At 64.5% G+C, this 56,934-nt stretch carries 54 protein-coding genes (2 of these 54 only partly in view); 30 read left to right on the forward strand and 24 right to left on the reverse strand.

Going from position 1 to position 56,934, the window contains the following annotated elements; translation table 11 throughout:
- Positions 1-1,139 carry the 5' portion of an NAD(P)/FAD-dependent oxidoreductase gene (locus FFS37_RS19590; RefSeq protein ID WP_137932610.1) on the reverse strand. 130 nt of this gene lie to the left of the window's left edge, so the window shows 1,139 of its 1,269 coding nt (coding positions 1-1,139); its start codon is at positions 1,137-1,139; the stop codon falls past the left edge of the window.
- A complete protein-coding gene (locus FFS37_RS19595; RefSeq protein WP_171026341.1) occupies positions 1,136-3,142 on the reverse strand; it encodes a prolyl oligopeptidase family serine peptidase in 2,007 nt (668 codons plus the stop codon). Before FFS37_RS19595 ends, FFS37_RS19590 begins: the two co-directional genes overlap by 4 nt.
- Positions 3,143-3,372: 230 nt before the next feature.
- Between FFS37_RS19595 and FFS37_RS19600 the strand changes: the two genes are divergently transcribed.
- The 8 genes from FFS37_RS19600 (at position 3,373) to FFS37_RS19630 (ending at position 12,103) form a co-directional block, all read left to right on the forward strand.
- Entirely contained in the window at positions 3,373-4,365 is a 993-nt protein-coding gene (locus tag FFS37_RS19600; RefSeq protein ID WP_137932612.1) for a dipeptidase, read from the forward strand.
- A gap of 76 nt (positions 4,366-4,441) precedes the next feature.
- On the forward strand, positions 4,442-4,570 hold the full coding sequence (locus FFS37_RS36470; protein ID WP_269750912.1) for a hypothetical protein: 129 nt from the start codon (positions 4,442-4,444) through the stop codon (positions 4,568-4,570).
- Positions 4,571-4,655: 85 nt separating this feature from the next.
- Entirely contained in the window at positions 4,656-6,215 is a 1,560-nt protein-coding gene (locus FFS37_RS19605; RefSeq protein ID WP_137932613.1) for an ABC transporter substrate-binding protein, read from the forward strand.
- A 46-nt stretch (positions 6,216-6,261) separates the two neighbouring features.
- Positions 6,262-7,209 carry an ABC transporter permease gene (locus FFS37_RS19610; RefSeq protein WP_137932614.1) on the forward strand — a complete coding sequence of 316 codons (948 nt, stop codon included), beginning with the start codon at positions 6,262-6,264 and terminating at the stop codon, positions 7,207-7,209.
- On the forward strand, positions 7,187-8,074 hold the full coding sequence (locus FFS37_RS19615) for an ABC transporter permease (protein ID WP_332311485.1): 888 nt from the start codon (positions 7,187-7,189) through the stop codon (positions 8,072-8,074). Before FFS37_RS19610 ends, FFS37_RS19615 begins: the two co-directional genes overlap by 23 nt.
- On the forward strand, positions 8,074-9,054 hold the full coding sequence (locus tag FFS37_RS19620) for an ABC transporter ATP-binding protein (RefSeq protein ID WP_137932616.1): 981 nt from the start codon (positions 8,074-8,076) through the stop codon (positions 9,052-9,054). The genes FFS37_RS19615 and FFS37_RS19620 overlap by 1 nt, the downstream gene beginning before the upstream one ends.
- Complete coding sequence (locus FFS37_RS19625; protein ID WP_137932617.1) at positions 9,051-10,028, forward strand: ABC transporter ATP-binding protein; 978 nt, start codon at positions 9,051-9,053, stop codon at positions 10,026-10,028. Before FFS37_RS19620 ends, FFS37_RS19625 begins: the two co-directional genes overlap by 4 nt.
- Before the next feature lie 47 nt (positions 10,029-10,075).
- Positions 10,076-12,103 (forward strand): CocE/NonD family hydrolase, encoded by a 2,028-nt coding sequence (locus FFS37_RS19630; RefSeq protein WP_137932618.1) that lies wholly within the window; start codon positions 10,076-10,078, stop codon positions 12,101-12,103.
- A gap of 10 nt (positions 12,104-12,113) precedes the next feature.
- On the opposite strand, the gene FFS37_RS19635 is transcribed toward FFS37_RS19630, so the two are convergent.
- The gene (locus tag FFS37_RS19635; RefSeq protein WP_137932619.1) at positions 12,114-13,016 is read right to left on the reverse strand and encodes a LysR family transcriptional regulator; all 903 of its coding nucleotides are present in this window, start codon (positions 13,014-13,016) and stop codon (positions 12,114-12,116) included.
- Positions 13,017-13,118: 102 nt separating this feature from the next.
- Here FFS37_RS19635 and FFS37_RS19640 point away from each other — a divergent pair, with 102 nt between their 5' ends.
- The 3 genes from FFS37_RS19640 (at position 13,119) to FFS37_RS19650 (ending at position 15,697) form a co-directional block, all read left to right on the forward strand.
- Positions 13,119-14,108 (forward strand): zinc-dependent alcohol dehydrogenase family protein, encoded by a 990-nt coding sequence (locus FFS37_RS19640; protein ID WP_137932620.1) that lies wholly within the window; start codon positions 13,119-13,121, stop codon positions 14,106-14,108.
- Positions 14,109-14,331: 223 nt separating this feature from the next.
- Positions 14,332-14,631, forward strand: a complete 300-nt coding sequence (locus tag FFS37_RS19645) for a TFIIB-type zinc ribbon-containing protein (RefSeq protein WP_137932621.1) — start codon at positions 14,332-14,334, stop codon at positions 14,629-14,631.
- A gap of 73 nt (positions 14,632-14,704) precedes the next feature.
- Positions 14,705-15,697: a Tim44 domain-containing protein gene (locus tag FFS37_RS19650; RefSeq protein ID WP_137932622.1), complete on the forward strand. Its 993-nt coding sequence runs from the start codon at positions 14,705-14,707 to the stop codon at positions 15,695-15,697.
- Positions 15,698-15,754: 57 nt separating this feature from the next.
- On the opposite strand, the gene FFS37_RS19655 is transcribed toward FFS37_RS19650, so the two are convergent.
- Positions 15,755-16,852 (reverse strand): lactonase family protein, encoded by a 1,098-nt coding sequence (locus tag FFS37_RS19655; RefSeq protein WP_137932623.1) that lies wholly within the window; start codon positions 16,850-16,852, stop codon positions 15,755-15,757.
- A gap of 200 nt (positions 16,853-17,052) precedes the next feature.
- Between FFS37_RS19655 and FFS37_RS19660 the strand changes: the two genes are divergently transcribed.
- The 8 genes from FFS37_RS19660 (at position 17,053) to FFS37_RS19695 (ending at position 24,624) form a co-directional block, all read left to right on the forward strand.
- The gene (locus FFS37_RS19660; protein ID WP_137932624.1) at positions 17,053-17,604 is read left to right on the forward strand and encodes a MaoC family dehydratase; all 552 of its coding nucleotides are present in this window, start codon (positions 17,053-17,055) and stop codon (positions 17,602-17,604) included.
- A gap of 2 nt (positions 17,605-17,606) precedes the next feature.
- A complete protein-coding gene (locus FFS37_RS19665) occupies positions 17,607-18,767 on the forward strand; it encodes a CaiB/BaiF CoA transferase family protein (RefSeq protein ID WP_137932625.1) in 1,161 nt (386 codons plus the stop codon).
- A gap of 14 nt (positions 18,768-18,781) precedes the next feature.
- Positions 18,782-19,927 (forward strand): extracellular solute-binding protein, encoded by a 1,146-nt coding sequence (locus FFS37_RS19670; protein WP_137932726.1) that lies wholly within the window; start codon positions 18,782-18,784, stop codon positions 19,925-19,927.
- Between the two features lie 23 nt (positions 19,928-19,950).
- Positions 19,951-21,138, forward strand: coding sequence for an ABC transporter substrate-binding protein (locus FFS37_RS19675; RefSeq protein WP_137932626.1), 1,188 nt, complete (start codon positions 19,951-19,953; stop codon positions 21,136-21,138).
- 80 nt (positions 21,139-21,218) lie between these two features.
- On the forward strand, positions 21,219-21,956 hold the full coding sequence (locus tag FFS37_RS19680) for an ATP-binding cassette domain-containing protein (RefSeq protein WP_137932627.1): 738 nt from the start codon (positions 21,219-21,221) through the stop codon (positions 21,954-21,956).
- Positions 21,949-22,704 (forward strand): ATP-binding cassette domain-containing protein, encoded by a 756-nt coding sequence (locus tag FFS37_RS19685; RefSeq protein WP_137932628.1) that lies wholly within the window; start codon positions 21,949-21,951, stop codon positions 22,702-22,704. Before FFS37_RS19680 ends, FFS37_RS19685 begins: the two co-directional genes overlap by 8 nt.
- Positions 22,701-23,651, forward strand: coding sequence for an ABC transporter permease (locus FFS37_RS19690; RefSeq protein ID WP_137932629.1), 951 nt, complete (start codon positions 22,701-22,703; stop codon positions 23,649-23,651). The genes FFS37_RS19685 and FFS37_RS19690 overlap by 4 nt, the downstream gene beginning before the upstream one ends.
- A gap of 1 nt (position 23,652) precedes the next feature.
- The gene (locus tag FFS37_RS19695; RefSeq protein ID WP_137932630.1) at positions 23,653-24,624 is read left to right on the forward strand and encodes an ABC transporter permease; all 972 of its coding nucleotides are present in this window, start codon (positions 23,653-23,655) and stop codon (positions 24,622-24,624) included.
- Positions 24,625-24,641: 17 nt separating this feature from the next.
- Here FFS37_RS19695 and FFS37_RS19700 read toward each other — a convergent pair whose 3' ends face one another.
- Together FFS37_RS19700 and FFS37_RS19705 are read right to left on the reverse strand one after the other, a co-directional pair.
- Positions 24,642-25,481 (reverse strand): amidohydrolase family protein, encoded by an 840-nt coding sequence (locus tag FFS37_RS19700; protein WP_137932631.1) that lies wholly within the window; start codon positions 25,479-25,481, stop codon positions 24,642-24,644.
- A gap of 64 nt (positions 25,482-25,545) precedes the next feature.
- Complete coding sequence (locus FFS37_RS19705) at positions 25,546-26,334, reverse strand: IclR family transcriptional regulator (RefSeq protein ID WP_137932632.1); 789 nt, start codon at positions 26,332-26,334, stop codon at positions 25,546-25,548.
- A 165-nt stretch (positions 26,335-26,499) separates the two neighbouring features.
- Between FFS37_RS19705 and FFS37_RS19710 the strand changes: the two genes are divergently transcribed.
- The 8 genes from FFS37_RS19710 (at position 26,500) to FFS37_RS19745 (ending at position 33,805) form a co-directional block, all read left to right on the forward strand.
- Entirely contained in the window at positions 26,500-27,816 is a 1,317-nt protein-coding gene (locus tag FFS37_RS19710; protein WP_137932633.1) for an ABC transporter substrate-binding protein, read from the forward strand.
- A 140-nt stretch (positions 27,817-27,956) separates the two neighbouring features.
- On the forward strand, positions 27,957-28,856 hold the full coding sequence (locus FFS37_RS19715; RefSeq protein WP_408631441.1) for a carbohydrate ABC transporter permease: 900 nt from the start codon (positions 27,957-27,959) through the stop codon (positions 28,854-28,856).
- Positions 28,856-29,722 carry a carbohydrate ABC transporter permease gene (locus tag FFS37_RS19720; protein ID WP_135901769.1) on the forward strand — a complete coding sequence of 289 codons (867 nt, stop codon included), beginning with the start codon at positions 28,856-28,858 and terminating at the stop codon, positions 29,720-29,722. The genes FFS37_RS19715 and FFS37_RS19720 overlap by 1 nt, the downstream gene beginning before the upstream one ends.
- A gap of 4 nt (positions 29,723-29,726) precedes the next feature.
- The gene (locus FFS37_RS19725) at positions 29,727-30,824 is read left to right on the forward strand and encodes an ABC transporter ATP-binding protein (RefSeq protein ID WP_137932635.1); all 1,098 of its coding nucleotides are present in this window, start codon (positions 29,727-29,729) and stop codon (positions 30,822-30,824) included.
- 5 nt (positions 30,825-30,829) lie between these two features.
- Positions 30,830-31,942, forward strand: coding sequence for a mandelate racemase/muconate lactonizing enzyme family protein (locus FFS37_RS19730; protein WP_137932636.1), 1,113 nt, complete (start codon positions 30,830-30,832; stop codon positions 31,940-31,942).
- 9 nt (positions 31,943-31,951) lie between these two features.
- Positions 31,952-32,281, forward strand: coding sequence for an L-rhamnose mutarotase (locus FFS37_RS19735; RefSeq protein ID WP_137932637.1), 330 nt, complete (start codon positions 31,952-31,954; stop codon positions 32,279-32,281).
- A complete protein-coding gene (locus FFS37_RS19740; protein ID WP_137932638.1) occupies positions 32,274-33,350 on the forward strand; it encodes a Gfo/Idh/MocA family protein in 1,077 nt (358 codons plus the stop codon). The genes FFS37_RS19735 and FFS37_RS19740 overlap by 8 nt, the downstream gene beginning before the upstream one ends.
- A gap of 8 nt (positions 33,351-33,358) precedes the next feature.
- The gene (locus FFS37_RS19745) at positions 33,359-33,805 is read left to right on the forward strand and encodes a MaoC/PaaZ C-terminal domain-containing protein (protein ID WP_137932639.1); all 447 of its coding nucleotides are present in this window, start codon (positions 33,359-33,361) and stop codon (positions 33,803-33,805) included.
- Between the two features lie 11 nt (positions 33,806-33,816).
- Here FFS37_RS19745 and FFS37_RS19750 read toward each other — a convergent pair whose 3' ends face one another.
- From FFS37_RS19750 to FFS37_RS19795, 10 genes are all read right to left on the reverse strand, one after another.
- A complete protein-coding gene (locus FFS37_RS19750) occupies positions 33,817-34,614 on the reverse strand; it encodes an ABC transporter permease subunit (RefSeq protein WP_137932640.1) in 798 nt (265 codons plus the stop codon).
- A gap of 2 nt (positions 34,615-34,616) precedes the next feature.
- Positions 34,617-35,474, reverse strand: a complete 858-nt coding sequence (locus FFS37_RS19755; protein WP_137932641.1) for a 2-aminoethylphosphonate ABC transporter permease subunit — start codon at positions 35,472-35,474, stop codon at positions 34,617-34,619.
- The gene (locus FFS37_RS19760; protein WP_137932642.1) at positions 35,467-36,612 is read right to left on the reverse strand and encodes an ABC transporter ATP-binding protein; all 1,146 of its coding nucleotides are present in this window, start codon (positions 36,610-36,612) and stop codon (positions 35,467-35,469) included. Before FFS37_RS19760 ends, FFS37_RS19755 begins: the two co-directional genes overlap by 8 nt.
- A gap of 32 nt (positions 36,613-36,644) precedes the next feature.
- A complete protein-coding gene (locus FFS37_RS19765; protein WP_137932643.1) occupies positions 36,645-37,673 on the reverse strand; it encodes a 2-aminoethylphosphonate ABC transporter substrate-binding protein in 1,029 nt (342 codons plus the stop codon).
- Between the two features lie 253 nt (positions 37,674-37,926).
- Positions 37,927-38,937, reverse strand: a complete 1,011-nt coding sequence (locus FFS37_RS19770; RefSeq protein ID WP_137932644.1) for an NAD(P)-dependent oxidoreductase — start codon at positions 38,935-38,937, stop codon at positions 37,927-37,929.
- A 23-nt stretch (positions 38,938-38,960) separates the two neighbouring features.
- On the reverse strand, positions 38,961-40,307 hold the full coding sequence (pbfA, locus tag FFS37_RS19775) for a (R)-1-hydroxy-2-aminoethylphosphonate ammonia-lyase (protein WP_137932645.1): 1,347 nt from the start codon (positions 40,305-40,307) through the stop codon (positions 38,961-38,963).
- Positions 40,308-40,341: 34 nt separating this feature from the next.
- Complete coding sequence (locus FFS37_RS19780) at positions 40,342-41,469, reverse strand: TIGR03364 family FAD-dependent oxidoreductase (RefSeq protein WP_137932646.1); 1,128 nt, start codon at positions 41,467-41,469, stop codon at positions 40,342-40,344.
- Positions 41,463-42,917: a phosphonoacetaldehyde dehydrogenase gene (gene phnY / locus FFS37_RS19785; RefSeq protein WP_137932647.1), complete on the reverse strand. Its 1,455-nt coding sequence runs from the start codon at positions 42,915-42,917 to the stop codon at positions 41,463-41,465. The genes FFS37_RS19780 and phnY overlap by 7 nt, the downstream gene beginning before the upstream one ends.
- Positions 42,918-43,188: 271 nt before the next feature.
- Positions 43,189-44,445 carry a phosphonoacetate hydrolase gene (phnA, locus tag FFS37_RS19790; protein WP_137932648.1) on the reverse strand — a complete coding sequence of 419 codons (1,257 nt, stop codon included), beginning with the start codon at positions 44,443-44,445 and terminating at the stop codon, positions 43,189-43,191.
- A gap of 23 nt (positions 44,446-44,468) precedes the next feature.
- Positions 44,469-45,668, reverse strand: coding sequence for a 2-aminoethylphosphonate--pyruvate transaminase (locus tag FFS37_RS19795; protein WP_137932727.1), 1,200 nt, complete (start codon positions 45,666-45,668; stop codon positions 44,469-44,471).
- A gap of 273 nt (positions 45,669-45,941) precedes the next feature.
- On the opposite strand from FFS37_RS19795, the gene FFS37_RS19800 reads away from it, so the two are divergent.
- Positions 45,942-46,811 carry a LysR substrate-binding domain-containing protein gene (locus tag FFS37_RS19800; protein ID WP_137932649.1) on the forward strand — a complete coding sequence of 290 codons (870 nt, stop codon included), beginning with the start codon at positions 45,942-45,944 and terminating at the stop codon, positions 46,809-46,811.
- Positions 46,812-46,837: 26 nt separating this feature from the next.
- Here the strand turns inward: FFS37_RS19800 and FFS37_RS19805 are convergent, their stop codons facing one another.
- The 7 genes from FFS37_RS19805 to FFS37_RS19835 form a co-directional block, all read right to left on the reverse strand.
- The gene (locus tag FFS37_RS19805) at positions 46,838-47,836 is read right to left on the reverse strand and encodes an acetamidase/formamidase family protein (protein WP_137932650.1); all 999 of its coding nucleotides are present in this window, start codon (positions 47,834-47,836) and stop codon (positions 46,838-46,840) included.
- Between the two features lie 53 nt (positions 47,837-47,889).
- Complete coding sequence (locus FFS37_RS19810; protein WP_137932651.1) at positions 47,890-48,810, reverse strand: ABC transporter permease; 921 nt, start codon at positions 48,808-48,810, stop codon at positions 47,890-47,892.
- On the reverse strand, positions 48,807-49,835 hold the full coding sequence (locus FFS37_RS19815; protein WP_137932652.1) for an ABC transporter permease: 1,029 nt from the start codon (positions 49,833-49,835) through the stop codon (positions 48,807-48,809). The genes FFS37_RS19810 and FFS37_RS19815 overlap by 4 nt, the downstream gene beginning before the upstream one ends.
- The gene (locus FFS37_RS19820) at positions 49,835-51,373 is read right to left on the reverse strand and encodes an ABC transporter ATP-binding protein (protein ID WP_137932653.1); all 1,539 of its coding nucleotides are present in this window, start codon (positions 51,371-51,373) and stop codon (positions 49,835-49,837) included. Before FFS37_RS19820 ends, FFS37_RS19815 begins: the two co-directional genes overlap by 1 nt.
- A gap of 61 nt (positions 51,374-51,434) precedes the next feature.
- Positions 51,435-52,445: a BMP family lipoprotein gene (locus FFS37_RS19825; protein ID WP_137932654.1), complete on the reverse strand. Its 1,011-nt coding sequence runs from the start codon at positions 52,443-52,445 to the stop codon at positions 51,435-51,437.
- Positions 52,446-52,544: 99 nt separating this feature from the next.
- Positions 52,545-53,492: a nucleoside hydrolase gene (locus tag FFS37_RS19830; protein WP_171026342.1), complete on the reverse strand. Its 948-nt coding sequence runs from the start codon at positions 53,490-53,492 to the stop codon at positions 52,545-52,547.
- Entirely contained in the window at positions 53,489-54,247 is a 759-nt protein-coding gene (locus tag FFS37_RS19835; RefSeq protein ID WP_137932656.1) for a glutamine amidotransferase, read from the reverse strand. Before FFS37_RS19835 ends, FFS37_RS19830 begins: the two co-directional genes overlap by 4 nt.
- 276 nt (positions 54,248-54,523) lie before the next feature.
- Between FFS37_RS19835 and FFS37_RS19840 the strand changes: the two genes are divergently transcribed.
- Together FFS37_RS19840 and FFS37_RS19845 are read left to right on the forward strand one after the other, a co-directional pair.
- Positions 54,524-55,408 (forward strand): alpha/beta hydrolase, encoded by an 885-nt coding sequence (locus FFS37_RS19840; protein ID WP_137932657.1) that lies wholly within the window; start codon positions 54,524-54,526, stop codon positions 55,406-55,408.
- A 61-nt stretch (positions 55,409-55,469) separates the two neighbouring features.
- Complete coding sequence (locus FFS37_RS19845) at positions 55,470-56,483, forward strand: LacI family DNA-binding transcriptional regulator (protein WP_137932658.1); 1,014 nt, start codon at positions 55,470-55,472, stop codon at positions 56,481-56,483.
- 80 nt (positions 56,484-56,563) lie between these two features.
- On the opposite strand, the gene FFS37_RS19850 is transcribed toward FFS37_RS19845, so the two are convergent.
- Positions 56,564-56,934, reverse strand: partial view of a GntR family transcriptional regulator gene (locus FFS37_RS19850; RefSeq protein WP_232375715.1) — the 3' portion only. 310 nt of this gene lie beyond the right edge of the window; the window shows 371 of its 681 coding nt (coding positions 311-681); its start codon lies off the right edge, out of view; it ends in the stop codon at positions 56,564-56,566.

The following is a 56,934-nucleotide window of genomic DNA, read 5'->3' on the forward strand; positions in this document are numbered from 1 at the left end:
AACGGCTGCTGTCCGAGCACGAGTTCCGACGCCAGCCGGCCGAGGCCCGGACCATGGGTGACGCCGCTCTCATTGTCGCCGCCGGCGACGACGACATTGTCGCTGCCGGGCACCTTGCCGACGACAAGGCCATTGTCGGGCGTGTAGCACGGCACGCCTTGCGCCCAGCTCTCGAGTTTCGAGCCGCGCAGCGGCGGGAAGATGGCCTGCAACTCTGCCAGTTCCTCGTCGAACGTCTCCCGCATCAGATCGACATTGTGCGGCTGGCCCGGCTCGATCTCGCTGTCGCCGGTTTTGTACAGGGGCTTGTAGTGCCTGCCCGTGCCCCACATGACAGCGCCGAAGGTCTCGCGCAGCCACAGCCGCAACTCGCGGCACTGGACCGTCGGGATCGTGGACGGCAATCCTCTGTCATCGGTGACGATGCGTGTCGCCACCACCCGCAGCAGCGGCAGCCGCCAGCCGAGACTTGAAATCACCTGGTTGTTCCAGGCACCGGCGGCGGCGATAGCGCCATCGGCCTCGATGCGGCCGCTGTCGGTTTCGATCGTCACCCGGCCGCCCGCATCATGGACGGCAGTGACGCGCGTCCCGTTTCGGAAGACGCCGCCGAGCTCGCCGATCTGGCCTGTCAGCACCTTCATCGCCAGCGAGGTGTCGACCTGGATGCCGTGCGGATTGTAGGCCGCCGAGTGGACGCGCGCCGGATCGATGAGACCCTGCATCCTGTGCCCGATCTGGGCAGCGTTCAGATCCTGCATTTCCGGCGGCGCGTAGGGAGATTCCAAGACCGGGCGCACGAAGCGCTCGCGCCCGTCCTCGGTCAGCGCCATGATCAGGGTGCCGTTCGGCCGGTAGCCTATCTCGACGCCGACCTCGTGCAGCCGGCGATAGAAATCGAGGCCGTATTGCTGCAGCTGGAACCCTTCCTCGCCAAGCGGGATCATGCCGGCGGACCAGTGGGAGACGAAACCCGCGCCGGCGCCGGTGGTCGCCGCGCCCGGCTGGCCCGCATCGATGACCGTCACCTGGCGCACGCCGGACCGCAGCAGATGCAGAGCCGCGCTGCAGCCGATGATGCCGCCGCCGATCACTGCGATATGCCGGTTATCTCCACCGTGGTTGCCGTTTGCACTCATCTTTGCTGTTCTCCCTTTTTCTGCGACGGCCCTGCCCCGCCGACCTTGGCGATGTATCTGTCCAGCCACCACAGAATGCGCGCGGCACTGTCGATGTATTCGGGGTAGCCGCGCAGGCTGTGGCCGGCATTCGGATAGACCACGAGGGCGCTTGGCGCTCCGGACCTCAGGGCCGCGAAATGGCATTCTTCCGCCTGCCCCGGCGGCGTGCTCTTGTCGATGGCGCCAGCCATGATCAACGAAGGTACGACCTTCTTCTGCTTGTGGAAGGCCGGGCTGCGCGAAAAATAGTCGCCGCCGGACTGCCACGGCGATGTCGCCAGCATGATCTCGTCGAATTCGGGAATTTGCGACGTGCGATGCTGGCTGTACCAGTCGCCGACCGGAGAGATCGGCACCGCAACGGCAAAGCGATCAGTCTGCGAGGGCAGCCAGGCAGACATGAAACCGCCATAGCTGGTGCCGGTGACCGCAACGCGCGCGGCATCGACGATGCCTTGCCCGATCAGGGCATCAACCCCGCTGATGATGTCCTGCGCGTCGGCGCCGCCCATATCGTCCTTGACCGCGCGGGCGAAACCGTCGCCCCGCCCCGTGCTGCCGCGCGGATTCGGGAACAGGACCGTCCAGCCACGGCTGGCAAGAATGGCGCCGGCGCGCGAGCGGCCAAGCCAGCGGTTGCGATGCGCCGAGACCGGCCCGCCATGCACGTCGACCAGCAGCGGCGTAGGGGCGGTCGCGCCGGAGGGGCGCACCAGCCAGCCCTGGATGTTCAGCCCGTCAGGCGCCGTCCATTCGAAGGCTTCGACAGTGCCGCATCGCGCCATCACGCCGGCGGCACTGGGCGCCGCCAGCGAAGCCACTTCAACGACTCTGCCGTCCGTTTCTTCAGCCAGGAACGGCGCGCGCGACCAGGATTCGGCGATAAACAGCGACCCCTTGTCTCCGATCGGGTGGGAAGCAGGCACCCACTCGCCGTGGGTCAATTCGCGCGATGCCCAATGTTGCGTCGCGGTCGCGGCGCCGACCGTGAAATCGCCGGTCACCGTTTCGGGCCCACGTGCGCCGGCGAAATGGACCGTCGTTGACGTGCGCCATTCGATCGATGTGACATCGACGCCCAAGGTCTCGGCGGTCGTGACCCCGCCGGTCTTCAGGTCGAGGATCGAAAGAAGGCCGGCGACCAGGCCCCGATCGCTGCAGAACGCCTGGATGAAGGCGACCTCGTCTCCCCCGGAGCTGCCCCGCACGCAGCCGATCTGGTCGGCGGGCGTATGGATGGTTCGCGCGGCGCCCGAGGCAGCATCGACCAGCGCAAGCCGCGCCCGATACCAACTGCCCTCGCTGTGATCGTCGCTGACCAATGCGGCGATGCCGTCATTGCCGGACCAGCTCGCTTCCCAGACATTCAGGGGCGGCGCCGTCAGCGCCCGCACGGCGCCTTCGAGGTTCCAGACCCATAGGCGGCGCCACAGATCGTCGCCCTCGCCCAGCCGCACTTCAGGCAGCCAGACAGCCGCTTCGGGGCTCTGTTTCTGAGCATAGCCACCATGGATGCCGGCGAGATCGGCGGCGGTGCCGGCAACCACCAGGAGAAGTTTCCTGCCATCGGGAGACCAGTCGAGCTGTTCGATGCGTCCGCTCAAGGCGGCGCTGGCGACGACGGCGCCGTCAGACCGTATCTCTATCACGTCTGCCGCAGGATCGTCGCCCTGGCGGGCGAATGCCAGCAATTTGCCGTCTGGAGACAGGCGGATCTGGCGCGCTTCCCTTTCGCTCAGCCGCTCGGGTGCACCGCCACTGCGCTCGACCCGGTATAGCCTTACAGCGGGTCCGGCCTCGATCGGTCCTTCAAAACTCTGACCCATGAAATAGAGGTGACTTGCGCTGTGGTGGCCACAGAGGGAGCGAGCGGCGAAGACGTGGCCCGGGGCACCCAGAAGAGCGCCGTAGAACCCGTGAACGGCTTCGAATTCCGTCGACGAGCGAAAATCCCGTTGCATCGGACACTCCCCGCAATAAGCGTTCCGGATCCGCCGCGCATCTCTCGAACGGAGCCGCGCCACCACGTCCCGATAGCGGCGACGGCGACCATACAGGCTCAATCGGAGCTGTCTAGACACATGTGTCTGTGGCCTGATAGTTGATACGCACTGCATCTGGTTCAAGCGTCCGGAACGCCCCTTTGATCCGGCATTCGTGGCGCTGGCATTGCCGAGAGAGCGAGGAAAAAGTGGACGTTTCAAATACCGCCCGGGCCATTTTCGACAGCGAAATCATATGGGACGCGCATTCCGGCTTCATGCCCGACCCGGCGGCGGACCTGAACAATCTGCAGATCTGGCGGGACGCGGGCATCGATTACCTTTCGATCGACGTCGGCTTCGATCTGCTGCCCTGGGAGCAGACGGTGCGGACGCTCGCAAACTTCCGCCACTGGATCCTTTCCAATCCCCAGCACTACACGCTGGTCTCTTCCGTTGCTGAAATCCGCAAGGCCAAGACCGAAGGCAAACTGGCGATCACCTTCGACATCGAGGGCATGAACGCGCTCGACGGCCGCATCGAGATGGTGGAGTTCTATCACCAGCTCGGCGTGCGCCAGATCCTGTTCGCCTACAACAGGAACAACCTGGCCGGCGGCGGCTGCCATGACGTCGAGACCGGCCTGACGAATTTCGGCCGCGAAGTCATCGACGAGATGAACCGCCTCGGCATGTTCGTCGACGTCACCCACACCGGCTACCGCACATCGATGGAAGTGATGGAGTATTCCAACCGGCCGGTGATCTTCTCGCATTCCAATCCCAAGGCGCTGTGCGGCCACGGCCGCAATATCACCGACGACCAGATCAAGGCTTGCGCGCGCACCGGCGGCATTGTCGCCATTGTCGGGCTGAACAGGTTCCTGGGCGAAAACCGGACGGACTCCGAAAGGCTGGCCGATCACATCGACTATCTTGTCGACCTGATCGGCCCGCGCCATGTCGGCATCGGCCTGGACTATGCCTTTCCCGTCGACGTCAAGGGCATCGACCGCATCATCTCCGACAACCCGCAATTCTGGCCGAAGAACGAATATCCGGAGGGCGCGACCACCTACTCGGCCCCCGGCCAGATGCGCGAACTGGCCGAGGTGCTGTTGCGTCGGGGCCAATCCGAGGGCGCGGTGCGCGATATCATGGGCGGCAATTTCATGCGGCTGGCCGCCGAAATCTGGAGCTAGCGGGAAGACAGCCGGCTCTTGCACAGTTGATCCACCCCGCGACGAATGACGGGCCAGCCCGGCACAGGGGCTGGCAATGATTTCGGCACGCCTGCCGGGCATCGGCAAGGGCGAGTCGGATCTGCGTTTTTTCTGCAAGAGCGACCGTGTTCAAGATTCGGCCCTGCCAGCAAAATTTTCGCTAGACATGTATGTCTATACCTAGCAGTTTTAGCCGACCGATAAATTCGGCACGGTCTGAAAAGGCCAGCCATTCAAAGCCGGCAACGAAAACAGCTGAGGGGTAGAGCATGTCCATTTTAACCGACACCAGGGTTTCGCGGCGCAGCCTGCTGGCTGGAGCCGGAGCCTTCGGTCTTGCCTCCATGGTCAATCCAAAGATCTCCTGGTCGGCCGACGGACCAATCCTGAAAGTGCGTTCCTACGCCGACATCCAGACACTGGATCCCTGCTTCCGGCTGGCCGCTCCCGAAGGCGACATCACCAGCGTGATCTTCGCCGGCCTCGTCGTCACCACGCCCGGCGACAGCTGGGGCTGGCGGCCGATGGCGGCGGAAACGATCACGCAGCTCGATCCGCTGACCGTGGCCTTCAAGCTGCGCGACAATATCGGCTTCACCGACGGTTACGGCCAGATGACGGCGGAGGACGTCAAGTTCTCCATAGAGCGCATCGCCGACCCCGCCAACAAGAGCCCCTATGCCGGTGACTGGGCGACGCTCAAGGAGGTCGAGGTCAAGGACAAGCTGTCGGGCATCATCCATCTCAAGCAGGCCTTCGCGCCGCTGTGGACATCGACCTTGCCGACGCCGTCCGGTACCATCCTGTCGAAGAAGGCCATCACGGAACTCGGCGGCAAGCTTGGCGTCAAGCCGGTCGCGCAGTCCGGTCCCTATATCCTGAAGGAATGGCTGCCGAAGCAGCGCACCGTGCTGGTGCGCAATCCCGACTGGAAATACGAGCCGGGCGGCTTCGCCGAAATCCACATCCACCCGATCGAGGACGAGAAGACCGGCGAACTCGGCTATGAGGCCGGCGACCTCGACTACACCTGGACCGCGGTCTCCTCGATCTCGCGGCTGAAGCAGACGCCGCCACCCAAGACCAAGGTGGTGGAGAAGCCGTCGCTGGCCTTTGTCTGGCTCGGCATGAACCAGGATGTCGCGCCCTTCAACAATCCGAACGTGCGCCGCGCGGTTCAGTACGCCGTGGATCGCAAGGCCGTGGTCGACGCCGCCTATTTCGGAGCCGCCGCCACGGCCACCGGCATCATCGCGCCCGGCCTGCCGGGCCACCGCGAGAAAAACCTCTACGACTTCGACCCGGACCGCGCCCGCGACATGCTCGCCAAGGAAGGCGTCGCCGGCGCCACGATCACGCTCGACATCCTCAACAAGACGGAGCGCCTCACCGCCGCGCAGGTGGTGCAGTCGAACCTGCAGGATGTCGGCTTGAACGTCGAGATCAAGCAGAACGACAGCGGCACGTTCTGGACGCTCGGCGCCAAGGAAGGCGACTACTGGAACAAGCTGCAGATGATCATCAGCCGCTTCTCCATGCAGCCTGATCCGAGCTGGGCAACCGCCTGGTTCACGCGCGACCAGATCGGCGTCTGGAACTGGGAGCGCTTTTCCAGCGAGGAATTCGACAAGCTCAATGCCGAAGGTATGGTCGAGCTCGACCCGGCCAAGCGCGACGTCATCTACAAGAAGCTGCAGGACCTCATGGAGGAAAACGGCAACTATGTCTTCCTGACCCATGAGGTGACCGGCGTCATGTATCGCGACTCCGTCGCGGCCGGGCTGAAGCCGAACGGGGAACCCGTGTTCACCGACTTCAAACCGGCATGATTTCTGCCCGCGGGGTGCCAGCCCCGCCCTTTCGGCAGGTATTGAAATGATCCGCTACGCAATCAAGCGTCTGTGGCTAGGCGCCATCATCATCAGCTTCGCGCTGATGATGATGTTCGCCATGGTCTACCTCATCCCTGGCGACCCCGCCTCCGTGGCGCTGGGGCCGCGCGCGACGCCGGAGATGAAGGAGGCGCTGCGCGAGCGCATGGGGCTGGATCAGCCAGTCTGGCGTCAATTCACGAACTTCTACGGATCGGCCCTGCATGGCGACCTCGGCACGGAGGTCCTGTCCAACCGGCCGGTGTTGAACGTGGTGATGGAGCAATTGCCGTTCACGCTGGCGCTCATTGTCGGCGGCATCGTCTGGTCGGTGGCGCTCGGCATCCCGCTTGGCTGCATCGCGGCGGTGCGGCGCGGCGGCTTCGTCGACCAGGTGATCGGCGTTCTGTCGGTGGCGATGATCGCGGTGCCGTCCTTCGTCGTCGCCATCTATTCGCTGCTGGTCTTCGCCGTGGCCCTGCAATGGTTGCCCGCGATCGGCGCCGGCGAGCCCGGAAACATCGCCAGCCAGCTTCAGCATCTCATCTTGCCGTCGCTGGCGGTCGGCCTTGGCTGGATCGGCTACATCTCGCGCATGGTGCGCGCCTCGATGCTGGAGACGCTTGAGGCGAGCCACATCCGCACCGCGCGCGCCTTCGGCCTGCCCGAGCATCGCATCATCTACACCTACGCGCTGCGCATCGCCGTGCTGCCGACGATCACCCTGCTCGGCGTCGGCATCGGCCACATGCTGTCGTCCTCGGTCTTCGCCGAAATCGTCTTCGCCCGTCCCGGCATCGGCAAGCTGGTCTACGAGGCGATTTCGGTGCGCAACTACCCGATCGTATCCGGCGCCGTGCTGGTCACCACCGTCTTCTTCGTCCTCGTCAACGTAGCCGCCGACATACTGGTCGGCCTCCTGGATCCCCGTGTCAGATCAAGCTTCAACTGAGCTGTCCTTCCGGAGCAGTCGCCTCGGCGGCGCGTGGCGCACGGTCCGGCGCATCATGCGCGAACCGCTCGGCGCCATCGGCCTGACGCTCGTGGCGGTGGTGGTGCTGTCGGCGATCTTCGCCGGCGTGTTGACCAGTTACGCACCGAGCAAGATTTCGCCGACCGAGCGCTTCGCCTCGCCGAGCCTCCTGCATGTGCTCGGCACCGACCATCTCGGCCGCGATCTTTTCACCCGCGTACTCTACGGCGGACGCGTGGCCTTGATGATCGCGCTCGGTTCGACCCTTGTGTCGCTGATCGTCGGCGTCGTGCTGGGGCTGATCGCCGGCTATGGGCCGCGCTGGCTCGACAACATTTTGCTGCTCGTCTTCGACGCCGTGAAGAGCTTTCCGACCGTCATGCTGGCGCTGACCCTTGTCACCCTTTTCGGCCCTTCGCTCTATGCGGTGGTTGTCGTGGTGATGCTGGTCAACGTGCCAGGCTATGCGCGCATCATCCGGACGCAGACGCTGGTGTTGAAATCCGCCGAACACGTCATGGCGGCGCGCTCCATGGGTGCAAGCGCCGGCCGCATCCTGCGCGTCCATATCCTGCCCAACATCATCGGTCCGATCCTGATCCTGGTGTCGATGGACATTCCCGTCGTGGTGGCGATCGAGGCGGGCATGAGCTTCCTCGGGCTGGGCGTGCGTCCGCCCACGCCCAGCTGGGGCGCGATCCTCAATGACGGCTTCGCCAACATCCGCGATTCCTACTGGATCGTGATCGCCGGCGGTCTTCCGATCGTGCTGACGACACTCGGCTTCACCTTCTTCGGCGAGACCTTGCGTGACCTCTTCGATCCCAGGCTGAAGGGGCGGTGATGACGGTTCTGGCGGTCAAGAATTTGAGCGTTGCGTTCCACACCGAGAGCGGCCGGCTGGAAGCGCTGAAGGACGTCAGCTTCAAGGTGCCTGCCAACCGCAGCGTCGGCGTGGTCGGCGAATCCGGCTGCGGGAAATCCACGCTCATCAACGCCATTCTCGGCCTGCTTGCCGACAATGGCGAGATCTCTGCCGGCGAGATCGTCTTCGAAGGCGACAAGGACCTCACGCGGCTCGACGCAGCCGCGATGCGCAATCTGCGCGGCCAACGCATCGCCACCGTGTTCCAGGATCCGATGGGCGCGCTTAACCCGGTGCTGTCCGTCGGGCGGCAGATGCGCGACATCCAGTATCGCTCCGGCCTGTCGAAGCGCGACAAGGACGCGCGCTCGGTCGCCATGCTGCGCAAAGTGCGCATTCCCGATCCGGAGAGCCGGCTGGCGCAATTTCCGCACGAATTCTCCGGCGGCATGAAACAGCGCATCGCCATCGCCATGGCACTGATGATGGAGCCGGCGCTGCTGATCGCCGACGAGCCGACCACGGCGCTCGACGCGACGCTGGAGGTGGCCACGATCGAGTTGCTCAAGGACCTGCAACGCGAAATCGGCTGTTCGGTGCTGTTCATCTCGCACCATCTGGGGGTCATTGCCGAACTCTGCGACGAGATGATCGTGATGTATGCCGGCGAAGTGGTGGAGAGCGGCACCACCCGCGAAATCTTCCACGACGCCCGCCATCCCTATACGCAAAAGCTGCTCGCCTGCGATCCGGCGCGACTGTCCCGGCGCGTGCCGCGGTTGCCGACGATCGCCGGAACCTTGCCGGACCTGCGTCGGCGGCCAAGCGGCTGCGTCTTCCAGCCGCGCTGCGACCGTGCCGATGCGCAATGCCTCGATGTGCCACCCGGTGCTTCAATCGGCGGCTCCCATATCGCCCGCTGCTGGCATGCGGACATTCCGCTGGGAGTGAGCGCATGAGCTCGCAGGACTTGCTCAGCGTTCGCGACCTGCATGTCTCGTTCCGGGTCGGCGGCCTGCCCGCGAGGCTGGCCGGACGCGCCACAGAGATCGAGGCGGTGTCCGGCGTCAGCTTCGACCTGCAGCGCGGCACGACTTTCGCACTCGTCGGCGAATCCGGCTCGGGCAAGACGACGCTGGCGCGCACGCTCAACGGCCTTCAACCCGTCAAGGCGGGTACGATCCTGTTCGAGGGGCAGGAATTGCAAGGCCTTTCCGATGCCCGGATGAAGCCGGTGCGGCGGCGCATGCCGATGATGTTCCAGGATCCCGTCGGCTCGCTGTCGCCACGGCTCAGCGTGCGGTCGCTGCTGTCGGAGCCTTTCATCATCCACGGCCTGTCCAGCCGCGATCTCAATGCCGAAGTGACGCGGCTGCTTGCGCTGGTCGGCCTGCCGCGCGACTTCGCCGACCGCTATCCACACCAGTTGTCCGGCGGCCAGGCACGCCGCGTCGGCGTGGCGCGGGCAATCGCGCTCGATCCTGTGTTGGTGGTCGCCGACGAGCCGACCGCCGGCCTCGACGTTTCGGTGCAGGGCGAAGTGCTGAACCTGCTCAACGACCTGCGCGACCGCATGGGCCTGTCGATGCTGATCATCACCCACAATCTGCACGTCGTGCGCCAGATCGCCGACCGCATGGCGGTGATGTATCTCGGCCGCTTCGTCGAGCAAGGCGAGACGGAGGCGATCTTCCGGACGCCGCATCACCCCTATACGGCGGCGCTGCTGTCGGCCAATCCCGAGCCTGATCCCGACAAGGTGCACGAACGCATCACGCTGCCGGCGGATGTGCCGTCCCTGCTGGCGCGGCCCACTGGATGCGAATTCCACACACGCTGCCAACAGGCACAGGCGCGCTGCTCCGTGGACGCCCCTGCCCCAGCGACCGTCGGCGACACCAGGCTGACCTGCCATTTCCCGCTGAACATCTGAGGATCGCACCGGCCCCTGTCGCGGCCGGCGCGTCGAGAGGAGCCACCATGCAAGATATCCGCGTTGTCACCGATTTTCCGCGCAAGGTGCGCGAGATCGAGAATCTGTGGATACCCATGCCTGATGGCGTGAAGCTCGCGGCGCGCGTCTGGCTGCCGGAAGACGCCGACAGCGATCCGGTGCCGGCCATCCTCGAATACCTGCCCTATCGCAAGCGCGACGGCACGGTGGAGCGCGATGCGCTGACCCATCCCTACTTCGCCGGTCACGGCTATGCGGGCGTGCGGGTCGACATGCGCGGCTCGGGCGACAGCGAGGGGCTGTGCAAGGGCGAATATCTCAAGCAGGAGCAGGACGACTGCCTTGCCGTCATCGAATGGCTGGCGGCGCAACCCTGGTGTTCGGGAAGCGTCGGCATGATCGGCATCAGCTGGGGCGGCTTCAACGGGCTGCAGGTCGCCGCCCGGCGGCCGCCGGCGCTGAAGGCCGTCATCTCGCTGTGCTCGACGGACGACCGCTACAATGACGACGTCCATTACCTCGGCGGCGCGATGATGTGCGACAATCTGATGTGGGGGACGACCGCCTGGGCGATTGCGATGACGCCGCCCGATCCAGCGATCGTCGGCGACCGTTGGCGCGATCTCTGGGAGCAACGGCTGAACGGCAACGGCATCTGGATGCAGGAATGGTTCGAGCACCAGCGCCGCGACGATTTCTACAAGCACGGCTCGATCTGCGAGGATTACGCCGATGTCGACATCCCGGTCTATGCGGTCGGCGGCTGGGCCGACGGCTATCCCAACCCGATCTTCCGGATGCTGGAAAAGCTGCCCGGACCGCGCAAGGGCCTGATCGGGCCATGGGGCCACAAATACCCGCACTTCGCCATGCCCGGCCCGCGCATGGGTTTCCTGCAGGAATGCCTGCGCTGGTGGGATCAATACCTCAAGGGCATCGACACCGGCATTGCCGACGAGCCGATGCTGCGCGCCTGGATCCAGGATCCGGCGCGGCCGGCGGCGATCTACGACGAACGTCCCGGCAAATGGGTGGCCGAGCCCTCCTGGCCCGGCCCCGGCGTGGGGGAAAAGGTGCTGAACCTTGCGCCGCATGAGCTGAGGGAGACCGGGGGCGAAAACGTGGTGCTCACCATTTCCTCACCGCAGACGGCAGGCCTGTCGTCCGGTGCCTGGTGCGGCTATGGCGTCATGCCGACCTTGCCGGTCGACCAGCGGACCGAAGAAGGCAACGCGCTTATTTTCGAGACGGCGCCGTTGACCGAGGCGATCGAGATTCTCGGTTTCCCGGAATTCGAGGTCAGGCTGTCTTCCGACAAGCCGGTCGCCCTTCTCTCCGCCACACTGTCGCAGGTGTTTCCCGAAGGTGCCGCCTCGCGCGTCAGCTACGGCATCCTCAACCTCAGCCATCGCAACGGCGACCTGGACATCGAGCCGATGGTTCCCGGCAAGCCGGAGACGGTTCGTATCAAGTTGCGCTGCTGCGGACAGCGTTTCGAAGCCGGCGAGCGCATCCGGCTGGCGCTGGCGACATCGCACTGGCCGATCGTCTTCCCGACGGCCGAGCAGGCGACGCTGTCCATCCATTGCGGCGACAGCCGGCTGATCCTGCCGGTGCGCGCGCCGCAGGAACTGGACGATACGCTGGGGGCTTTCCTGGGTGCGGAAAGCGCCATGCCCATGGAACAGGAGGTGCTCGCCAAGGGCGATGGCTTCCAGCGCTCGGTTTCGACCGATCAAATCACCGGCGAGACCGTCTACCAGGTCGTCAACGACGCAGGCACGGTACGCCATCCGCATACCGGAATGGTGCTCTCGGCGAGGCATGTCGACCGGTTCACCATCCACCCCGACGATCCGAATTCGGCGGTCGGCACCTGCACCTGGGAGAAATCCTTTGGCCGGGGCGGCTGGCAGACGCGTGTTTCGGTCAAGGCGACGGTGCGCGCGCTGCACGATGTCTGGCGGATCGAAACGCATCTGACCGCGCATGATGGTGACGTGGTCATCATCGATCGCGCCGAGGTCAAGGAATACCCTCGCGATCTGAACTGAGAAGGCGGCGTCACGCCATCATTTTCGGCAAGGCGGCAGCCAGCGCATCGACCGCCAGCCGAACCTTGAGCGGCAGGTGAGGCGTCCGCAGCCACAGCGCGTGGCAGTCGTAGGGATAGCGCGCATGGTCCGGCAAGAGCGTCACCAGCGCACCGGCCTTGACGCGCTCGCGAACCAGCCACCAGGGCAGCCAGGCGATACCCATGCCGTCAGAAGCGGCATCGGCGATCGCGTCAAGGTCGTCGAGCCGAAGGCGCCCCTCGGGAGCGAACTGGCACACCGCCTGGCCCTCCCCGGGAAATAGCCAGGGCTGAACGATCTGGCCCAGCCGGCGATAGACGATGGCGTGATGATCGGCGAGGTCTTCGACTTGCCGTGGCTCCCCATGGACTTTCACGTAAGCAGGCGCGGCGCAGACGACCATGTCCTGGCGCGCAACGCTTCGCACGATGAGACCGGCCTTGTCCTCCAGATCACCGGTGCGGATGGCGAGGTCAAAGCCGTCCTCGGCGAGATCGGCGAAGCGGTCGCTGAGCGACAAATCCAGTTCCAGCATCGGATATTGCCGTGCGAGCTTCAGCAGCACCGGCGCGACACAGTGGCGGCCGAAATGCGCCGGCATGGTCACGCGCAATTTTCCCCTTGGCTGCGACAGCTGATCGGCGGCAAGGGCGTCGGCGGCATCGGCCTCGGCCAGCACGATCCTGCAGCGTTCATAGTAGGCGCGCCCGAAGTCAGTCAGGCTCTGGCGACGCGTGGTGCGATTGAGGAGCCGCACGCCGAGCCGCTCCTCGAGGAACCGCACATGCTTGCCGACCATCGGCCCGGACAGATCGAGCGCTGCGGCCGCCGCGGCGAAAGAGCCGAGATCGACGGCCCGGACAAACACGGCCATGCTTTCAAGCCGATCCATATTCAAAACCATTGGTTTCTAGTGTTTTGCCAATAGTAGCATTTATCCTCGATTACATCAGATTCATAGATCACTCGGTTCAATTGATTTGGAGTAATCCCGATGACACGAGTGGTCCGCTTCCATCAGCATGGTGGTCCCGAGGTTTTGCGCATCGAGCATGTCGACCTTCCCCGGCCCGGTCCGGGCGAGGTCCAGATTCGCGTCAAGGCGCTCGGTCTCAATCGCGCCGAGGCGCTGTTGCGCGCGGGCGCCTACATCGAGACCCCCGCCCTTCCCTCCGGCCTGGGTCTGGAAGCGGCTGGTGTCGTCGAGTTGGTCGGCGAAGGGGTTGTGGGTCTGTCGACCGGCGATGCCGTCAGCATCATCCCGCCGCAATCGATGGCGCGCTGGCCGACCTATGGCGAGCTTGTCACCGTCCCATCCGGTCTCGCCGTCAAGCATCCGCGCTCGCTCGGCTGGCAGGCCGCCGCGGCATCCTGGATGCAATATCTTACCGCCTACGGCGCGCTGGTCGACATAGCCGGGCTGCGCAGAGAGGATTTCGTCGTCATCACCGCGGCCTCGAGCAGCGTCGGGCTCGCCGCGATCCAGATTGCCAACCGTATCGGCGCGACAGCGATCGCGGTGACACGGACATCGGCGAAGAAGCAGGCCTTGCTCGATGCTGGCGCTGGCGAAGTCGTGGTTCTGGCCGAGGAGGATCTCGCAGCAAGGCTGGGTGAAATCACCGGGGAGCGAGGCGCGCGCGTCGTGCTGGACGCGGTCGGCGGTCCGATCTTCGAGCCGTTGGCGGCGGCAATGTCTCGCGGCGGCATTCTGATCGAGTATGGCGGCCTCAGCCACGAACCGACGCCATTCCCGTTGGGCGCCGTCCTCGCCAAGACGCTGACGCTGCGCGGCTATCTCGTCCACGAGATCACCGGCGATCCGGCGAAGCTGGAGGCCGCCAAGGCGTTTATCCTGGAGGGCCTTGAGGCCGGCATGCTGAAACCGGTCATCGACAGGACTTTCACCTTCGACCAGATCGTCGAGGCGCATCGTTATCTCGAATCGAACGAGCAGTTCGGCAAGATCGTAGTGACGATCTGAGATCGTGGTGACGATCCGAGATCGTGGTGACGTTTTGAGCAACAAATAATTCATGCCGCCAATATCGCCCTTGAAGGCTCGGCTTCGCATTCCTAAGTCTGGGGTGCGGGCCGGGCCCCTCTGACTGTCGCCTTCGGGCGGCCGTGATGTCGGACCGCTATAACGGGCCCGTTTCCATCGTTTTTTCGGTCAGGCGGGCTCACATTCTGGTTTGGAGCCCCGCATGACATCTTCCCTGCTTGGTCTGGTTTGTCCCTCTTGCCGCGTCGCGCTCGTCATGAGCGAACGCCAGGGCATCGAGATCGACTACTGCCCGCAATGCCGTGGCGTCTGGCTCGATCGAGGCGAGCTCGACAAGATCATCGAGCGCTCGGCCAAGGAAGCGCCGCCCGCTCCGCAGGCACCGCCGCCAGCATACGCCCAGCCGCACCAGGGTCGCGGCCGCGACGACGACTATTCGCGCTCGCATGGCCAGCGCTATCCAAAGCGGAAGAAATCATTCTTCGAAGAGCTGTTCGATTGACGGTGTGATGCCCGGCAACGGGCCAGCGCCTGTCGAGAATTCCGAAACCACAGCCGATAAAGGTCAATCTCCCATGCTTTCCCGCACAAGCCGATTTGCCACCCTCTTCGCAGGGCTGTTCCTGGCGTTCTCCATGGTGGCGATCGATCATGCGGAGGCGCGGCGCGGCGGCAGCTTCGGCAGCCGCGGCACGCGCACCTTCCAGTCGGCGCCGCCGACCCGGACCGCGCCGGCGCCGACCGCTCCGGTCGAGCGCTCGATGACGCCCAACACCGGTGTGAACTCCGCCGCCCGGCAGCCACAGGCCAGCCCGCAAAGGCCCGGCTTCATGAGCGGTTTTGGCGGCACCATGATGCGCGGGCTGCTGATCGGCGGTCTGATCGGCCTGCTCCTGGGCCAGGGCTTCGGCGGTCTGGCCGGGATGTTCGGCTTTCTGCTGCAGGCGCTGCTTATCGGTGGTGCGATCATGCTGGCCATCCGCTTCTTCCGTTCGCAATCCGCGCGCGGCGCTGAACCCGCGCTCGCCGGCGCCGGCATCGGCCAGGCTTCGCGATTCGAGAACCGTCCCGCGGCGCAGCCGGAGACGAGCACCGCGGGCTCCTTCAAGATTCCTGGTTTCGGCGGCGGTTCGGGCGGCGGCGCTCCGGTTGCCGACACCGAAGAGATCACGCTGGCCCAGAGCGACCTCGATGCATTCCAGCGGTTGCTGACCGACGTGCAGGAAGCGTTCGGGCGCGAGGACCATGCGGCGCTGCGCCGGGCGGTGACGCCGGAGATGGTGTCCTATCTGTCGGAAGAGCTGGCCGACAACGCCCAGAAGGGCCTGCGCAACGAAGTGTCTGATATCACGCTGCTGCAGGCAGATATCGCGGAGAGCTGGCGCGAGGACGACCGCGACTACGCCACGGCGGCACTGCGCTACGAATCCCGCGACGTGACGCGCGAACGGGCCAGCGGCAAGGTCGTCGAGGGCGACGAGGACCATCCGACCGAGACGACGGAGCTGTGGACGTTCACGCGCAAGAATGGCTCGGACTGGAAGCTATCGGCAATCCAGCAGGCCTAAGCATCAAGCGGCTTCGGCCGGCGCTGTGACGACAATGATTGCCGGCACAGCCGACAATCATCGCACGATCTTGACGCACATCGGCGTGCCGATCTCGATGCTCCGTCCGGTGTCGGCCAGCATGCCGCTGCCGGCGTCCCGTGCGAAGATCGAGATGCTGTCGGCATTCTGGTTGGCCGAGAACAGATGGCCACCTGACGGCGTCAGCGCCAGGTTGCGCGGCGTGGCGCCTCCGCAAGGGACGTAGCCGAGAAGGCTCAACGCGCCTGTCTCCTGATCGACGGCCATGATGACGACGCTGTCGTGGCCGCGGTTGGAGCCGTAGAGGAAACGGCCGTCCGGCGAGATCTGGATATCGGCGCAATGATTGCTGTCGCGCGCCTCGGCCGGCACCGCCGGATTGATGTCGAGAACCGACAGCTTGCCGGTGGATTCCTCCAGCGCCATCGACACGACCGTCGAATCCAGCTCATTCATGACGAAGACGAACCGGCCGTTCGGATGCAAAGCGAGATGGCGCGGACCCGCGCCCGGCGCCAGCGCGGATTCCGCCAGCTTGGCCAGGCCGCCATCCCGCCCGATCCGATACGACACCAGCCGGTCGATGCCGAGGTCGGCGACAACGGCCATTCCCCCCGCGACGGTCTCGGTGACGCTGTGGGCGTGGGAGCGCTCCTGCCGCGCGGCGTTGGGACCGGTGCCCTGGTGCGCGACGCTTGACAGCGGGGCCGACAAGGCGCCGTCCTTGTGGAAACCATAGACCGCCACAGCCTGGTCCGGGCCACTCTCGCCCATGCCGTAGTTGGCGACCAGCAGTTTCGTGCCGTCGCGGGTGATGGTGCTATGGGCGGTGATGCTGCCCAGCGACGGCTGCTTGTTCAGATAGGTGAGCGCGCCCGAACCACGATCGAAGCTATAGGCCGAGACCGTCCCCTCGCGCCAGGCAAACACTTCCGAATTGGCATAGATGCGCGAACCGTCTGATGTGACCGACAGGAACGTCGGATTATCCACGTCCCCGGTCTCGGCCAGTTTCCTGATCTCCAGCGTCTGCTCGTCGAAGCTGTAAACGCCAAGGCCGACGCCACGCGCGCCCTGGAAATACGGCGCCTCGCGATTCAGGCTTCCGACAAAGACCAGACAGGCATCGCTCATGTTTTTCCTCCCTTGCCCGCCGGCGTTCGGTGCGGCGAGGCGACCCAAAATTTCGCCTGTCCTCGCTTGCAACGCAACCCCATATGTGAAAATAGTATTTATAAAAGAAGATTGACGGGAGGAGAGATCGTGCAATCGAGCGGTGCGACGCGTGGTCAAATGGTTGTCCGGGGCGTCCCGCTGCATCGGCGGATCCGGCCATGAACGGCTTCGCGCCCACGGTCGGCGTCGCCTCCACCCATCCCAGGAACATGCCGGAGGATCACGCCGCCCTGCCGGTGTGGAACGCCGAGAACTGGTTTTATGAAGACTGGCCCGTCGGCCAGAAGATCCGCTCATTGCGCCGCACGATGGCGGAAGGGGACAGCCACCTCTTCAACACGCTTGTGCTCGACATCCACCCCTATGTGCAGGACCAGATGTTTGCCGAAAGCGAAGGCATTTTCGGCAAGCGGCTGATCGCCGGCGCCTTCGTCTTTTCGGCGGGGCTGGGGCTGGTCGCCACCAACTGCGTCAACGCCTTTTCCTATGGCTACGACAAGCTCCGCTTCATAAAGCCTGTCTTCATCGGCGACACGATCTATTCGATCCGTTCCAACCTCGACAAGAAGCCGCGCTACAAGGAGATGGGGCTGATCCGTGCCAGCTACGAAGTGTTCAAGGGTGAAGGCGAGCTCGTTCTCTATTGCGAGCATCTGCAGACGGTAAAGTACCGCAACCCCGCCGATTTCATCGGCAAGACGGAGAAATAGGAATGCCGGCAGCAGCCGAATTACCGCTTGCCGGCCTCGTTGTCGTCGATATGAGCCAGTTCCTGTCCGGGCCCTACTGCTCGCTCAGGCTGCTCGACCTCGGAGCGCGGGTGATCAAGATCGAGCGCCCCGACGGCGGCGACCTGTCGCGCCGGCTCTATCTCAGCGACACTGAGATCGGCGGCGATTCCACCATCTTCCATGCCATCAACCGGGCCAAGGAGAGCCTTGCCATCGACCTCAAGAACGAGGCCGATGTCGAAGCGTTGCGCGGCCTGCTGACAAAGGCCGATGTGCTGATCCAGAATTTTCGGCCAGGGGTCATCGAGCGGCTCGGCCTCGACTACGAGGCGGTGCGCAAGATCAACCCTCGGCTGGTCTATGCGTCGATCAGCGGCTATGGCGAGGACGGCCCTTGGGTGAAACGTCCCGGCCAGGATCTCCTGGCGCAGTCGCGGTCCGGCGTCATGTGGCTGAACGGCGACGAGGACCAGGGGCCGGTGCCGTTCGGCCTTGCCATCGGCGACATGCTGGCGGGCGCAGCCTGCGCGCAAGGCGTATTGGCCGCGCTGGTCCGGCGCGGCATCACCGGCCAGGGCAGCCATATCGAGACCAGCCTGCTGGAAGCGCTTGTCGATTTCCAGTTCGAGGTGCTGACCACGCACCTCAACGATGGCCGCCGCCTGCCCCGCCGCTCCAGCTTCCGCAGCGCGCACGCCTATCTGTCGGCGCCATACGGCGTCTATCCGGCCAAGGACGGCTATCTGGCCATCGCCATGACGCCGATCCCCAAACTGGCTGACCTTCTGTCGCTCGACGAGCTGGCACCCTACCGCGACAAGCCGGCGACCTGGTTCACCGCGCGCGACGACATCAAGGCAATCATCGCGCAGCGGATCGCAACCAGAACCATCGACGAATGGCTCTCCATTCTCGAACCCGCCGATATCTGGTGCGCCAAGGTGCTGACCTGGCCCGAGATGCTGGCAAGCGAAGGCTTCCAGGCGCTCGACATGCTGCAGACGGTGACGCGTGAGGACGACGTGTCGATCCTCACCACAAGTTCGCCGCTGCGGGTCGACGGCATCAGGGCGAAGGTCGACCGCGCCGCGCCGCGCATTGGCGAACACAGCGCCGCAATCCGTAAGGAGTTCGGCCTGTGACCACGCTCAAGGGCATGACATGGAGCCATCCGCGCGGCTACGACCCGATGGTCGCCTGCTCCGCTTTGTGGCGGGAACGCACCGGCGTCATGATCGAGTGGGACAAGCGTTCGCTGCAGGATTTCGAATCCTACCCCGTCGAGGATCTGGCGCGCGCCTATGACCTGATCGTCATCGACCACCCGCATGTCGGCCAGATCACGGCGGAGCGCTGCCTTGCCCCCCTGGACATTGCCGGCCGCGAAGCCGAGCGCGCCGCGCTTGCCTCCGGCAGCGTCGGCCAATCCTATCCGAGCTATGGTTGGCAGGGGCGGCAGTGGGCCTTCCCCATCGATGCCGCGACGCAGGTGCAGGCCTGGCGGCCGGACGCGCTCGACGCGCCGCCGGCGCGCTGGAGCGAGGTACTCGACCTTGCCCGGCAGGGTCGCGTGCTTTTGCCCCTGCGGCCACCGCACGTGCTGATGGTGTTTTACACGCTTGCCGGCAATCTGGGCCGTGCCTGCGCTACCGATCCGGCCGGCGATCTCATCGATAGGGAAACAGGCGTTGAAGTCTTCGAGGCCATGCGCGAGATCGCGGCGCTGGTCGATCCCGCCTGTTTCGGGATGGATCCGATCGCGGTTTCCGAATGCATGGCCGAACCCGGCTCCGGCATTGTCTGCGCGCCGCTGATCTATGGCTACGTGTCTTATGCGACATCGGGATTTCGCCCGCACCGGCTGGCGTTCGCCGACATTCCGGCCATCGGTTCGGGCGGGCCTGTCGGGTCGGCGCTTGGGGGCACCGGGATCGCGGTATCGGCGTTTTCCAAGGCCAGCGATGCCGCGATCGACTTCGCCTACTGGGTCGCCAGCGGCGACGTCCAGCGCGGACCCTATGCCGCCGCCGGCGGACAGCCCGGCCATGCCGCAGCATGGGAAGACCAGGCGGTCAACGCCGCGACCGGCAATTTCTATCGCGATACCCGGGCGACACTGGAGGGAGCCTGGGTGCGGCCGCGCCACGACGGCTACATGGCGTTCCAGCAGGCGGCGTCCGATCGCATCAATTCGGGCATGACATCAGGCCATCGGGCCGGCCAGGTCGTTGCCGATTTAAATCGCCTGTTCCGGGAGGGTAGCCCGGCACAGGTGTCCGGCGCTGCCGGTGGAAGAGCCTGACCCAAACCGAACGGAGGAGAACAATGAAGAACATGACAAGCGGCCTGCTGGCCGCAACCGCATTTGCCTCGCTTGCCACGACTGCCCTTGCCCAGGATGTACAGGGCGTCATCGGCGGGCTGCCGGGCGAACTCAAGGCGCAATATGAAGGCGCGCCGCAGAAGGTGCTGCCGTCGGCCTGGGACAACTTCACCCCGCCGCCGAAGCCATGGAAATGGTGCCATTCGGAATCCTACCAGGGCAACCCGTGGCGCGTCACGGTGACCAAGGAGTTGAAGCGTCTTGTCGACGGGTTGATCGCCGACGGCACGGTTTCCAGCTTCGAGGTGTCGGATTCCAACAACGACGCCAGCCAGCAGATCAACCAGATCCGCGCCTTCATCGACAAGAAGTGCTCGATCATCACCTCGATCCCGGGTTCGGCGACGGCGCTCGACGATGCCATCGATGCCGCCGCGAAGGCCGGAATTCCCTTCATCACCGCGGCCGGTTCGGTGACCAGCCCGAACGCGATCAATGTCGATTCCAACTATGCGCGTTGGGGCTATGACATGATGACGGCGATCGGCAAGGCCGATCCGGACGGCGCCAGCATCCTGCTGGTCGAAGGCATTGCCGGTCACCCCATCGTGGTGCAGGAGCGCCAGGGTGCGGACAAGGCGCTGGCCGAGAACCCGAAGCTGAAGATTTCGCGCACCGTCAACGGCAACTGGACGGCCAACGTCACCAAGACAGTGGTGCTGCAGGCGATCGCCACGAACCCGGCGCCGATCGACGCGGTGTGGACGACGGGCAGCGAAAGCCGCGTCGTTGCCGAGGCCTTCGCCGAGGCCGGCCGCCCGGCGCCGCTGATCACCGGTTCGATCACCGGCGATGCGCTGGGCTACTGGAAGGCCAATCCCGACAAGTACCGTTTCGAGGGCCATGCGGTGCTGCCGCACTGGACCGCCGAGACGCTGTTCCGCGTCGGCGTGCGCATGCTGGACGGCCAGAAGCCGAAGCTGAACACGCTGCTGATCCCGATCCCGGCGGTTCACAACGCCGATCTCGGTTCCTGGTACAAGGACTGCATGACGACCGATGCCGTCTCGATCTTCCCGGTGCCGCCGAAGGATCCGATGCCGGAGGAATGGCTTGACGCCTATTTCTCGAACCCCGCCCCGACCAAGGGCTGGGACTACTCGAAGGTTCCCGACGCCTGCGCGAAGTAAGGCCAACGGCAGACCAGCAAGCCGGCTCTTCGTGGAGCCGGCTTGCGAGCTTCGAAACACGGGCCAGCTTCGAAAACGGCATGCTTGAAATCAAGACCATATCCAAACGCTATGGCGAGACAGTCGCGCTCGCGGACGCCTCCATCGCCTTCCGGGCGGGGACGATCCACACGATCCTTGGCGAGAACGGCTCGGGCAAGAGTACCATGGTGAAGCTTCTGTCCGGCATCGTCCAGCCGGACAGCGGCGCCATCCTGCTCGAGGGCAAGCCGTTCTCAGGCACGAAGCCCTCGGCCTTCCAGGTGCGAGGCTTCGCCACGGTGTTTCAGGAAGTGCTGATCGCACCGGACCGCAGCGTGACCGACAACATCCTGCTCGGCCTCGACGGGCTCATCCGGCGTACCGTGCCGCGCAACGAGCGCCGCGACAGGGCAGCCGCTGCGTTGAACCGCTTCGCCGTCACGAGCGTTCCCCTCGACACGCCTGCCGGGTTGTTGCCGCTCGCGGCCCAGCAACTGGTCGTCCTCGCCCGTGCCGTCGTGCGCAACCCGAAGATCCTGATCCTCGACGAGGTGACCGCCGCGCTCGATTTCGCCGACCGCGAATCCGTCTTCTCGCTGATGCGTGCCCTTGCCGGCGAGGGTTGCCTCATCCTGTTCATCACGCACCGGATGGATGAGGTGATGTCGCTGTCGGATCGCATTTCGGTCCTGCGCGGTGGCACCGTCGTGAGCACCGAAGAACGCGGCGCCTCGACGCCCGCCGAACTGCTCAAGGCCATGGCGCCGCGCACAGCGGCGGAGCTTGCCCATGGCTGATCGCGCCTCCGATTTTCGTGGCCTGATCGTCCATGACCTCGTCATCGCGCCGGGCGCCAGTCCGATCGCGAAGCGGATAGCTCCGGGCGAAATCGTCGGCCTTGCCGGGCTCGATGGCCACGGCCAGGAGCCGTTCCTGAAAATGCTGGCCGGCCTCGATCCGCCGCTAGGCGGCTCGATCGCGCTCGACCTGCCCGCCGGGCCACGTCAGATCACCGGATTCCGCAAGGCGGTCTCCAGCGGCATCGCCTACCTGCCCCGCGACCGGCGTGCGAGCGGTATTTTTCCTACACAGTCGGTGCTCGACAATTTCGCCATTTCGACGCTCGCGCGCGACACGCGCCTCGGCCTGATCAGTCCCGCGGCGCGCAGAGCGCGCTACGAGAGCTATCGCGAAAAGCTGTCGATCGTGGCGCCCCGACCCGATGCGCCGATAACCACGCTGTCGGGCGGCAACCAGCAGAAGGTGCTGCTGGCAAGAGCCTTGGCGCTCCAGCCTGCGATCCTGCTCCTCAACGACCCGACGCGCGGCGTCGACGTGGCGACGCGGCATGTTCTCTACGATGTGTTTCGCGGGCTTGCCGGCGACGGCATGGCTCTCGTCATCCTGTCCAGCGAGATCGAGGAGATTCTCCTGCTTTGCCATCGCGTGCTGGTGTTCCGGGAGAACGAAGTCGCGGCGGAGATCGCCGGAGAGGAGATGAACACCGAAACCGTCATCGCGGCGATGTTTGGACGCGCGGCATGAACCATATCTCTCGCCTCATGTCGCTTGCGCGCAGCATCGGTTTTGCCGTCGTGCTGCTCATCGTCCTCCTGACCATCAATCTCGTGCTGAATCCGGCACGGTTCCAGCCGGGTTCGTGGGGCGCGCTGATCGGGCTGGCCGCACCGCTGGTCGGCGCCGCAATCGCCTCGACGCCGGTTATCCTTGCCGGACGTGGCGGCATCGACATCTCGGTCGGGCCGCTGATGGGCTTCGTCAATGCCATGCTGATCCAGGTTCTGTTCCTCAAGGCCGGCATCGCGTCGCCGCTGCTTGTTGTGCCGGCAGCCCTCCTCGTCGGCGGCCTTGTCGGCGCTGCGAACGGGTTTCTCGCGACCATCGTGCGGATCCAGCCGATCGTCGCCACGCTCGGCACCTATCTGATCCTGACCGGCGTGACGCTGACGATCCTGCCGGCGCCGATCGGTCCGGCTCCGGCCTGGCTCAAGGCCCTTGCGGGTCCCTGGTCGATGCTGCCGCTGGCGGCAATCTTCCTTGGCTGGTGGCAGGTGCGGCGGCTTCCGTATTACGACCAGTTGATGGCGGTGGGCAGCGACGACCGGGCCGCCTACACCGCCGGCGTCGATGTCACGCGCGTGCGGTTCATCGCCTATGTCATGACGGGAATCCTCGGCGGCTGCGCCGGGCTGATGCTGACGGCACTGATCGGGTCGGCCGATCCCAATATCGGGCCGACCTACACGCTGATCGCCATCGCCGCGGTCGCCCTGGGCGGCGTCAGCCTTGCCGGTGGACGAGGCGGCGTCGCGGGCGCGGCGATCGGCGCCATCGATATCTTCCTGCTGCAGAGCGTGCTGACGACGTTCAACGTCTCGACCTTCGTGCTGCAGATCGCCTATGGCGCCATACTGGTGCTGGCGGTGATGTTGACCGCCATGCAGGAACGCCTGGCCATGAGGGGGCGCTGACATGGCCGCACGCAGAAACCTGTTCGCGACGACCAATGCCCGCGTCATCGGCGCCTTCTGCGTCGCCGCGCTCCTGCATCTCGCCGGAACGCTTCTCATCCCCGGCTATTCCTCGCCATTTGCCGTGCGCGCCATGCTGGTGCTCGCCTCGCTGCTCGCGGTCGCCTCGATCGGGCAGACGCTGGTGGTGATCATGGGCGGCATCGACCTGTCCATCCCGTTCGTCATCGGCTTCGCCAATGTCGTGGCGGCACAACTCTACGGCGACGGCTGGAACTTCTTCCTGGTCTGCGCGCTCGTCGGCGTGCTGGCGCTCGCCATCGGCGGACTGAACGGGCTGATCGCGCGCAGTCTCGACATCCAGCCGCTGATCGTCACGCTGGGCATCGGCATGGTGGTGCAGGGGCTGGTGCTCTTATGGACGGCCGGCTTCCCGTCAGGCTCGGCGCCGCAAGCGGTTTCCTCTTTCGTCTCGATCGGCGGCTCGGCCGGGCCTCTGCCGGTGCCATGGCTGGTGCCGAGCCTGATCGTCCTGGCAGCACTGGTGGTGCTGGTGCTGGAACGGACGCCTTACGGGCGCCGGCTCTATGCGCTGGGCAGCAATCCGGGCGCAGCACCTCTGGCGCTGATCGATCCGGTTGGCATGTGGATGATTACCTATGCGGCCAGCGCCTTCTTCGCCGCCGTGGCGGGTGTGCTTCTGCTCGGCTTCACCGGCTCGGCCTATGGCGATGTTGGCCAGCCCTACCTGTTCCAGACCATCGCCGCAGTCGTCGTGGGCGGCGCCGCGCTGGTCGGCGGACGCGGCAGCTATCTCGGCACCATCGCCGGCGTGCTGGTGCTCACAGAAATCAACACGCTGCTGATCGGCCTCGGCTTCCAGCCTTCGGCCGTGCAGGCAGCACTGGGGTTCATCATCGTGCTGCTGGTCTCGCTCTACGGCCGGGAGCGGCACGTCTCGGCCACGATCTGACCAGAGATCGGGCGAAGTCAGTCGAGACGCCACAGCTTTCGGGCATTGCCCGACAACAGCGCGTCGCGCTCGGCGACGCTGCTGCCGGAGAGCAAGGCATGCGTCGCGGCCACCCAGGTCGAGAGCCCGCCACCCAGCGTGCAGACCGGCCAGTCGCTGCCCCAGACGACGCGGTCCCAGCCGAACGAGCCGATCGTGTGCTCGACATAGGGACGAAGTGTCTCGACGGTCCAGTTGCCGGGATCGGCATAGGCGACGACGCCGGAGATCTTGGCCACGACGTTCGGGCGCCGGGCGATCTCGCTCATATGATCGCGCCAGGGATGTTCGGCTCCGGCCTTGATATCGGGCACACCGCAATGGTCGAGGACGAACTGGACGTCAGGCGCAAGATCGGCCAGCGCGATCGCCTTGGGAATCTGGTGCGGCAGCACGACGAGGTCGAAGGTCAGGCCGGTTCCACCGAGCCGCTTGATGTTGTCCCGGAACAGCGCGGCTTCCGACAGTTCGTCCGGCATGACGTGGAGGACGCGGCGGAAACCCTTGACGAAGGGATTGGCCTGCTGCCGTTCGAGATAGGGGGTAAAATCAGCCTCCTCCGGACGGCAGGATGCGATCGCCCCGGCCAGCATGCTGCCGGACTGCCGCGACAACCTCTCGACGTGGGCGGTCTCAGCCTCGATGTCGGCGGCGTCGACATCGACCTCCATGTGCAGCACGCGCTCCACACCGACACGTTGCGCCTCGGCGGCATACTCCTCATAGGAGAAATCGCGGTTCAGCGCCGGCGCGCCCGTCAGCCAGGGATAGCGCAAGGCCGAGCGATCGATGAGATGCAGGTGGGTGTCGATGATCATCGCCGCGTGTCCTCCATGGTGCGCAACACTATCTCGCTGAAAAATCGATTATTCAAATAAGAAATTACGAGGACTGAGGCACATCGGAACCCGCCAGTCTCGACAGCCGGGCCGCGGCATCCCGCAAAAGCTGGATCGTCAGCGTGATGTCGGGCGCGGCCGCCGCGTTGACGAGGGTAATGTAGGGAATGGTGAGCGCCGCGATGGCGCGGCCGTCCGGTCCCAGCACCGGCGTCGAAAGATTGTAGACGCCGGCCGTCTGCAGCGAGGCCATCATCTCGTAGCCGCGGTCACGCACCTGGTCGAGCCGGGCGAAGAACTCCGGCGTCAGCGCGAACTCCTCGGTACTTTGCAAATGCTCGGAGATCATCATTTCCCGCTCCTCCGGCGAGCGGAAGGCCAGCAGAACATGACCGGAGCCAGTGTCGAAAAGGCTGATATGCGAACCCACACGGATCGAAATACCCCAGTAGCGCGGGGCTTCCTGCTGCGAGATGACCACGGCCGCACCCCGGTCGAAGACGACGAGCTGGTTAGCCTGCCATGAGGTCTCGGCCAGTTCGCGCATGATGGGCGTGGCGTAGGAGACGAGCCTGCGCACCGGCGCATGCAGTTGCGCCAGCCCGAAAAGCTTCAGCGTCAGCGAATAGCGATCACCGTCGATCTTGGTGACGTAGCCGCGCCGCACAAGACGGTCGAGCATCCGGTAGAATTCGTTCGGGCTGCGATCGAGCCGCTTGGCGATCTCCGCCTGGGTCAGCCCGCCATCCACGCTCGACAGCAGTTCGAGAATGTCGAGGCCCTTGTCCAGTGCCGGCGCGCGGTAACGGTCGCCCTCTTCGTCTTCGGCCAAGTGTCTCTCCAGTGAATTTCGAACTCCATATATGCATAAAGCCTCCTCCGCTCAAAGCACAATCGGCTTGACCCGGGAATGAAAATGCTATTTGCATATGAATGAAGCCGACACGGCGACGCCGCATATCGCGGGGCCGCCTTGCCGGGTCCATGGGAGGAGAACATGACGAGACTGCTACTAGGCATAACCACCGGCCTGGCCGGGCTGGCGCTGAGCGGCGCTGCGCTTGCGGCCGATCTGCCCGGCAAATTTCCAGGCGTCACCGTCGACGTGAAGCTGATCGGCGGACAGCAATACGAGAAGCTCTACGAGCGCATTCCCGAATGGGAGAAGGCGACCGGCGCAAAGGTCAACATCCTGACCAAGAAGAACGGCTTCGACATCGACAAGGAGCTCAAGTCCGACATCGCCTCGGGCAGCACCAACTGGTGCGTCGGCTGGAACCATTCGTCCTTCGCGCCGCAATATACCGGTCTCTACACCGACCTCAGCAAGCTTCTGCCCAAGGAAGAGATCGATGCCTTTGTGCCGTCGACGATCAAATCGGCAACCATAGACGGCAAGCTGGAAATGCTGCCGCGCGCGCAGTTCGACGTTTCGGCGCTCTACTACCAGAAGAGCCTCTACGACAACGCCGACAACAAGACCAAGTTCAAGGCGAAATACGGCTATGACCTGGTGCCGCCGGACACCTGGAAGGAAGTCACCGACCAGGCCGAGTTCTTCGCCAACCCGCCGAATTTCTACGGCACGCAGTTCGCCGGCAAGGAAGAGGCGATCAACGGCCGGTTCTACGAAATGGTGGTCGCCGAGGGCGGCGAATATCTCGACAAGGACGGCAAGCCGGTCTTCAACTCCGAGGCCGGCATCCGGGCGCTCGACTGGTTCGTCAACCTCTACAAGGCCAAGGCAGTGCCCGCCGGAACCACCAACTATCTCTGGGACGATCTCGGCCAGGGCTTTGCCTCTGGCACGGTCGCCATCAATCTCGACTGGCCGGGCTGGGCTGGCTTCTTCAACGATCCGAAATCGTCGAAGGTTGCCGGCAATGTCGGCGTCAAGGTTGCGCCGAAGGGCTCTTCCGGCAAGCGCACCGGCTGGTCCGGTTTCCATGGTTTCTCGGTGACCGAGAACTGCCCCAACAAGGAGGCCGCGGCCTCGCTCGTATGGTGGCTGACCAACGAGGACAGCCAGAAGCTCGAAGCCGCCGCCGGCCCGTTGCCGACCCGCACCGCGGTCTGGGACTGGGACCTGAAGCAGGCGGAGAACGATCCTTACAAGAAGGAGGTCCTCTCGGCCTTCCAGGAAGAAGCCAAGCACGCCTTCGCCGTGCCGCAGACGCCTGAATGGATCGAAATCTCGAACGCCGTCTATCCGGAACTGCAGGCGGCGATCCTTGGCGACAAGACCTCCAAGCAGGCCCTGGACGAAGCCGCCGCCAAGGCGACGCAGATCCTGCAGGACGCCGGCAAGCTCTAACGATCGCTCCCAAGCCGCCTCCCCCATTCCTGATGGGGGAGGCGATCGCGTCCAGCCAGTGTTGACGATCCTTTTCCCTCCCTTGGCCGGGTGTCACTCGGCGGGCGGGCCGGAATTTGAACGCAAACCCCCATGGGATCCTGATGAAGGGCTTGAAGCCATCCGCGCCGTTCCTGCTGCTGCTTCCGGCCATCATCGTGCTGGCCGCGGTCGTCGTGGTGCCTCTGATCCTGTCGCTCTATTCCAGCTTCACGCCGTTCCGCCTGACCAAGCCCGAGACCTTCTTCGTGTTCGTCGGCTTCCGAAACTATGTCGCGATCCTGTCCAATACCGATTTCTGGTGGGCGTTCGGCCGCACCGTGCTGCTGCTGACCATCGCACTCAATCTCGAAATGCTGCTCGGCCTCGGTCTCGCCATGCTGGTCGAGAAGGCGACGCGCGGCCAGCGCCTGCTGCGCACGCTGATGATGTTTCCGATGATGTTCTCGCCGATCCTGGTCGGCTTCCAGTTCAAATTCATGTTCAACGACAATATCGGACTGGTGAACAATGCCTTGCAGTCGCTCGGCATCTCGCAGGACGCAATTCCGTGGCTTATCGAAAGCCACCTCGCCTTCATCGCCATTTCTATCGCCGAGATTTGGTCGTCAACGGCGATCTTCGCCATCCTCATTCTCGCCGGCCTGCTCGCCATGCCCAAGGAGCCGATCGAGGCGGCGCGCGTCGACGGCTGCACGCCGTGGCAGACCTTCCGCTATGTGACCTGGCCGTTCGTCATGCCGTTCGCCTATATCGCCATGACCATCCGTTCGCTCGACGTCGCGCGCGCCTATGACATCGTCAAGATCATGACCGATGGCGGACCCGCCGGCCGTACCGAGCTCCTGTGGACATTGGTGGCGCGCACGGCCTACAGCGACGGGCGCATGGGCGCGGCCAACGCCATGGCTTATTTCTCGATCCTGCTGTCGATCGCCTTCACCGTCTATTTCTTCAACAAGCTCGCCGCGGCGCGCACCCAGATCGGCGCGGAGTGGTGATGGACGAGAATTCTTCCGCCCGCCTGAAGCGCCGGCTGCTTGGCATCGTCTACCGCATCGGCCTGTTCCTGGCGATGCTGACCATCTGCCTGCCCGGCCTGTGGATCGTTCTTTCGTCGCTGCGGCCCACCGTCGAGATCATGGCCAAGCCGCCGGTGTGGATCCCGCAACAGATCTCGTTCGACGCCTATGTCGCGATGTTCTCGGGCATCGGCAAGGGCGGCATCCCGGTCATCGAGTATTTCCGCAATTCGCTGATCATCTCGGTGACGTCGACGGTCATTGCGGTCGCCATCGGCATGGCCGGCGGCTATGCCTTCGCCCGCTATCGCTTCCGTGGCAAGTCGGGCGTCTTTCTTGGCCTGATGCTGACGCGCACCGTGCCTGGCATCGCGCTGTCGTTACCCTTGTTTTTCCTCTATGTGCGGCTCGGCATCATCGATACGCATTTCGGGCTTATCCTGGCCTATGTCGCGCTCAACGTGCCGTTCACCATCTGGCTGATCGACGGCTTCTTCCGCCAGGTGCCGAAGGATCTCGCCGAAGCCGCGCAGATCGACGGTTGCACGCGCTGGCAGGCCTTCTGGCAGGTCGAATTCCCGCTTGCCGGGCCGGGCATCGCGTCTGCCGCGATCTTCGCCTTCCTGACGTGCTGGAACGAGTTCGCGCTGGCCTCGCAATTGACCCGCTCGGTCAGCGCCAAGACGCTGCCGGTCGGCCTGCTCGACTATACGGCCGAGTTCACCATCGACTGGCGCGGCATGTGCGCGCTGGCCGTTGTGATGATCATTCCGGCGCTCACCCTCACCTACATCGTCCAGAAGCACCTTGTCGGCGGCCTGACCTCCGGCGCGGTGAAAGGCTGATCTCATGGCAACGGTTTCCCTGAAAAAACTGACCAAGCGCTACGGCAGTATCGAGATCGTGCATGGCATCGACCTCGACATCGCCGACCGTGAATTCATCGCGCTGGTCGGGCCTTCCGGATGCGGCAAGTCGACCACCTTGCGCATGATCGCCGGGCTGGAGGAGATCAGCGCCGGTTCGATCGGGATCGGCGGCCGTGTCGTCAACGATCTGCCGCCGCGCTCGCGCAACATCTCGATGGTGTTCCAGTCCTACGCGCTCTACCCGCACATGACGGTGCGCGAGAATCTCGGCTTCTCCCTGAAGATCGCCGGCGCCGCCAAGGACGAAATGGACCGCCGCGTCGCCGAGGCCTCTGCGATCCTCGGCCTCGACGCGCTGCTCGATCGCCGCCCCTCGCAGCTGTCGGGCGGCCAGCGCCAGCGCGTCGCCATGGGCCGCGCCATCGTGCGCGACCCCGATGTGTTCCTGTTCGACGAGCCGCTCTCCAACCTCGACGCCAAGCTGCGCACCCAGATGCGCACCGAAATCAAGAAGCTGCACGCCAAGGTGCAGTCGACCGTGATCTACGTTACCCATGACCAGGTCGAGGCGATGACGCTGGCCGACCGCATCGTCATCATGCGCGACGGCTACATCGAACAGGTCGGCACGCCGGACGAAGTTTTCCGGCGGCCGGCGACCCGCTTCGTCGCCGGCTTCATCGGTTCGCCGCCGATGAACCTCAACGAGGCGACGGTCGATGGCGGCCAACTGGTCTTCGCCAGCGGCGCGAGGCTGCCCCTGCCCGCCCAGTTCAAGGCCAATGTCACGGCCGGCGACAAAGTGGTGTTCGGGTTGCGGCCCGACGACATCTATCCCACCGGCCACGGGCTGAGTTCCGGCGATGCGACCGCTGTGCACCAGATCGAGCTGCCGATCACGGTTACCGAACCGCTCGGCAACGAGACGCTGGTGTTCGTCGAGTTCAACGGCAGCGACTGGGTTTCGCGGATGCTCAATCCGAGGCCCCTGCGTTCGGGCGAGCGCGTCGCCATGAGCCTCGACCTGTCGCAGGCGCATCTGTTCGCCACCGACACCGGCAAGACCTTGCGGAGCTGATCGACATGGCCAGGATCGAGAAAATCGAACTGCGGATGGTGGACCTTGTGCCCAAGGTCAAGCGCACCGACGCCATACAGAGCTTCGTCAGCCAGGAGACGCCGATCGTCACCATCACCGATTCCGACGGCGCGGTCGGCACAGGCTACAGCTACACGATCGGCACCGGCGGTTCGTCGGTGATGCGGCTTCTGTCGGATCACCTGGCTCCGCGCCTGATCGGCCGCGACCCCGACATGATCGAGGCGATCTGGCACGATCTCGAATTCGCCACCCATGCCACCACGATCGGCGCCATCACGGCAATCGCCATCGCCGCGATCGACACCGCACTTTGGGACCTGAGGGCAAGAAAGCAGAACCTGCCGCTGTGGAAACTTGCTGGCGGCGCCAAGGACCGCTGTCCGCTCTACACGACCGAGGGCGGATGGCTGCATATCGAGACGCAGGCGCTGGTCGACGACGCACTGGCCGCCAAGGCCAAGGGCTTTCGTGGTTCCAAGGTGAAGATCGGCAAGCCGCATGGGTCGGAGGATCTCGCGCGCCTGTCGGCGGTCCGCAAGGCCGTTGGCGACGGCTACGAGATCATGACCGATGCCAACCAGGGTTTTTTCGTCGACGAGGCGATCCGGCGCGCGGCGAAGCTGCGTGAACTCGACCTCGCCTGGATCGAGGAGCCGCTGCCCGCCGACGACATAGACGGCCATGTGCGGCTATCCAATTCAACGCCGACGCCGATCGCCATCGGCGAGTCGCTCTACTCCATGCGCCACTTCCGCGAATACATGCAGAAGGGCGCTTGCTCGATCGTGCAGGTTGATGTCGGCCGCATCGGCGGCATCACGCCCTGGCTCAAGATCGCGCATGCGGCCGAAGCTTTCGACATCCCGGTCTGCCCGCACTTCCTGATGGAGCTTCATGTCAGCCTGACCTGCGCTGTTCAGAACGGCCGCTATGTCGAGTACATTCCGCAGCTCGACCAGTTGACCGGCAAGCATATGCGCATCGAGGATGGGCACGCGCTTGCGCCCGACGAGCCGGGTATCGGCATCGATTGGGATTGGGACGCGGTCAAGGCCATGAGCATCGCCGAATTCACCACGGCGATCACCAGATAGGGGAACGACATGCAGCGGATGGGTATGATCTTGGGGCTGAAGCCGGAGAAGGTCGAGGAGTATGTCCGCCTCCATGCCGCGGTCTGGCCCGATGTGCTGACGATGATCTCGGCCTGCAACATCAAGAACTACTCCATCTACCTGAAGCGGCCGGAGAACCTGCTGTTTTCCTATTTCGAGTATCACGGCACCGATTACGCGGCCGACATGGCCAGGATGGCGGCCGACCCGAAGACGCAGGAGTGGTGGTCCTTCTGCATGCCCTGCCAGGAGCCGCTGGCGACCCGCAGGGAAGGCGAATGGTGGGCTTCGATGGACGAGGTCTTCCATCATGACTGAGGCCGGGTTCGACCCTGCCTCGCTCGTCCAGTCCTGGCCAAGACCTTCGAAGCCCCGGCCGATCGTGACCTTCGGCGCGGGATCGATCGTCGGCGACGCGCATTTTCCAGCCTACCGGAAAGCCGACTTCCCGGTTGTGGGCCTCTATGATCCCGATCAGGCCAAGGCGCAGGCCCTTGCGGAGAAATGGAGCGTCGCCGCCTTTCGCTCGCCAGAAGAAGCCGCCGCCGTGCCCGACGCCATCTTCGATCTGGCGACGCCGCCGAGCCGGCACGCCGAGATCCTGAAGGCGCTGCCCGATGGTGCGGTGGCATTGATCCAAAAGCCGATGGGCAACTATCTCGGCGAGGCGACCGAAATCCTGGAAATCTGCCGCTCCAGGCACCTCCAAGCGGCTGTGAATTTTCAACTGCGCTTCGCACCGATGATGCTGGCGCTGAAGGACGCCATCGCCAAGGGCTGGCTCGGCGAGGTCGTCGACTTCGATGCATGGCTGGCGCTGGCGACGCCCTGGCAGTTGTGGGAGTTCCTGCTCAAGGCGCCGCGCGTCGAGATCGCCATGCATTCCATCCACTATCTCGATCTCGTCAGGCAGTTGCTCGGCGACCCCAGGGGCGTGCACGCCAAGACACTCGGCCATCCCAACCACACGGTGGCGCAGACGCGCACCAGCGCCATTCTCGACTATGGCGACACCGTGCGTTGCGCGCTGTCGATCAACCACGATCATAAATTCGGCCGGCGGCATCAGGCCTGCGAGTTCCGTATCTGCGGCACCGAGGGCGCGGCCTATCTCAAGCTCGGCCTCAATCTCGATTATCCCCGTGGCGAGCCCGACATTCTGGAGATCCATCCGAAAGGCGGCCAGGACTGGATCGCCGTGCCCTTGGCCGGCGAATGGTTCCCCGACGCATTCGTCGGCCGCATGGCCAATGTCCAGCGCTTTGCATCGGGCGAGGATGCGGAATTGATCAGCTCGGTCGAGGACGCCTGGAACACGATGGCCCTGGTCGAGGCCGCCTATAAATCAAGCGCGGCGCCGGCAACGCCGCTCGCCGAAAGGCCGTAAGGCAGGACATGGAACAGATCACCTATTTCGAGGACTACGAGATCGGCTCGACGCGGCTGACCAGCGGCCGCACCATCACCGAGACAGACTTCATCGTCCATGCCGGGCACACCGGCGATTTCTTCCCGCACCATATGGACGCCGAGTACATGAAGACGACGCCGTTCGGCCAGCGCATCGCGCATGGCACGCTGGTGTTCTCGGTCGGCATCGGCTTGACGGCTGCTATCGTCAATCCGGTTGCCTTTTCCTATGGCTATGACCGGCTTCGCTTCATCAAGCCCGTATTCATCGGCGACACGATCCGCACACGCACCACCATCGCGGCCAAAGAGGACGATCCGAAGCGACCGGGCTCGGGCCGCGTGATCGAGCGCTGCGAAGTGATCAACCAGCGTGGCGAGGTGGTGCTGGCTGCCGATCACATCTACATCGTCGAACGCAAGCCGGCCTAGGCGGCCCGGCGTCACGAGCCGGTGGCGCGGGCGGTGATGCGTTCAAGGCCGAGCAGCAGGATCAGGGTCGCCGCCACCAGGATCATGGTCAGTGCCGCTCCGGCAAAGATGTCACCGCGATCGGTGAGGCTGAAGATCGACACCGGCAGCGTCACCCAGCCCGGCGGATAGACCATGACGGTGGCGCCGAGCTCGCCCATGGACAGCGCGAAGCTGAGGCCGAAGGCGGCGACGAGGTAAGGCGCGAGCAGCGGCAACGTAACATGCCAGAGCCGGTAGGCGGGACGCGCGCCGAGGCTCGACGCCACCTGCTCGAAATCAGGCGACAGCCGCGCCAGGCCGGCCGAGACATTGCCGAAGGTGAAGGCCGAAATCAGCACGAAATGCGCGATCATGACGATGGCGATCGTGCCGTTCAGGAGCAGCGGCGGGTGGCTGAAGGCAACCAGCAGGCCGAGGCCGACCGACACCGAAGGCACGGCGCTGGGGATGAAGAACAGCAGGCCGAGCAAGCGCTTCAGGGACTGGCCCTGAAGGCGCAGCGACAGCGCCGCCCAGGTGCCGCTGACCAGCGCCAGGGCACTCGCCAGGAAGCCGGTGATGAAGCTTGCCTTCACGGAGTTCCACGCAGCGCCCCTGGCGACGTCGGTGTAGTGCTCTGTCGTCAGCCCGTTGGGCAAAACACCATTCCACTGATCGGCAAGGCTGGACAGGAGAATGACCGCCAGCGGCGCCAGGAACAGCACGCCGAAGATCAATGCGAAGAACAGCCAGATCAGCAGGCGACCGGATCGCGACCAGACCAGCATGGCTAGGCTCCCAACCGGCTGGCGGCGAAGCGGTAGAGCCCGAACAGGCCGAGCGACAGCGCGATATTGACCGTGGCGATGATGCAGGCGACCTGATAGGCCGATTCCTGGATCGCCTTGCCGTAGATCAGCAGGGGCAGCGTGATGACGCCCTTGGCGCCGATGAACAGCACGATGCCGAATTCGTTGACGGTGAGCAACAGGCAGAGGCTGCCGCCGGCGATGAGTGCGGGAACTGCCGCCGGCAGGATGATCTGGCGCACGATGCGCAAGGGACGTGCGCCAAGCACGCTTGCCGCTTCGATCTGGGCACGGTCGACCAGCGAAAAGGCGGCGAGCAGCGGCCGCAGGATGAAGGGCGTGTAGACCGTCACTTCGGCCAGCACCACACCCCAGGTCGAATAGAGGAAATCGACCGGCGGCAGCGGCAAGGAGAAGACTTCCATCAGTCCTGAGTTGAGCATGCCCGCCGAACCATAGAGGAAGGTGAAGGCAAGCGTGACCAGGAAGGTCGGCAACGCGATAAACGTGTCGATGAGCCTGGCGATGAAGCCGCTGCCGGGAAACGGCACGAAGGCAAGGATCAGCGCCAGCAAGAGGCCAACGATCAGGCATCCGGCCGTGGCGGCTACCGAGATCGTCACGGTGTTCATCAGCGCGTTGAGGAAAAACCGCGAGTGGAGAACATTTATGATTTCGCCTGCATTGGCGACGCCGCCATCATCGAGGAAAGCCTGCCTGACGATAAGCGCCAGAGGATAGAAGAACAGCAGGGCGAGCAGCGCCGCCGGCGGCACGATCCACAACCGGCCGGGTTCTTTCCTGCTCGCCGGCGGATGAAGGGCAATCGCCTCAGACACCGGCGTCTTCCGGCAGCAGCGACGTGTCGGCGGGCGAGAAGTACAGAGGCACGCTCGCCCCCGGTTCAGGCAGAGCGACGGGCAGTTTGGTCGCCGAGACGCGCATCGGCGTGCCGTCGACATCGAGCACGAGATGAGTGAGTTCGCCCTGCCAGTGCACCTCCCTGAGCGTGCCGACGATGCGGTTGGTGTGCTCCGCGTCGGCCGTCAGGCTGAGATGCTGTGGCCGGATGCAGAGCAGGCTCTTGTCGCCTGCCCTCTCGTCGCGGGCGGCACCCGCGAGCACGGCTTCGCCATGCCTTGCGGTGGCAAAGCCGTTCGACCCCACGGGTTCGGCGACCGTCACCGGCAGCAGATTGGCACGGCCCAGGAACTCGGCGGTGAACCGGTTCGGCGGACGCCGGTAGAGTTCCGTCGTCGGCCCATGCGAACAGACCCTGCCATCGCGCATGATGGCGATCTTGTCGGCAAGGGTCAGGGCCTCGGTCTGGTCGTGGGTGACATAGAGGATCGTCAGGCCCGGCAGGCTGCGGTGGAGGCGGGCGATCTCCTCGACCATGTTGCGGCGGATCTGAGCGTCGAGCGCCGAGAGCGGCTCGTCGAGCAGGAGCACACGGGGGCGCACCGCCAGCGCGCGGGCAATGGCGACACGCTGCTGCTGGCCGCCGGAGAGCTCGCGCGGATAGCGTCCGGCATAGGCCGACATGCCGACTGTGCCCAGCGCATCCTTGACCCGCTCGGCGATGAGCGCCTTGTCGGCACCCTGCGCCCTCAGGCCAAAGGCGACATTGTCCTCGACCCGCATATGCGGGAAGAGTGCATAGTTCTGCACCACCATCCCCAGTCCACGCTCGTAGGGCGGCAGGTCGGTCACATCGGTGGCGCCGATGCGGATGCGCCCGCTCGCCGGCCGCACGAAACCGGCCACCGCCCGCAAGGCGGTCGTCTTGCCGGAACCGGACGGGCCGATCATCGCCAGGATTTCGCCGGGCGCGATGTCGAGGGTCAGCGGATGAAGAACGACGTGCGAGCCATAGGCGACGACAACCTTGTCGAAGTGGACGTTGGAACCGGCGCCGCGAACCTTCGCGGCGTCGATATCCGTGACTCCAGAACCCGTGAAGGCGGCTGCCGACATGGCTTTGTTCTCCGGATCGTTTCCTTGACGGATCAACTTCCGGTCGCTTCGTTCCACTTCTTGACGTAGCCGGGCAGCTTGGCGAGCGCGTCGTCCCAATTCGGCGACCAGATTGTCAGGCCCTTCATCGCTTCCTGCAGCTTGGCGTAGTTGGCGTCCGAAGGCGTCACGTCCTTGCGGGCCGGCATGCCGATGGCGATCGAGCTCACGGTCGACTGGGCCTCCTTGGACAGCAGGAAGTCGATCAGCTTCTTGCCGTTGTCGCCATTGGGAGCACCGGTGACCAGACCGATCTCATAGGGAAGCGCGAAGGTCGAGCGAGTGCCATCCGGGCCGGCTGGCCAGAACACCTTGATGTTGGGATTGTCGGCCATCTGCGACATGTTCATCTGCAGGTCGCCATTGGCGACATGCAGTTCGCCCTTGTTGACGAGCGCGGTCAGCTTGCCGGTCGAGGCAGAGGGACCGACATTGTTGTCCTGCAGCTTCTTCATGAACGCGAAGCCGGCATCCTCGCCGCCGAAGGCATGGATGATCTGCAGCATGACGGCGGTGCCGTCACCCGCCTGGCCGGGCGTCGAATACTGGATCTTGCCCTTGAATTTGGGATCGAGCAGGTCGTTGTAGCTCTTGGGCGCTTCCGACAGCACGGCGCTGTTGTAGATGAAATTCATGTAGTTGTTGACCAGCGGCCGGTACTTGTCGGTGCCGCCATCGATCTGCGACGCTGCCTCGGGCTTGTAGTCCTGCAGCAGCCCATCGGCCGCCGCGCGCTGGATGAAAGGCGGCAAGGTGACCAGAACGTCGGCCTGCGGGTTCGATTTTTCCTTGGCGACGCGCTCGACGACACCGCCCGAGCCTGCCTCGATATACTGCACGGTGATGCCGGTGGCCTTGGTGAAGGCGGCGAATTCGGTCTCGAACCAGCTGCCGTTGCCGTCATGCAGGCCGTCGGCGGAATAGATGGTGACGACGCCGTCGGCGAGCGCCGGCCCGACGAGAGCCGACGACGCGAGCAGTGCGGCGAAGGCGGCGACCATGGTTGCATTTCGTGATTTCATAGCGGGTTCCCCTTTGATTGAAGGCACATTCTGCGATGCACTCGGACCAGCCGGCTTCGGTCTTTGATCAACGTTGAGCCGGTTGGATGTCGTCGTTGTGACAACTCTGCGGATCGGCGATCGATAAGTAAAATCTATTTATTTTATGACAGCCAAGCTTCTCCTGATATTTGTCACAGAACTGTCGCATCGCTGTCTTGGGCGCGTTCAGGACTGCGCTGAACGCGGCTATTTACTTGAAAAACCTGGATTATCAGCCGAACGAGACGCCGGAGGCCTGCGCCCGCAATCGCGGGTCGGAGGAGCGGATGGTCACCGGCCGGCCGTCAAGTATCTCGAAGCAGCGCGCGAGCGTATCCTCTTCCAGCCGGTGCATCGCCTCTTGCGTGAAGAAGGTGAGATGCGGAAACAGGATCACATTGTCGCGACCGAACAGCGGGCTCAGGGGATGGCCCGACCTGGCCAGCGGCTCGACGGAATAGACGTCGAGCCCGGCGCCGCCGATGCGTCCGGCAACGATGGCCTCGACAAGCGCCGCTTCGTCGATCAGCGCGCCGCGCGAGACATTGATGATGATGGCGGAAGGTTTCAGGCAGGCAAGTTCCGCATTGCCGACAAGGCCGCGTGTCTGGTCATTCAGGACACAATGGAGGGAAACGAAGTCGCAGGACCGCAGCATTTCGTGGAGGTCGTCGACCTTCTCGATGCCCGCGGCCCGCATGGCGGCGGCATCGACACCGGGGTCGAAGCCGAGGACGCGGGCACGAAACCCCTGGCCGGCCATGCGCGCCATGCTGCGGCCGATCCTGCCGCAGCCGACAAGGCCGAGCGTGGCGCCCGATATGTCGCGCCCGAGCCAGCGCTGCGCGGGCCAGATCCAGCCGTCGCGCGAAACCGCCGCGCTTATTTCGGGCAGCCGTTTGGCCAACGCGATCATCAGCGCGAAAGCGCCTTCCGCGACGGTTTCCTCGGCATATTCGGGAACGTTGACGACGGGAATGCCGCGCCGCATCGCGGCCGGGATGTCGATGGCGTCGATGCCGACGCCATATTTGACGATGCCCTTCAGTCTCGGCGCCGACTCGATGACCCGCGCGGTGACCGGCGTGTAGCACATCAGCAGCAGGTCGGCGTCGGCGACGGCTCCTATCAGATCGGCCTCGGCAATGCCGTCCGGCAGCGTCACCAGGTCGACGCCCCTTGCCCGCAGGCCCGCATCGATTTCAGGGCATTCGAGTTCACGGTCGGTGCGGACTGCTTTCATCGTTCAACCACCCGTTCCGCGGCTCAGCCCGCCAGCACTGCGGCCTCGACAATATCGAGCGCGCGGTCGAGATCGGCGCGCGCGATCACCAGCGGCGGTGAAAGGGTCAGCACATTGCCCTGGCTGATCTTGAAGCTCAGCCCGTGTTCGAGGCAGCGATAATAGATCTTCTCGGCAAGAGCGCGGGCCGGCGCGCGGCTTGCCTTGTCCTCGACCATCTCGACACCGAACAACAGCCCCCTGCCCCTGACGTCGCCGACAAAGGGCGAACGCTGCATGAGATCGTTCATACGCGCCATCGCGTGGGCGCCGAGTTCGGCGGCACGCTCGGCCAGCCCCTCCTCACGCACGATGGAGATTGTGGTCAGCGCGGCACGCGCGGTGACAGGGTTCTTCTCGTGCGTGTAATGGCCGATCGCGTAGTCGCCGGCAACGTCGAGATCGCGTCGCGCGATGACCGAGGCGATGGGCAGGATGCCGCCACCGAGCGACTTGCCGAGCACGATGATGTCGGGTGTGACGCCGTCATGCTCGGAGGCGAAGAACTTTCCGGTCTTGCCGAGGCCGGTCGGTATCTCGTCGAAGATGAGCAGCGTGCCGTGACGGTCGCAGGCCTCGCGCACCGCTTTCCAGAAGCCAGGCGCCGGAACGAGCGGCGTCGCCCGCATCGGCTCGGCGATGAAGGCGGCGAAGTCACCCTCGCGGCCAAGCACGTAGGAAATCACGCTCGCGCAGGCGCGCGCCGACTCCTCCAGCGAATTGGTGCCATAGGGACAATTGTGCGGCGCCCAGGGCGCGACATGCTCGGCGCCGGGCAGAAGCGGCCCGGCAATGCCCGACCGGAAGGTCGCCTCACCACCGACGCTCGACGCGCCGAAGCCGGCGCCATGAAAGGCATCCCAGAAGGACAGCGTCTTGAAACGGCCGGTGGCGGCACGCGCCAGCTTCAGCGCCACTTCGATCGCATCGGAGCCGCCGGTGGTGAACAGCACCTTGCCGAGATTGCCCGGCGCCAGTTCGCCGAGGGTCTCGGCAAGCTCGACCGCCGGCTCGCAGGCGAAGCGCCGCGGCGCGAAGGGCAACGCATCCATCTGCGCACGGATCGCTTCCTTGAGCCGCGGATGGCCGTAGCCGATGTGGTGCACGCTGTTGCCGTGGAAATCCATGTAGCGGCGCCCAGCGGTGTCCTCGATCCAGATGCCTTCGGCCCTGGCGATGGCCGAGACACAGGGGCTGGACAGGCTCTGGTGCAGGAAGGCGGCGGCATCGCGCGCAAGCAGCCGGCGCGTTGCCGCGTCATCCTGCCTTGCCGCCCATTCACCACGCGCGGCCGAACTGTTCGATTCACCTTCGGTATGGACGAGGTTCATTGTTCCTCACAGGGTTGCCGCGCCTTGCAGGTCATCATCCAAACAGTTCCGCGATGGTCTCTTCGCCAATGGCGAACCCGGTGCTGGCGCCGGTACCGCTGGTGACTATGACGAGCCGCACGTCGTCATGCGGAGCATCGCGGATCATCGCATGGCCCGCCGACGCATAGGTGCCCGTCCACCGTGCCGTCACCTCGGGCGCGTTGCCACCGAACAGTACCTTGAATTCATCGAGGATCAGCCGGTCGACCATGTCCGATCCGAATGGATCGAGCGTCATGCCGTAATGATGGGAATCGCCGATGACGAGCGAGCCGTCAGCGCTTTGCACCACGATCAGGTGAACGCCGTTTTCCAGCGCGGTGCCACACTCGCCGGTCAATCTTTCTCGCAAGGCACCTGCCTGCGGCAGGCTGGAGAAACCGCCGTACCGCAACAGGCTGAGATCGGACGTCAGCGCCGACGGGAACCGGCGTCCCGGGTCGGCAAGCCGCAGCATCTGAAGTTTGCAGCGCCTGATGCCATATTGACCCATTCGCTCGGGATAGAGCGAGGCGAAGTCGTCGCCGGGGCAGACCACGATCTTTTTGGCATGCAGACGACCCGCACTGGTCTCGACGACAGGCGCGGCGACCGATGTGACCGAGATGCCGTTGCGAAATTCGACGCCGTGCCTTTCGGCCAGGAACGATGTCAGCCTGGGCAGAACCTCGCGCGATTCGACCCGCAACTCGAGCGGGCTGTAGAGCCCGCCGACAAGCGCCTTCTCGTCGAGGCCATCGAGACGGGCGGCCGCCTCGCGTGCCGTCAGCAGTTCGCAATCGCTGCCGTCCGGGCCAGCCTTGAAGGCCTCGAGCAGCGCCAGCGCTTCCGGTCGCTGCGCAGCCACCAGCTTGCCGCGCTGGATGATTTGCACCCCTGCCTCGTCGGCAAGGTCGAGCCAGATCTGGCGGCTGCGCTCCGCACGCCGGCGCGACGGGCCGGTATCCTGGCCCGTGACGACGACCAGGCCGAAATTTCGAATCGAGGCGCCATTCGCCTTCTGGTCGCGGTCGATGACGACGACACGCAGCCCGCGCCGCGCTGCCGCCAGCGCATGCGCCAGTCCGAGGATGCCCGAGCCGACGACAGCGAGATCGTAGCGGTCCATCTGCCCTACCATGGCAACGAAAACGTCTTGACGTTGGTGTAGCTTTTCATCGCCTCGATGACGCCTTCCTTGTAGCCATTGCCCGAATCCTTGATGCCGCCGAAGGGCGACATCTCTATGCGGTAGCCCGGCACCTCCCAGATGTTGACGGTGCCGACCTGAAGACCGGCAATGTATTTCTGCATGCGGGGGAAGGAGTTGGTGCAGACGCCCGACGACAGGCCGAAGGCGGTCGAGTTGGAGAGTGCGATCAGCGCCTCGTCATTGTCAGGCGCGCGCACGATCGGGATGATCGGCCCGAAGGTTTCTTCCATGACGAGTTCGGATGTGTGCGGCACGCGGTCGACGACGATCGGCGGCAGCAGCGCGCCCCGGCGGCCGGGATTGTAGAGGATTTCGGCGCCTTGCTCGGCGGCCATATGCACGCGGGCCTCGAAGAGCGTGGCCGCCTTTTCATGCACGACGGTGCCGAGGTCGGTCGCGCGGTCCATCGGGTCGCCGAAGCGGATTTTTTTCGCCCGCTCCAGCACCAGCGGCACGAAGCGGTCGGCGACGCTTTCCTGGACGAGGATGCGCTTGACCGCCGTGCAGCGCTGGCCGGAATTCTTGGTCGCCCCGGCGACGGCGAGGTCGGCCGCCCTGGCCAGATCCTCGTCGGAGAGATCGTTGAGGATGATGAGCGGATCATTGCCGCCAAGTTCCAGCACCTGGCGCCTGTAGCCGGCGGTGCGGGCGATCATCTTGCCGACCGGAACGCCGCCGGTGAAGGTGATGAGGTCGATATTGTCGTTGGTGATCATCTCGTTGCCGATGTCGGCCGGCCAGCCTGTCACGACCGACAGCATTTCCGGCGGCAGGCCGGCTTCGTAGAGGATGTCCGCCAAAAGCAGCGCCGTCATCGGCGTCAGTTCGGTCGGCTTGACCACCACGCAATTGTTGGTGGCGATCGCCGGCGCCACCTTGTGCGAGACCATGTTGAGCGGATGGTTGAACGGCGTGATCGCCGAGATCGCCTTCAGCGGTTCACGCGTGGTGAAAATCTTGCGGGCCTTGCCATGCGGGGTGAGGTCGCAGGAAAAGATCTGGCCGTCATCCTGGATGCACATCTGCGCCGACAGGGTGAACACGTCATAGGCGCGGCCGACTTCATAAAGCGAGTCCGCCTTCGAGATGCCAAGCTCCAGCGTGATGAGGTCGGAGATTTCCTCCTTGCGGGCAGCCAGCGCCTCGGCTGTGCGGAAGAGTATCTGCTGGCGTTCATAGCGCGTCAGCTTCGACCGGTAGCCGGCCGCGATCTCGAAAGCCTTCTGCGCATGCTCGGCGCGGCCGGCCGGAACGGTGCCGATAACGGTGTCGTTCCAGGGGTAGCGCACCTCGACGACGCCATCGGCATCGACCTTCTTGCCGGCAATGCGCATCGGCTCGTGGCGAACTTTGATGGAGGGGTCAAGTTGGGTCATATGCTCTGCTCCAGCAGATTCTTGGGTACGTCGCGGCGGAGGATCGACCCCCACTCCGGCCCTTCGGGCCACCTCTCCCCCGATCGACGGGGGAGAGGAAATCAGGCGAAGTCGGCGCCTCAACGTTGGCAGGCGAAGCCGCGGCTAGCCTTGGCGCCTTTCCTCTCCCTCGTCGATCGGGGGAGAGGTGTCGAGCGAAGCTCGACGGAGTGGGGGTCGACCAGAGCGCTATCATGGATGGCTACACGCCTGCCGGCGCCCAACTCAGCCATCAAGCCAGCGCGGCCGCCATCGTGGCGTAGTAGAAGGCGTCGAAATTGCGCAGGATCGGCTCGTTGGGCAGGTCCGGCAGCACACGGTTGACGATGAACGGCACTTCCTGTTCGGTCAGGCCGCCATGCGAGCGCAGCGGTTCGTTCAGCGCCGCCAGATCGTGACGATGTTCCGACGTGCCGATCGTCATGTTCTCGGTCGAGATCAGCACGATGTCGCCGATGCGGTCGGCCGGCAGCTCGAAGCGCTCGCAAGCCGTCGGGCTGTCGACAACAAGCATGATGCCGTCGGTCCTAGCCAGCCGCGCCATGATGTCAGACTGATCGGCGTCCGCCGGTAGATAGGCTGTGGCGAAAGAGCCGAGCGCGCCATGGTGGACGACATAGGGATCGGTGATCGGCAGGATGACGCGGGCGGCATCCTTGCCCAGCCATTCGTCCAGGAGGTCCTGAACGTAGACCACCGCGGGCGAGCCGTCCGCCTTGTGCTTGGGCTTCATGCCATGATCGGCGGTGACGACGATCGCCGCACCCAGCGCATCGAGCTCGGTCAGGTACTTGTCGAACATCTCGTAGAAGGCGTTGGCCTGCGGCACGCCGGGCGCGTATTTGTGCTGCACATAGTCCGTCGTCGTCAGGTACATGATGTCGGGACGGAACTCCTTCAGCAACTGGACGCCGGCGGCGAAGACGAACTCCGACAGTTCAGCCGAATAGACTTCCGGAACCGGTAGTCCGAAATGCTTCGAGGCATTGTCGATGCCGTGCTCGGCCTTGGTCGTGGTGTCCGACTTCTCGGCCGAGAAGCACAGCGCGCGGCCCTCGTCGAACGCGAGGCCCTTGCCCAGCAGCGCGCGCAACTTGTCCTTGGCGGTCACCACTGCGACCTTGGCGCCGGCGTCGTAGAAGGCCTGGAAAATGGTCGGCGCGCGCAGGAAGCGCGGGTCGTTCATCATCACTTCCTTGCCGGTCTCGCGCTCATAGAGATAGTTGCCGCAGATGCCGTGCACCGACGGCGGCCGGCCGGTGGCGATCGACAGATTGTTGGGATTGGTGAAGCTCGGGATAACCGAGTGCGCAAAGCGTACCGTGCCCTTCTGCTTGATCCGAACCAGAGCTGGCATCAGCCCGGCCTTGATCGCCTCGTCGAGATAGGCCGGCTCGCAACCGTCAAGGCAGATGGCGATCGCCGGCACGCGTGGCCAGGCGTAGGTGCGGCCGTTGACCGCGACATTGATGGGAGACATCTGGTTCATCCGAAATCCTCTGATATGCCGCGTCAGGCGGCGAGTTTGGCGCGCTCGGCGATTGCCGCGGCGGGCGGGGCGGCGGTGTCGACGCCCATTTCATCAAGCGATTGCGCGGCCGCCTCGACGACGCGGCGCATGACATGCTCGTCCATCTGGCCGATGCAGCCGACGCGGAAGGAATCCACGACCGTCAGCTTGCCCGGATAGATGATGAAGCCCTTGTCCTTCATCAGCTCGTAGAAGCGGTCAAAGGCGAAATTCGCATGGGCCGGGTTGAAGAAGGTGACGATGATCGGCGACAGCCAGCGGTCCTTCAGCAAGGTCTCGAAGCCGAGCGCGCGCATGCCGGCCACCATGACGTCGCGGTTCCTGGTGTAGCGGGCGCCACGGCCGGCGACGCCGCCTTCGGCCTCGTGCTGGCGCAGCGCTTCGAGGAAGGCGGCGACGACATGCGTCGGCGGCGTGTAGCGCCACTGGCCCGTCTTGTTCATGTTGGCCCACTGCGCATGAACATCGAGCGACAGCGAATGGCTGCGGCCCTTGGCGGCCTCGAGTTCACTCTTACGGGCAATGATGAAGCCGAAGCCGGGCACGCCCTCAATGCATTTGTTGGCCGACGAAACCATCGCCTCGTAGCGGATCTCGTTGACGTCGAGCGCCACGGCACCGAATGCGCTCATCGAATCGACGAGCAGCTTGCGGCCCTTGGCCTGGACCGCTTCGGCGATCTCAGCGACCGGATTCAAAATGCCGGAACTGGTCTCGCAATGAATGGCAATGACATGGGTGATCGCAGGATCGGCATCGAGGGCTGCGGCCACCTCGTCGCCGCGCGGCGGCAGGTAGTCGCCCTTGTCGATCAGCGTATAGGCGCGGCCGAGATATTGCATGGTCTGCGCGGCACGCAGGCCGTAGGCGCCATTGGCAAGAACCAGGACCTTGCCGTCTTTCGGCACGAAGGAGCCAAGCATCGCCTCGACGCAGAACGAGCCCGACCCCTGCATCGGCACACAGTCGAATTCGTCCTTCGTGTCCCCGGTCAGCGCCAGCAGGCGTGCGCGCATCTCGGCGGTCATGGCACGGAAGTCGCCATCCCACGATCCCCAGTCGCGCAGCATCGCCTGCTTGACCGAATAGGCCGTGGTCAACGGCCCCGGGGTCAGGAGATAGGGCTCGCCCAGCGCCGGACTGGGTAACGGCTCGGCGGCAAATTTCGTCTCGGCGAGCATGGTGTCCTCCGACAGGTCGCTGCTTTTTGGATATGCCGCCATTGTTGGTGCCGGAGACATATTTGTAAAATCGTTATTTTGTATCGAAGTATCGATTTGCACGATACAACGACTTCGACTCGGGAACGCATGCTGCCTGTCGGGCATGACATGCTTGTGAAGCTGTGCGGACCTGCCATCGGAAACATCGCCGAAATCGTTCGATCACGCATTTAAAGCAGCAGGGCTTATGATAGGGTCCTGGCAGTCCGAGCAAGCCGGAAGGGTAGAAAGATGCGCTATGTCCAGTTGCGGGCATTCCACCAGGTAGCGATATCAGGCGGTTTTTCGCGCGCGGCGGAGGCTTTGTTCCTGACCCAGCCGGCCATATCGGACCAGGTGCGCAAGCTTGAGGAAGAGTATGACGTACTGCTGTTCAACCGCAACAAGAAGCAGGTCACGCTAACCCATTCGGGCCAGAAGCTGCTCGAGATAACGCACCGCATGTTCGACACCGAGCAGCAGGCGCTTGAGTTGCTGACGGAGTCGCGCGCCTTGCGCTCTGGCACGCTGCGCATCGTCGCCGACGCGGCGCACCATCTGCTTCACATACTCGGCAGTTTTCGCGCCCGCTATCCCGGCGTGCAGGTTTCGGTGCGCGCGGGGAACACGGAGACGGTGATCAGCAGCCTCTACAGCTACGATGCCGACATCGGCGTGCTGGGCGAGCTGCCGGCCGGACGCGATTTCGAGGTGCTGAAGTTGAACTCCACCCCGATCATCGCCTTCACCTCCATCGACCATCCGCTATCGGGCAAGACATCGTTGACGCTGAAGCAGTTGGGGCAGGAATCGCTCGTCATGCGCGAGCGTGGCTCTAAAACGCGTCAGAAGCTCGAGGAGCTGGCCGCTGCCGCGAAGGTCGAACTGCGGCCGGTGATCGAGGCCGAGGGCCGCGAAGCCGTGCGCGAGATCGTCGCCTCCGGCGCCGGCATCGGTTTTGTCTCGGCGGCCGAGTTCGGCCACGATTCACGACTGGTGCCGATCACCATCGACGCGCCGGAGACCCTGATGGACGAGGCGCTGATCTGCCTGCGCGAGCGAAGCGGCGGCAAACTGGTGCGCGCCTTCCTCGACATGGCGAGATCGTTGTCGGCGGATTAGACATCCGCAACTCCGGCAGCTTCGGCTCAGCCGGGAATGGGATCGCCGTCGCCGAGAGCTCGAAGCCGGTCGTGAGCGCCCTCATTGAGCTTGGAGACCCCCAACAGGCTCTTGTCGATCGAGCACAGGACGCTGAAAGCCGGATTGACGAGATTGCCGATGCGCAAACGGCAAGCCTGGCTTACGAGTTGATGCGCATCCATCAGCGGCAGGCCGGTGATCGCCCCTACCCAGCGAACGAGGCCAGCCACGGCGATGCGGCAGGCGTCGTCGACAGGCCGGGTGCAGCCTATGACGCCGATATGGGTATCCGTCTCCAGCCGGGGCCAGTCGAAATCGTCCGTCGCCGCCAGTCTTTCGCAGGCAAAGGTCGTATGGAAGGCTCCCTCCACCGCCGTGCCGGCGATCTCTCCGTCGCCCTGCGCATAGTGGCCGTCGCCTATATAGACATGGGCGCCGTCGAGATTGGCGCGCAGATAAAGCGTCGCGCCGGGGCCAAGATCGGGAATATCGAGATTGCCGCCGAAATCGCCGGGAACCACACCCAGCCGCACTTCACCATGGGCAGGAGCAACGCCGAGCGTGCCGTGAAACGGCCGGTAGGGCACGCTTATCGTTTGGCCATTCGCCGCTTGCGTGACCAGCGTTCGCCGGTCGGGGCCAAAGCGCCATATCCAGACGCGTTCGTCCTGCGCGGGCTGCAGATTGGGATTTCCCCGAGTGCCGGAGAGCAGCCCAAAATCCGGAGAGATCGTCGCCACGCCCCAGTCGCGGGCCGGCTCAAGCGACAGAAGATGGATGGCGACGATATCGCCTGCCTTCACCCCCTCGACATGGATCGGACCGGTCAACGGATTGACCTTGGGATAGGGCGCCACCTCGCGCGGCCGGCCCTCGCTGCTGGTCAGTTTGCCGGAGAAACAGTCCTCGGTGAAAACGGTGGCTGCCTTGGACAACGGCACGGTGAGCCGCGGCGTGTGGCCGCCGAGATGGAAAACGAAATCGCCATCGCCGGTCGAAGTCATTGCGAAGCTCCGGAATAGCAGCCTGTCGGGGATGAGAAAGCCAAAAGCACGGATCAGGTCTCCTTCGGCCTGGCCATCCTGGCCGGGCGGTTGCGGACATGGACCCGCCAGCGGGCCGCTGTCAGGCCGACGATGGCGGCGACATAGGGCAGCATCAGGACAAACTGCGACGGGATGGCGAACGCCTGAAGACGATCGCCCAGCGCGCCGAAGAAACCGAAAAGCACCGACGCGGCCGCCGTTATCCAGGGCTGGCCACCGCCGAACAATGTTGCCGCCAGGCCGATGAAGCCGCGACCGCTGGTCATGTCGGGAAGGAAGAAATGCAGCTTGTCCATCGACAGCTGCGCTCCCGCGAGCCCGGCCAGCAATCCGCTGATCGCCAGCGACAAGGCCTTCATCTGGCCGACCTTGATGCCGGCGGAGCGGGCGGCGTGCTCGTCTTCGCCGGCGGCGCGCAGATAGGCGCCGGTCGGCGTGCGATAGAGGAAGACCGCGCAGGCGGGTATCGCCAGGAAAGCAAGCAGGACCACGATGCTCTGCCCTTCGATCGCCGGACCGAGAACCGGGATGAAAGACAGACTGCCGGCCGGAACGTGCCAAAGGTCTGGAAAACTCACCGGCCGCAATCCGCCCGGACTGCGATAAAACCATTCGAGCGCAAACAGGCTGCCGCCGGCGGCGAGGAGATTGATCCCCAGTCCGGCGACGATGAAGTCGGCCGAGAAGCGCAGCGTCATCAGGGCAAGAAGCTGGGACATGGCGACCGAGGCGACAAGCGCTGCAACGAAGGCAAGCGGCGCGCTGCCGGAGGCGTCGCCGACCGCGATGGCGACGAAAGCGCCGACCAGCATCATGCCCTCGACAGCAACGTTCAGGATGTTGGCGCGCAACGTGATCATCGCGGCAAGCGCGGCGAGCACAATCGGCGCGGATTGCTCCAGTACGGAGGAAAGCAGCGAAACGGCGGTCATGCGCGCTGCCCTTTGCGCGTCAGCCTTGCCGTCATCAGCAGCACGAGAAGGCCGGTCAGAAGATCGACGAGCGAGCGCGGCACATCCGTCGATATCTGCATATAGGCGGAGCCGTTGATCATCATCGCATAGAAGATGGCCGTCGCCAGCGCGCCGATCGGATGGATGCGCGCAAGCAGCGCGCAAGTGAGGCCGACCAGCCCGTAATCGGGTGAAAAATTCTGCTCGAAGCGGTGCCCGATGCCGAGCACATAGAGCGTGCCGGCCAGGCCGCCGAAGCCGCCGGCGATCAGCATGGCGGTGATGATGCGGCGGTCGGCGGGGATGCCCACGGACCGGGCGAAGCGCAGGTTGGTGCCGGCCGCCCGCAACTGCGCGCCCCATTCGGTGCGGAACAGCACGACCCAGGTGAGGCAGGCCAGCACGACCGCGATGACGATGCCGCTGGTGGCGCCGCGCATGCCGGGCAGCGCCGGCAACCAGATGGCCTCGGGCAGAACCCGGCTGACCGCGCCGTAGCTGGTCGGGTCGCGGATCACCTGGTTGGCGAGGTAGGAGGTGAACAGCAGCACGATGATGTTCAGCATCAGCGTCGTGACCACCTCGTCGACAGCGAAGCGAACCTTGAGCACCGCCGGGATCCAGCCGAGCAAGGCGCCGGCCAGGATGCCCGCGATCAATGCCAGCGGAAACAACAGCAGTGCCGGCAGGCTGGTGAAGGTGACGCCGACGATCGTGGTGGCGATGGCGCCGGCATAGAGCTGGCCCTCGCCGCCGACATTGAAGATACCGGCGCGGAACGAGAAGATGACGCCGAGCGCGATGAGCGTCAGCGGCGTCGCGCGATTGAGGAAGAGTGCGAAATTGCCCAGCGAATCGAAATTGGCCAACAGCAGGTCGCGATAGGCTCGCACGGGATCGTCGGCGATGGCCGAGACCAGCACGAAGCCCAGCGCCAATGTCAGCAGGATCGCAGTGAGTGGAGCCCGCACGGCACGCAGGCAATCAAGCACCAGCTCACGCATCACGCAGCCTCGATCCTGGCGCCGTTCATCAGCGCGCCTATTGTGACCTCGTCGGCCCTGGTCCGTTCAAGCATGTCGAGAAGCTGGCCCGAATACATGACGCCGATCCGGTCGGACAAGGCGAAGATCTCCGACAGTTCCGACGAGATCAGCAGCACCGCGCGGCCGCGGTCGGCCGCGGCCATGATCCGGGCATAGATGAATTCGGCGGCGCCGATGTCGAGACCGCGTGTCGGCTGGCAGATGACCAGCAAGGCCGGATCGCGATTGAGTTCGCGCGCGATCACCACCTTCTGCATGTTGCCGCCGGACAGCCAGCCGACGGGCATGGCTGGCCTGGCGCCGCGCACGTCGAACTCGGCGATCTTTTCCTCGGCAAAGGCCGTGCAGCGGCTCTTGACGACAAGCCCGTGGCTTTCGAGCCCGGCGCGCTGATAATTGCTGGCGGCAAGGTTTTCGGCGATCGACATCGTGACGCTCAGCCCGCGGTCGAGCCGATCTTCCGGCACGAAGCCCATTCCGGCCTGCTGGCGAACGGGGACGGTGGCCGTGGTGATATCCTTGCCGGCAAGCTCGATGGTGCCGGCCTGGATGTCGATGAGACCGACGATCGCCTCCGCCAGTTCGGTCTGGCCATTGCCGTCGACGCCGGCGATGCCGACGATCTCGCCGGCCCTGACCGCAAACGAGACGTCGTTGAGCAGCAGCCTGCCGGACGCATCGGTAACACTGACATTGTTCAGGCTGAGCACAGGAGCGCCGAAGTCGCGCGGCCTGCCCTCGTTGCCGCGCCCAACCAGGAAGACGTTGCGGCCGACCATGTCGCGAGCGATGTCGGCCTCGCTGACGGTCGCCGTCGGATAGGTCGATATGCTCTCCCCATGCCGGATCACCGTGACGCGGTCAGATACGGCTTTGACCTCACGCAGCTTGTGAGTGATGAACAGGATGGTACGGCCGCGTTGGCGCAATCCCGCGATCACCTCGATCAGCTCATCGACCTCCGGGGGCGTGAGAACGGCCGTCGGCTCATCCAGGATGAGCAGCTCGGCATCGAAGGCGAGCGCCTTGAGGATTTCGACACGCTGCCGCTGCCCCACCGAAAGGTTGCGCACCGGCGTTTCGGGATCGAGACCGAAACCGTAGCGGTCGATGAGTTCGCGGGTGCGCTCGACCATGGCATGCCTGTCTGAAAACAGGCCAAACCGGCGCGGATGCCGGCCGAGAAACACGTTCTCGGCCACGCTCATCGAGGGAACCAGCGCGAAATGCTGATGCACCATGCCGATACCCAACCGGCTGGCCGCGATCGGATCGGCGATCGTCACATCCTTGCCATTGAGGTTGATGGTTCCCGCGTCCGGCTGATGGATGCCGGCGAGAATATTCATCAGCGTCGACTTGCCGGCGCCGTTTTCGCCGCAGATGACATGGACCTCGCCACGTCTGACGCGGATGTCGACATGTTTCAGCGCGGCCTTGTCGCCAAACATCTTGGCGATTGCCGACAGTTTGAGAATTTCGTCCTGGTCGTTCACGGCGATTCCGCTCAAGGGAGGCAGGCGGGACGGAACCGTTCCGCCCCGCCGGAAGCCGACATTATTTGAAGGCGGTCTCGACCTTCAATTGCCCACCGACCACCTTGGCCTTGGCTGCGTCGACCTTTTCCTTGACCGCCGCAGGCACGAGGGCGTCGTTGTAGACAAGGCCGACGCCATCATTGGCGAGGCCGTAGATCTTCAGTTTTCCGAACTCGGCCTTGCCGGCGCGGACCTGGCCGATGGAATCGTAGATCGAGTTGCCGATCTGCTTCAGCATGGAAGCCAGCACGTTCTTCGGATGCAGGCCATTCTGATCGGAATCGACGCCGATCGCATATTTGTTGGCATCGGCCGCGCCCTTGAGGATACCGAGGCCGGCTGGACCGGCGACGTTGTAGACGACGTTTGCGCCATTCTCTATCGCCGTCTTGGTGAGGTCGTAGGCTTTCTGGGCGTCGTTGAAATTGCCGATGAAGATCACCTGCACCTGGATGTCCGGAACCACGGTCGCGGCTCCCTGCTTGAAGCCGACAATGAAGTCCTGGATGACCGGCAGGTCCATGCCGGCGACAACCGCGATCTTCGGCTCACCCGATGAGAGCGGGAAGCTCGCCTTGTCGGTGGCGGCAACAGCGGCCAGCACGCCGGCGAGATAGGAACCTTCGTTCTGCGCGTACTTGACCGAAAGAACATTGGGCAGGTCGAGCTGGTCGTCGAAGAAGACATATTTCTGGTCGGGATGCTGCGGCGCGACGGCCGCGAGATTGTCATGCATGTTCGGACCGGTGAAGATGACGTTCCACTCTCCCGAATTGGAAACGGCCTCGAGATTCTGGCGCCACAATTGCGGGTCGGTCGGCGAGGCCTGCAGCAGGCGGGTGCGTACCCCATCCTTCTGCGCCCGGTCGAAGCCTGTCTTGGCATTGTCGTTGAAACCCATGTCGCCAAGATTGTCGCTCATGACATAGACGGCGCTGAACGGGTCCTGCGCCGGCGCGGTTCCCGCCATCGCCAGCATGCCGACAAAGCCGGCGACGACGCCCAACATGCCTTTCGAAATCAGTTTCATGATCTTGTTCCCTTCTTTCTTGTTTGCGTTCCGCCCTGAAAGCCGGGGCGGTCTCTCCTGGTAATGGTGCCCGGCCGCGATCGCGTGCGCGGCAATCCCTCACATCCGCGCCTGCTCTTGTGACAAGGTCGACAGCGCCAGGAACAGCGCTTCGTGCGTGGCGGCGACATCGAACGAAATCACCACGTCGCAGTTGACAGGGCGATCCGACCGCGCGGCGAAATCGACGACGGTGCGGCCGTAGTTCAGTCCCTTCGTCGTTTCGACGTCGACGCGCGCCGGAACCGTCCTGGCGATCTCGGGAGCGGCAGCGACCAGTATGGCGCAGGGATCGTGAAGCGGCATTTCCGGCGGCGCGAAGACGCCAGGCCTGTGGGTCGTCACCAGCGATGCCAGCAGTTCGGCGGCCAATGCGGCGGCCCGGCCGGGCAGGCCCGCTATGCGATCGATGAGGGCCGCGCTGATCGGCACCGTCGCGCTGGCGTCGACAGGGACCATGGTCAGCGGAATGCCGGCGTCGTAGACGATTGCCGCGGCTTCCGGGTCACACAGGATGTTCCATTCGGCCGCCGCCGATTTCGTGCCCAGCCCCCAGGCGCCGCTCAAGGTGACGATCCGGCCGATCTTGTCCGCGATCTCGGGATGCCGCCGCAAGGCCAGCGCCAGATTGGTCAGCGGACCGGTCGTCACGATCGTCAGCCCCGGATGCGACGCCACCTCGGCTGCGATCCGCTCGACGGAATGGAGCTCGTCGAGCGCGATCCGCTCCAGATCGTCGCGCACCGGGTCGAGGCCATTGTCCATGTCGAGGATGCGGGCAATCAGCCGCTCGCGCAGCAACGGCCCGGTGGCGCCTGCCGACACCGGCACTTTGCGCGGGCTGGCGGCGGCCACGGTGATCGCCGCATTGACCGCCGTTCGCTCCCCTGCCAGATGGCCGGCGCCCGTGGTCACCGCGAGCAGGTTGACGGCAGGATGGCCAAGCGCCGCCAGGATGGCGACGGCGTCGTCGTTGCCGGGATCGCAGTCGTGAAGAAGATCTATCACAGGCCGCGCGCCCTTCCGGTCCAGGCACAGAGGTTCGACCACATCGTGCGATAGCCGGGCCAGTTGACGAAATCGACCGGACACCAGTGCGGGCTGCAATCCGACATGAACGCCGCGCTGCGGCCCGCGCCGACTTCGGCCACGGCAAGCAGCGGATCGTTGCCGATCGTGGCGATCAGCTCGGCGCCGTCGGCAAGCGTGACGCGGTTGTAGCCGAGGACAGCCGGAAGCGGCCCCGTGACACCCTGCATCACCGGGTGGTCGGGCCTGGTCACGGCGCCGACGATGCCTTCAGGATGTTCGCGCCGGTCGTCGGTTGCCATCAGCCTGACAGGCAGGCACGCCTCGACGACGGTATCCTTCCAGCAGCCCTTGGCCTCGATGCCGGTGAAGGTCAGGTAGCCGCCAACCATGATCAGGCCGCCGCCGCCTTTGACATAGTCGGCGATGATGTCGAGCTTGTTGACCGAAGACTGCGCCTTCAGCCACGTATTCGGGTGCAGCAGCAGCGTGTTGGCGCCGATGTCGCTGAGAATGACGGTGTCATATTTCTTCAGCGCCGCGACGCTGTCGGGGAAATGCGTCGGCGCGACATGGTTCTCGATCACATCGACCTCGAAGCCCGACCCTTCAAGCGCCGCCTTCAGATAGGAATAGCCCTCGCCGAAGGTTGTCGTGGTGAAGGAATCGAAACCCTTCGTATGGGTCGCGGTGGTGAACCAGGTTTCGCCGACGATGAGAATTCTGTTGCCCATGATGCTCCCCATGACTCGGCAAAGGATGGACGTCTCCGTCCCGGCCAGGCTGCCGCCAAGCCGATCCGCTGCGGATTTTTGCGCGTTTGCGTTCCCGGACTGGACATTCGGCGAAATGCGCGATACGCCAGTTTCAGCCTATCTACACGAGTAGATTTCACCTTGCAAGAAGGAATTGGCTGACTTTCCGCCGACATTCGCCTCACAGCGATGTTGCGGAAAACAGCCAGAGCGATCTACCGATAGAAGTGTCATGTCAGACCCGGGAGCCCCACGATGCCGCTCTACCGCCAGTTCAACACCCAGGAAGAACTCGACTGGGAATACCGGCCCGAGGCGCGGATCGACGATCCCGAGGCATTCGAGAAAATCATCGCCGGGCGGATCGCTGAGGCCAACGAAGCGCGGAAAGTCCTGACGCGGACGGCCGACGTGCCCTACGGGCCGACACGCATGGAGAAGCTCGACATCTATCTGGCCGCGCAAGCCGGCGCGCCGATCGTCATCTTCATCCACGGCGGCTACTGGTTCGACGGACGGCTGAAGAAGGAGAACTACATCTGGGTGGCGAAGGGGTTTACCAACAGCGGCGTCACCACCGTCATCATCGACTATGATGTCTGTCCCAAGGTGACCGTCGACGAAATCGTGCGCCAGTGCCGCGCCGCCGTCGCATGGGTTTACGCGAACGCGCACACATTCGGCGGCGACAGGGAACGGCTGTATGTTACCGGAAACTCCGCCGGCGGCCATCTGGCGGCGATGATGGCCGTCACCGACTGGGTGGAGGACTACGCCTTGCCGGCCGATGTCATCAAGGGGGCCTGCCCGATCAGCGGCCTCTATGACCTAGAACCGTTTCAGTACACATGGCTTCAGCCGAAGATCCAGCTCAATGGCCAGCAGATCCGCCGCAACAGCCCGATCCTGCATGTGCCGGCGGGAGCACCGCCGCTCCTCGTCAGCTGGGGCACCGAGGAAAGCTCTGAATTCTGGCGGCAGTCGGAAGCCTTCGGCGCCGAATGGCAAGCCAAGGGAAACGGCTTGACACTGCATCCGCAGGAAGGCCGCAACCACTACACAGTCATCAGCGGCTTCGCCGACGCGGGCAGCGGCTTCCTGAAAGTGGTGATGGACCACATGCGCCGATGCTGGAAGTAGCTGCCCCGGCGAGCCGCCCGGCATTGGCAATCGGCTCGCTCATCCGATAAGGAAACCTTGCATGGTCACCCGAGCCGACGTCGCGAACAGGGCTGGAACATCGACCGCCGTCGTCAGCTACGTCGTCAATGACGGCCCTCGACCGGTGGCCGCTGAAACGCGCCGTCGCGTGCTCGAGGCAATCGCCGAACTTGGCTATAGGCCGAACCGCGTCGCGCAGGCCCTGCGCGGCCAACGGTCGCGCGTTCTCGGGCTGATCGTGCCCGACATCTCCAATCCGTTTTACGCCGAACTTGCACGCGTCATCGAAAACTGCGCCGATCTCGACGGCTACACGCTTGTGCTCGGCAACAGCGAGCAGGATGCGCAGCGCGAATTGCGCTATGTCCGCACCTTCCTCGACCGCCAGGTCGACGGCCTGTTCCTGATCAGCGGCTCGAGCTCCGAGGAATTGATGGCGCTGTTTTCGGAGATCGCGGTGCCCTTCATCCTTCTCGACCGGCGCATCAACTACGCACCCAATGCGTATCTGCTGGCGACCGACGGCATTGCCGGGGCGGTGATGGCGACGAACCACCTGCTATCGCTCGGCCACCGGCGCATCGCGGCGCTGTGCGGCCCTTCGAAAATGCCGAGCGAACGCGCCAAGGGTTACATTCAGGCGATGGGCCAGGCGGGCCTCGAGCCGGTCCTCTACCATAGTGCCGATTTCGATCGGCAATCCACCTATGATCTGGCCAGGGACATTCTGGGGCGAAGCGACCGGCCGAGCGGGCTCTTTGCCACGTTCGATCTCGCCGGCATCAGCGTGCTGCGTGCGGCGGCCGACTGCGGCATGCGCATCCCCACCGAGATGGCGGTGATCGGATACGACAACATTCAGGAAGGGCTCTATGCGACGCCGCGACTAACGACGATCGCGCAACCCACCGAGGAACTGGGCAGGCTCGCGACCCGGCATCTGACCGGACTCGTCGAAGGCAGGATCGAACGCACCTTCGGCATGAAACTGATCTCGCCGCGCCTGGTCATTCGCGAAAGCTGCGGCTGGACGGGCACCAGCAAGGCAAGCTGAAGCAAAAGCCGTATGGTGGCCTCGAACGGCTGCCGACAATGCCGGAGGCAGTCAGCGATGCCGTGACGCGCTGAACGGCGCTAGGATTTGCGCGACAGCCCTCCCCGCTCTATCGCATTGACGAGCTTTCCGCTTCCCTCGCGAAGATGCCTCCTCAAGACGCTCACGGCCTTTTCGCCGTCATGCAGGCGGCAGGCGGCGAGCAAGTCACGGTGCTCGTTCTGCGAGCGGCTGCGATAATCGAGGTTAGACAGAAGGATGCGAACATACCGGTCGGCCGCGTTATGATGCGCTTCGATCAGGCCGAGCAGGCGGCGATTGCCGCAGCCATCGTAAAGCGCCAAGTGAAAGACGCGGTTCAGCACGCCCCAGCGGCCGACATCACGCTCCGCGTCGATCTGGTCGAGGGCCTGTTCGGCCTCTTCAAGCCTGGCGTCGGCCAAGGCGGGCA

This window comes from Mesorhizobium comanense, from assembly GCF_005503535.1.
Lineage (GTDB): Bacteria > Pseudomonadota > Alphaproteobacteria > Rhizobiales > Rhizobiaceae > Mesorhizobium > Mesorhizobium comanense.

Excerpts from the sequence above, each read along its gene's own strand:
- FFS37_RS19620 (WP_137932616.1), top strand. The coding sequence starts at position 8,074 with ATGACGGTTCTGGCGGTCAAGAATTTGAGCGTTGCGTTCCACACCGAG.
- FFS37_RS19660 (WP_137932624.1), top strand. The coding sequence starts at position 17,053 with ATGAACGGCTTCGCGCCCACGGTCGGCGTCGCCTCCACCCATCCCAGG.
- FFS37_RS19750 (WP_137932640.1), bottom strand. The coding sequence starts at position 34,614 with ATGCTGGTCTGGTCGCGATCCGGTCGCCTGCTGATCTGGCTGTTCTTC.
- FFS37_RS19760 (WP_137932642.1), bottom strand. The coding sequence starts at position 36,612 with ATGTCGGCAGCCGCCTTCACGGGTTCTGGAGTCACGGATATCGACGCC.
- FFS37_RS19805 (WP_137932650.1), bottom strand. The coding sequence starts at position 47,836 with ATGACTTCGACCGGCGATGGCGATTTCGTTTTCCATCTCGGCGGCCAC.
- pbfA (WP_137932645.1), bottom strand. The coding sequence starts at position 40,307 with ATGAACCTCGTCCATACCGAAGGTGAATCGAACAGTTCGGCCGCGCGT.
- FFS37_RS19625 (WP_137932617.1), top strand. The coding sequence starts at position 9,051 with ATGAGCTCGCAGGACTTGCTCAGCGTTCGCGACCTGCATGTCTCGTTC.
- FFS37_RS19745 (WP_137932639.1), top strand. The coding sequence starts at position 33,359 with ATGGAACAGATCACCTATTTCGAGGACTACGAGATCGGCTCGACGCGG.
- phnA (WP_137932648.1), bottom strand. The coding sequence starts at position 44,445 with ATGAACCAGATGTCTCCCATCAATGTCGCGGTCAACGGCCGCACCTAC.
- FFS37_RS19765 (WP_137932643.1), bottom strand. The coding sequence starts at position 37,673 with ATGAAATCACGAAATGCAACCATGGTCGCCGCCTTCGCCGCACTGCTC.
- FFS37_RS19650 (WP_137932622.1), top strand. The coding sequence starts at position 14,705 with ATGCTTTCCCGCACAAGCCGATTTGCCACCCTCTTCGCAGGGCTGTTC.
- FFS37_RS19610 (WP_137932614.1), top strand. The coding sequence starts at position 6,262 with ATGATCCGCTACGCAATCAAGCGTCTGTGGCTAGGCGCCATCATCATC.
- FFS37_RS19690 (WP_137932629.1), top strand. The coding sequence starts at position 22,701 with ATGAACCATATCTCTCGCCTCATGTCGCTTGCGCGCAGCATCGGTTTT.
- FFS37_RS19795 (WP_137932727.1), bottom strand. The coding sequence starts at position 45,668 with ATGCTCGCCGAGACGAAATTTGCCGCCGAGCCGTTACCCAGTCCGGCG.
- FFS37_RS19670 (WP_137932726.1), top strand. The coding sequence starts at position 18,782 with ATGACATGGAGCCATCCGCGCGGCTACGACCCGATGGTCGCCTGCTCC.
- FFS37_RS19630 (WP_137932618.1), top strand. The coding sequence starts at position 10,076 with ATGCAAGATATCCGCGTTGTCACCGATTTTCCGCGCAAGGTGCGCGAG.
- FFS37_RS19725 (WP_137932635.1), top strand. The coding sequence starts at position 29,727 with ATGGCAACGGTTTCCCTGAAAAAACTGACCAAGCGCTACGGCAGTATC.
- phnY (WP_137932647.1), bottom strand. The coding sequence starts at position 42,917 with ATGACCCAACTTGACCCCTCCATCAAAGTTCGCCACGAGCCGATGCGC.
- FFS37_RS19815 (WP_137932652.1), bottom strand. The coding sequence starts at position 49,835 with ATGCGTGAGCTGGTGCTTGATTGCCTGCGTGCCGTGCGGGCTCCACTC.
- FFS37_RS19685 (WP_137932628.1), top strand. The coding sequence starts at position 21,949 with ATGGCTGATCGCGCCTCCGATTTTCGTGGCCTGATCGTCCATGACCTC.
- FFS37_RS19720 (WP_135901769.1), top strand. The coding sequence starts at position 28,856 with ATGGACGAGAATTCTTCCGCCCGCCTGAAGCGCCGGCTGCTTGGCATC.
- FFS37_RS19810 (WP_137932651.1), bottom strand. The coding sequence starts at position 48,810 with ATGACCGCCGTTTCGCTGCTTTCCTCCGTACTGGAGCAATCCGCGCCG.
- FFS37_RS19825 (WP_137932654.1), bottom strand. The coding sequence starts at position 52,445 with ATGAAACTGATTTCGAAAGGCATGTTGGGCGTCGTCGCCGGCTTTGTC.
- FFS37_RS19655 (WP_137932623.1), bottom strand. The coding sequence starts at position 16,852 with ATGAGCGATGCCTGTCTGGTCTTTGTCGGAAGCCTGAATCGCGAGGCG.
- FFS37_RS19640 (WP_137932620.1), top strand. The coding sequence starts at position 13,119 with ATGACACGAGTGGTCCGCTTCCATCAGCATGGTGGTCCCGAGGTTTTG.
- FFS37_RS19840 (WP_137932657.1), top strand. The coding sequence starts at position 54,524 with ATGCCGCTCTACCGCCAGTTCAACACCCAGGAAGAACTCGACTGGGAA.
- FFS37_RS19635 (WP_137932619.1), bottom strand. The coding sequence starts at position 13,016 with ATGGATCGGCTTGAAAGCATGGCCGTGTTTGTCCGGGCCGTCGATCTC.
- FFS37_RS19835 (WP_137932656.1), bottom strand. The coding sequence starts at position 54,247 with ATGGGCAACAGAATTCTCATCGTCGGCGAAACCTGGTTCACCACCGCG.
- FFS37_RS19665 (WP_137932625.1), top strand. The coding sequence starts at position 17,607 with ATGCCGGCAGCAGCCGAATTACCGCTTGCCGGCCTCGTTGTCGTCGAT.
- FFS37_RS19780 (WP_137932646.1), bottom strand. The coding sequence starts at position 41,469 with ATGGTAGGGCAGATGGACCGCTACGATCTCGCTGTCGTCGGCTCGGGC.
- FFS37_RS19845 (WP_137932658.1), top strand. The coding sequence starts at position 55,470 with ATGGTCACCCGAGCCGACGTCGCGAACAGGGCTGGAACATCGACCGCC.
- FFS37_RS19605 (WP_137932613.1), top strand. The coding sequence starts at position 4,656 with ATGTCCATTTTAACCGACACCAGGGTTTCGCGGCGCAGCCTGCTGGCT.
- FFS37_RS19675 (WP_137932626.1), top strand. The coding sequence starts at position 19,951 with ATGAAGAACATGACAAGCGGCCTGCTGGCCGCAACCGCATTTGCCTCG.
- FFS37_RS19645 (WP_137932621.1), top strand. The coding sequence starts at position 14,332 with ATGACATCTTCCCTGCTTGGTCTGGTTTGTCCCTCTTGCCGCGTCGCG.
- FFS37_RS19710 (WP_137932633.1), top strand. The coding sequence starts at position 26,500 with ATGACGAGACTGCTACTAGGCATAACCACCGGCCTGGCCGGGCTGGCG.
- FFS37_RS19680 (WP_137932627.1), top strand. The coding sequence starts at position 21,219 with ATGCTTGAAATCAAGACCATATCCAAACGCTATGGCGAGACAGTCGCG.
- FFS37_RS19700 (WP_137932631.1), bottom strand. The coding sequence starts at position 25,481 with ATGATCATCGACACCCACCTGCATCTCATCGATCGCTCGGCCTTGCGC.
- FFS37_RS19735 (WP_137932637.1), top strand. The coding sequence starts at position 31,952 with ATGCAGCGGATGGGTATGATCTTGGGGCTGAAGCCGGAGAAGGTCGAG.
- FFS37_RS19740 (WP_137932638.1), top strand. The coding sequence starts at position 32,274 with ATGACTGAGGCCGGGTTCGACCCTGCCTCGCTCGTCCAGTCCTGGCCA.
- FFS37_RS19695 (WP_137932630.1), top strand. The coding sequence starts at position 23,653 with ATGGCCGCACGCAGAAACCTGTTCGCGACGACCAATGCCCGCGTCATC.
- FFS37_RS19770 (WP_137932644.1), bottom strand. The coding sequence starts at position 38,937 with ATGAAAGCAGTCCGCACCGACCGTGAACTCGAATGCCCTGAAATCGAT.
- FFS37_RS19800 (WP_137932649.1), top strand. The coding sequence starts at position 45,942 with ATGCGCTATGTCCAGTTGCGGGCATTCCACCAGGTAGCGATATCAGGC.
- FFS37_RS36470 (WP_269750912.1), top strand. The coding sequence starts at position 4,442 with ATGATTTCGGCACGCCTGCCGGGCATCGGCAAGGGCGAGTCGGATCTG.
- FFS37_RS19595 (WP_171026341.1), bottom strand. The coding sequence starts at position 3,142 with ATGCAACGGGATTTTCGCTCGTCGACGGAATTCGAAGCCGTTCACGGG.
- FFS37_RS19730 (WP_137932636.1), top strand. The coding sequence starts at position 30,830 with ATGGCCAGGATCGAGAAAATCGAACTGCGGATGGTGGACCTTGTGCCC.